The sequence below is a fragment of the Streptomyces sp. NPDC059371 genome, assembly GCF_042751995.1.
Classification (GTDB): domain Bacteria; phylum Actinomycetota; class Actinomycetes; order Streptomycetales; family Streptomycetaceae; genus Streptomyces.
The window spans coordinates 47,528-100,332 of the sequence record NZ_JBHYXD010000028.1 but is presented as its reverse complement, the minus strand read 5'-3'; the positions used below and the strand labels follow the sequence as shown (position 1 = coordinate 100,332).

Below are 52,805 nucleotides of genomic sequence, written 5' to 3'. Positions count from 1 at the left end.
CCCGCCGGTTGACCGCAGCCCCCTGCCGGCGGGGGCCGGCCCCGGGGGTGTGTCCCGAGGGCAGGGCACCGTTGTAACCCTCAGAAGCCCCATCTCAACCGACTATGGATCGCGGGGCGCCGGAGCACGTTGGTGGGCTCGCGCCCGGGCCCACCGACGGGGAACCGACGAAATGCGGCTCGTGGGGTGACGGAATCCACGGGCGGGTCAGTCGGCCTGACCGCCGCCGTACGTGTGACTGATGGGCGGGTTTGGGGGGCTTTTGGGGAAAAAAAAGCCCGAGACACTGATCGGCCCGCCCCGCGGCAGTCGTTTTCATTGCGGACGTTTTGGGCAATTTTGGCCAAAATACCCCCCTCAGTCACATGGAGCACCTGTCGGCTACCTGGATCGTCCGCGTCTGGCCGAAGTGGAGGCTGGAGGGCGCGAGCGGTTCAGGAGAGCCAGTCGGTGTAGCGGGTGGGGGCGAGGTGGGCGTCCTTGTCGGTGAGGACGTCACCCTTGACGACGGCAAACATGCCGGCGGTGGGGTCGGTGACGACGGTGCGGCCGTCGCCCTTGTGGGTGAGGGTGATCCGGCCCAGCTCGTCCAGGGAGAAGACCTCGGGCCCGGCGATGTTGCGAATGCCCCCCAGCGGGGCGCCCGCGGCGACTTCCGCCACCGCGTCGGCCACGTCCTTGGAGGCGATCGGCTGGATCGGCGTGGCAGGCAGCCGGACGGTGTCGCCGTCGGCGGTCCAGGACAGGACAGCGTCCATGAACTCCATGAACTGCGTCGCGCGGACGATCGAGTAGGGGACCGGCCCTGCCGCGAGGATGTCCTCCTGGAGCACCTTGGCCCGGTAGTAGTCCAGCTCCGGCACCTGGTCCGCGCCGACGATCGAGAGAACAACGAAGTGGCCGACGCCGCCCTTCAGGGCCGCGGCCAGAAGGTTGTCCATCGAGGTCTGGAAGAAGGCCGGGGAGGCTTCGTCGAAGGTCGGGGAGTTCGTCAGGTTGACGATGACGTCGGCCCCCGCCACTGCTTTGCCCAGTCCCTGGCCGCTGATGACGTCGATTCCGGTGGACTGCGCGTGCGGCACCGCCTCGTGCCCGACAGCGTTCAGATTCTTGACGACCTGCGACCCGATCAGCCCGGTACCGCCGATGACCGCGAACTTCATGACATGCCTTTCGCCAGGAGATGTGTCCGAAATATTGCACAAAATCTCTATATGGACGTTTGATATGGGGTCAAGGTCGTACATCCGGCCAACGTGTTGCTCAACTGGTCAACTCCCGCAGTCAGTGGCCAACTAGAAGCTCAGTCACTCGTTCGTCGACGTTCGCGCCGCGGTGGGTTCCCAGATTTGGGACGCCGACCCTGCTCGGGGATCTTGGGCCGTTCCTGGAAGGTGAACTCGGTGGCCAGCGCCAGGGTCCGGCGGGCCTCCTTGGTACTGGTGGAGGGCTGATTGCGCTGCCGAGCGTGACCGCGGCCACCCCCGTATGCCGCTCGCCCTCACCCCCGAGCGCTATGACGCCTGGCTGGACCCCGGCCACCAGGACCCCGATGAACTGCGGGCCCTGCTCGGCCAGCCGGCGGACGGCCACCTGGACGCCCGCCCCGTCTCCACCGCCGTCAACAGCGTCCGTAACAACGGCTCCCAACTCCTGGACGAACTTGTCTCCTAGGAGCTGTGGTCAAAATGTCAGGCCAATACGGCCAGAGGGGGCGATGTCGGCCTGAGAACCCGTTCCTGGGTCCGTGTCGGCGGCCAGGTGGTGTGAAAGATCGTCAGGTGAAGAGGTCCGTGGACAGCCCCACGGCGAGGAAGGCCATGGCGACCCCGCTCACCAGACTCACGAACAGGCTTGGTTTGCCGTAATCCTGCAGACGGGCGCGTTCGGGTTTGGGTGGGTCCTACCGGACGCGTATCCGCGTCCCGTAGTCGATCGCATACATCAAGCCCGCCACGCATCGACTCGTACAAGACTTTTGCCTGCCCCTTCACCGTTCTCTGCAGGGCAGTGACCTGCAGTGGTGGGGGCTGTGGTCGGGGTCCGGCTGGTGGTGGTCGGGGGTGCCGGAAAGTGATGTGGCTGGTCGGGGCGGCTGTTTCTACGGTGAATGCCGTTCGGACGCGCTCCGCCCGCCCCCGTGCGGGGCGTGTCCGGGTGTTTCGTGGCGGTGGGTCCGGCGCCACGGCCGGCTGGCGTCTGCCGGTCCCGGGCAACGTCTGGGACGAGGCACTCCAGACGATCGGTAAGAGCTGAGCACCTGCAATCGCCGGCACCGGTCAAGGAGGAAGAACACTCCGCTGCCAGGACTGGTGTTCCCGGAGACGGGACTTGTCGCCCTTCGACCTTCGACGCGGTCGTCCGCACGTCAGCCGGTCACTTGTAGATCTTGCCGGGCTCGGCCTGTGCCGGAGCGAGCAGCTGGGAGACAGTCACGAAGGTGTAGCCCTGCTTGCTGAGCGCTTTCAGGATGGAAGGTATGGCCGGCACGGTGCCCTTGTGTAACGGGTGGAGCAGGATGATCCCGTCGCGGCCGGCGCCCGCGAGCACGCGCTTGCTGATCAGCGCCGTGTTGTTCGTTTCGTAGTCCTTCGCGGTCACCGTCCACAGCACCTGCGCCATCCCCAGTTCTCTCGAGATCTTGGAGACGCGGTCGTCGGTGCGGCCCTGGGGCGGGCGCATCAGCGTCGGCTCGCTGCCGGTGATACTGGAGATGGCCTGTGCCGTGCGGCGCAGCTCGTTGCGGATCTGGGCGTCAGAGACATCGGTCAGCACCGCATGCGTCCAGGTGTGGTCCCCGATCTCGTGGCCGTCCCTGGCGATCCGTCGCACCACATCCGGGAACTCATGGATGCGCCGGCCCTCAAGGAAGAACGTCGACGACGCCTTGTACTCCTTCAGGAGGTCCATCAGCCGGTCGGTGGGTTCGCCCGGGTTGCCGTCGAAGGTGAGCGCGATGCACTTGACCTTCCGGCAGTCCACCTGCCCCGACGGTGTGACTGCTCCCGACGCGGCACGGTCACGCTCCTCACCCGGGGAGAGCGTCTCCATCCTGTTCGCCTGGATGACCATGACGGCGATCACCGTCACGGCTGCCACCACGGTCAGGGCGAGGAGTATCAGTAAGCGAGGCCGCCTTTTAAGGATCTTCATCTCAAGGAGAAGATTTCGACGCCGCAAGGGTTGCCCAGCGGCCTCAACAGTGAGGCAGGACACGTGTGCGCAGCGCGTTTCGAGTGAGTTGCAAGCACGACCTCGGCTGCGTTCCGCGCCGGCGCCTCTCCGACGTGTTCGGCGGTCGGCATAGCGTGACCGCACTGCCGAAGTAGGAGGCGTGTTGATCTACGAGTATCTGCCCTACGAATTCGTCCGGCTGGGGGTGGTCTGGAAAGCGGCCGGGCTCGATCTCAGCACGGTGGCCGCACAGGTGTGTCTGGCTCAGGAGCGTTCCGGGAACGCGCGGCTGGTCCCGCGCGAGCCTCAGAATCTGAGCGAGCTGCTCATCGCAGAGTTGCGGCGTCGTCAGTGGGAGCGGATCGCGAGTCTCATGAACAGGGAGGGGATGGCCACGTACGCGCCCTCTCGCGATGCACGTGCCCGCCGATACGAACCGCAGGGGCTGCAGCGGCTGGCGAACGATGTGGCGAAGGCCGAGCGGTCGGGGGTCGGCACTGTGCAGATCGAGCGGCACAGGGTGCCGGCCAGCGGACGGCAACCTGGACGCTCGCCCTGTCTCGGCGGCCGTCGACAGCGTCCGTAACAACGGCTCCCAACTCCTGGACGAACTCGCCTCCTAGAGCCCGTCCCCGGCACCGCCCTCATTGTCCGAAGAGCAAGCGCGCCGCACACAGGCAAGTCGCCCCGAGGCGCCGTACGCGGTGCCGGAGCCCAACCTGGGTTTGGGGCACGTCCGCTCGCCGCACCGCCGGACGCCCCTTCCGCCCCTTGCCTTGCGCGGTCTTCGATGACGGAGTTCCGCCTGCGGCCAGCATGCTGCGCTCTTCCGGGCGTGCGCTACGACTGATCTTGAGCTGGTCGGCGGAAGTCGCGCTGGTTGGTGATGCGTTGGTGGTCCAAGGAAGGACGCCCTGCTTCCTGCGGGGAAATGCAGGTGCAAGGCCTGCCCGGCGCTCTGTGAAGACCCTGTCCCGTTCCGCGGGCGGGGTCTTTTTTGCCGTCCAGAGCTACTGGCCGAGACAAAGGGGCTGTTACTCACTTTTGGGTGACGGCTGGCTGCCTGGTGGGGTGGCGGTACCTGGCGGGCAGTGCCTGATGGCCAACTGCAGCAAGGCTGCTGAGGCCGGGCCCGCGTCAACGTCGTGCGGCGGCGAAGTGGATGGCTGTTGCAGCCAAGTGTCACGGTGCTGCGGTTGATCAGTAACGCGCCCCGGATCGCGTTCACATTCAGACGAGTCGGAGGGCATGGTGTGAATGCGCGGCCGGCTGGCCGCCACCCGCACACCGCACAACCCGGCACCTACCAGGGCGTTTTCAGGGCTGTGCCCGCACAATTGCAGGGGGATTCCCGATGACCGTATCCACATCTGCCCGTCGCCTGACCGCCGCTGCGCTGACCGCCGCTGCCATCACCGCCGCGGTCGCGGTCCCGGCATCGGCCGCTGACCCCCGCCCGCACCGCCAGGCGGTGGAGATCAGCGACGTGCAGTACGACTCCCCGGGCCGTGACGACCGCTCCAACCGTTCCCTGAACCAGGAGTGGGTGGAGATCACCAACAACACCCGCCGCAGCGTGAACCTGGACGGCTGGACCCTCTCGGACGAGGACGGCCACACCTACACCTTCGACCACTACCGTCTGGCCGGCCGTGCAACGGTCCGCGTCCACACCGGCATCGGCCGCGACACCCGCACTGATCTCTTCCAGGACCGCCGTGCCTACGTGTGGAACAACGACCGCGACACCGCGACTCTGCGCAACGACCACGGCCGCTTCATCGACGACGCCTCCTGGGGCCGCCGCCACTTCCACCACTGACCAGCCGTGAATCACCACTGCTCGCCCGGCCCGCTCCTCGCCGGGCGAGCAGTGGTAAAGCCGGGGTGGGCCGGGCCGATCACCTGCGGCCCGGCCCACCGTCCTGTCCGGGACTGCGGGAACAAGTTCGGTGACGGCCGGTGGGCCGTGGTCGATGTACGGGACTGGAGCACGGCGCGCAAGTCGCACCCGCGGCTGTGCGAGAACTGTCAGGACCAGGCCGTCGCGGCCGAACAGCAGGCTGAAGTCGGCGAACGCGAGCGCCAGGACCAGGAGGGTCACCGCCAGGAGACGGAAACCGAGCAGGCCGTGCAGAAGGCCGGCGGCTGGTTCGGACGTCGGCGCCACCTGATCCGGCCATGGCAAGGCGCAGCGACCGACCATGCAGGCAAGCCCAAAGTGCTGGGCGAGCCCGCGTTGTCGGTGGCGGCTGCAACGCTGGAGGGCATGAACGGCGACGAGCAGCTGCTGAACCGGCGTGTCTACGGCGCGGACCACGAGGACCCCAACCCCGGCCCGCTCCCGCACCGGACCTACGCCGCATTGGTCGGCGGACCGCTGGACGGCCTGCTGCTGGACATCCACGGATGGCGGACCGAGGAAGTCGACGACGGCGTGGCCCTGCCCACCGAACTCGGGAAGTGGCCCGGCGGCCGCGCCCTGTACGACCCGCACCCCGGCGAATCCCGCATGTCTGGACCGGGTGTGACGTGCCGTTTCTACTACTCCGGCGACACCCCCTGACCGCCGCCACATCCTGGCCATCGCCCCGACCACGATTGGTCAGCGCACCGCCGACCCGCTGACCGGCACCGGCTCGCTACATTTGCCCTCGATGGCCATCCCGCGACGTCAGCCGACCACGCGCGAGGCAAAGCTTTGGTCAGCGGTGATCGCAGAGGGCAGGCTCGTGTCGTTTCGTCGGGCACCCCGCTCAGCGACGGCACCAGCGCGGGGCGATGAGCGGCCCGGGCCACGCAAGAGGGTGAGCTGCAAGGGTCAGGGCGGAACTGCGCTGCAGGGACTGGTGGCTTGCCGCATTCGGGTGACTGGTGGTGGCGCCGTCGCGGGGTGACCGTTTCTGCTTCGGTAGTCATGCCGCATGACGCTCAAGAAGACGCTGATCTGCACGCTGGCCGCGGTGGCGCTGGCCGGTGGCCTGCCGGTGGCCGCGGCACAGGCCCATGACCTGACCCGGGTGGGGAGTGTGCGCGAATTGATTGCCGAGCTCCCGGTGGCGGGCGAGGTCAGGGCCGGCTACGAGCGCAGCAAGTTCCGCCATTGGATCGACGCCGACAAAGACGGCTGCAACACTCGCATGGAGGTGCTGAAAGACGAAGCGGTCGAGGCGCCGACACAGGGCGTCAACTGCACCCTCAGCGACGGCCAGTGGTTCAGCTACTACGACGACGCCCTCGTGAACGGGGCATCCGGCCTGGACATCGACCACATGGTGCCGCTCGCGGAAAGCTGGGACTCCGGCGCCTACGACTGGACGCCCGAGCGCAGGCAGGCATACGCCAATGACCTGGGATGGTCCCGCTCCCTGGTGGCCGTGACGGCCAGGACGAACCGGCAGAAGGCCGACCAGGACCCCAGCACCTGGATGCCGCCGGCCGTCGACGCGCAGTGCCACTACGTGGCCGACTGGGTGAGCGTCAAAACGCGCTGGCAGCTCAGCGTGGACCCCGCGGAACTGCAGGCGCTGCAGCAGGCTGCCGCAGGGTGCCCGGACGAGGAACTGGCCGTGCCACTAGCCTGAGACACCCCGCCGCCCCGTCCCTGCGGTCGGCACCAGCGCCAGCAGGGGCGATGTCGGGCTGGGAGGTTACTTCCTGCACGGTCCGGCCGGGCCGCCACCGGCCGTGTCCGAGCAGCTGCTCTTCGGCCGGGAACAGCAGCCCACAGCCCGCCCAGTCGTCGACGTCGCGGCCCTGCGCACCGACCTTCAGGCCTTGGAGCCGGCTGCTGAACAGCTCGGCTGCCTCAGCCGCACCGGGAGCCCGGGCCCACCTGCCGGTGGGCCGGGAAGCCCCGATGGAGGCCTTCGAACGCATCGCGGCACAAGACCCCCGTCTTCCGTGTCACCGCCGACCACCTTGCCCCGGCCGCGGCCGGCACATGGACCCGGCGCGGCAGACAGGGACGGAGCACGCGGTGCTGCACCGGCGGGTGGAGTCCTCCCACACAACGTTAGGAGCGGGCCGGGGCCAGGAACCGCTGAGGTAATACCGGCAGCGGGCCGCGCCGAGGCATCTGGCCAGCCGTGACGCTCCTGCCCGATGCCCCAACACCGTGCCCTCGGGCTGATCTTCGGGAGAATGACTGTGGTTGATCTCGGCTTCGTGGGTCCCAACAGACCCCCCAAGGACTACCGGTTCCTCAGCATCACCGACGGCGACACCCCCGACATCGCCATGCCGGTGCGCATGGTGTCCATCGACACCCCGGAGACCCACTACGGCGGCGCCCCGACCACCGCCCAGGCCGCTCTCGAGCGCACGAAGACGCGACTGCAGGACGGCACCTACGACGCACTGCCGCAGGACCTGCGAGACTACCTCGTCTCCCGGATCACCACGGACGCCGCGGAGCGCCACCAGGCCGCGGGCCGGGCGGCGGCAGAGGCCCACACGACGATGGTCGCCAACCGCCTGGCCCGCTCGGACGGCTCCCAGCGCAAGATGGCCGTGATCGCCACCGGTGAACTCCTCGAGGACCACGGACGCCTGCTCGCCTACACCGCGCCCTGGTTCGCCAGCAGCGCCTCGGATCCGCTGCCGCCACGCGACGATCCCCGCCGACGGACGTTCAACCTGGACATGGTGGCGCTCGGCTGGGCCGCCACCTTCCTCATCTACCCCTCCATCCCGTCCGCGAAGGATCTGAACCTGCTGCTGGAGGATGCCGGGACCGCCTGGGCGCAGCAGCTCGGGGTGTGGGCGCAGTTCGGGCAGGACCTCCTGCTGGGATACGAGTACCGGGCCTGCATCAAACTCGGTGCGGCAGAACTGGCCGACCCGGCCGAGGCGATCGACCAGGCCTATCAGCGGGTGTGCGTGGACCTGCGGACACTGACCGAGACCGGCCTGTACGGCTATCACCGGGTCCCGCCCCAGCACCGGCTGTGGATCTGGGCAACCGACCTGGAACAGGCCCGCAGGGATCTGCCGATCACTTCCTGATCCGGCCGGACGCAGTTCGGTGACGAACCCGCCGGCGGGCAGGCCGTGCTGCCGCCCAACCACCGGCACACCCCCGAGAGCGGGCGGAGCGAGGCCTGCGCGGTCACCCCGAGTCCGTTCGCCTCGACTCGACTTCTCCGGAGCTGAAGCCCGCTCGGGAGAAGCCGCAGCGGGCAGGACCGATACGGTGAGCCCGGAACCACGCCTCGCCGGTGGTGGCGCGCCCGTTCACAAGGAGGTCGCCACCCAGTCCCAGGGCTTGTCGGAGATCTGCTGGAGCAGACTTTTGAAGGCGGCGCCGTTGAGGAGCAGGCTGTTGTACTCCATGGGGATCCGCTTGTCGTTGATCACGGCGGTGGGTGTCCCGGGGCCCTCGGGTTCCTTCGCTCCGCCGGCCTTCTCGTAGGCCTTCTCGGAGGCGGTGACGAGGGTCGACAGAACGCCCTTCGTGGCCCGTACCTACGTTGTCGCAGGCACAGCGCTGTTCACGAACGAGGGCGACGGCGTGTGCCGCCCCAAGGAGAGCGCCGGCAAACGCAAACTCCTGGGCGAGGACACTACGGCCTGGCCGCCTCGGCCCACAGCGTTGAGAGTAGAGCCGCCGGTACGGCGACGACGATCACCCTGTCGGCCGCCGCGACACCGACGAACCGGCCGACGGTCCACACCCCGTCAACGTCCACACCCTGCCCGGCCAGCGGCACCTCGTGGCCTGGGGACGCTTCCGTGACACCGCGGCGATGTGCCAGCACTTCCTCGACCTCGCCGAACAGCCCGACACGAACCCCGATCAGGCGCAGTTCCTGCGAACCGTCGCGACCGACGACCACCTACGCACCAACGCCGACGGTCGCCGGGCCATCCTTCAGGACGATGCGACCCATCGCTGGTACCTGACGGCCACAGAACTGCCGGTGCACTACGCACAGAGACTCGGGCCGCATCGCGAAGAACATCAAAACCGGTCATCCCGTCATCGCCGGTAAGAAGGTCACCGCCAGCGGCCACCTGGTCGTCGAGGTCGAGGTAGGCACGGTCTACCCCGGCAATCTTGGTGCAGAGGGAGCGCACTTCATGTCTGGCGCCGCCGCCGTCGTCGCCGCCCGCCGCTAGGGAGTTGCAATGCGCTCAATCTCTTTGATGTTCCGCAGAATCCCCAGCATGGCCACGATGACCTCCTTCGTTGCGGCGACGTCATGCTCCAGCGTCTTGGAGGATTGCAGGCGCTGCTGCAATGACGGATACGTGAAGCCCGCATCAGGCTCGTCGAACGATTGGCGGGTGCGACGGAGGGAACGCATCGGCTGCGCACTCAGGTTGTCCAGCTCCCTGAAGGCCTTCCGCATCGCGGTGTACGCCTCCTCGGACAGCCACCGCCCGCCTACCTCTTCCAGCCGAGGGCGTACGTCGCGATCAAGCCGGCCCCAGTCCTGTACCACTTGAGCAAGCCACGCCTGTCGCTGTTCGCCCGCGAGCGCGAAGACTTGGTCGATGACCACCTTGCGAGCGTCGTAGGCCTCGCCGACGATCCTGTTCCGGCGCATCGCCTCGGCGGTCACATCGAGGTGGTCATTCCAGGCATTGTCGAGCGCTGTCTTCAGCTTGACGTTCATCTTCCGCAGCTCGATGAGGCCGCCGATCGCCTGCGCAGGATCAGGGTTGATGAACCCCCTGACGCTCGTCGCCCGGAACCGTGCAGCAACCACCAGCGCACGGCGGGTTGCTGCACGCCGGATGGCTGCATCTGCCTGCATCGACCCCAGGTGAGAGAGCACCACCAGGGCGAATGGAACGCCAAGTAGCAGCCCTGTGAAGCTGGACAGAAGGTTCGTCAGGAACTCGCGATTGTGCCACCATCCATGATTGTCCCCCCACAGTCCGAGGAAGAGCGCCACGCCCCAAGCGGGGACGGCTATGTAGGCCACCCATCGAATCGCCTTCGGGGTTTCTGACCACCAGTTCCGCAACCCAGCCATTCGTACTTTTCCCCCTTGATCCTGCGAGCACGCGACAGTACCGCGGCCACCAGCAACAGTGCGCGCCATGGCTACGACACCCACCATCAAGAGGCCCGCCGCGGCGGAGCAGACCGAAGCTGTCACCGAGACTGCCGAGGCCCGCCCCGAGACCGCTCCCCGTACGGCCCCGACCGTAGTCGGCCCGCCCCTTGGCATGGACGAGAAGCCGGTCACCGTCACCCTGTCGCACCACCTGCGCATCGACGGGACCGACTACACGCCCGGAGCCAAGGTCACCGTGTCGACGAAGCCTCCTGGGGCTGCCGCCACTTCCACCACTGACCGGGCCTGAACCACCACCGCTCGCCCGGGACTGCGGGAACAAGTCGGTGACGGCCGGTGGGCCGCGGTCCGTTCTGTCGCGGGGGCACTCAGTGGTCAGCTGTCGTACTCGTGCACCGTATGACTGCACCGGAGGCACGGCCGCGCGCTGCACGCGGGATTCCTAACGTTCTCGGGTCGCTGCGGGGCCCCCGGGTTGCGGCGACCCCTGCCGCGGCGAGCCGGCGTTCTCCGGGGCGGACCGGTTCACGCTGGCGGAAGAAGACCCCGGATGCCGCTTCGGCCGCCCTCAGTTGCGCGGAAGCCCCCACTGGGGAGTCTCTGCCGTCAGGTTGTACCCGCAGTCTCCTCAAGTGGACCCCGCGTGCGCGGACGGATTGGTGTCAGTCGCTGAGTAAAAGGCGGCCAGCACCGGCGGTGCTGGATCGGAGCAACCGGCACGTGAGACATGACGTCGCCGGAAGCCCGCCCCACAGATGACTTGGCCGACCGTTGACGGGCCGTCATTGGCTGCCTACCGTCCAAGCGCAGCAATGTCGAACACGGTTCGGCATATCGATCGAGAGAAGGTCCGAATGGACGGCATGGAAAAGTCACGGCGGTCGCTGTCCGCGCTCGGGCTGCCGGATCGGGACCTCGGGGAACTGCCCGACTCCGCCAAGCGCTTCCCGGACGGCGCGCAGTACCGGGTGGAGATCCCTTCGGTCGAAGGCCCAGGGCCGTTCCAGGCGGTTATGGATGAGGCTGAGCGACACGGCATCCGGATACACCGCATCAGCCAGGGCAGCGGAATGATGCTCCTCGCCGAATCGGAGATCGAGCAAATGGTGGCGCTCGGCTGCGAACGCGACGTGGAGGTCTGTCTCTTCGTCGGACCGCGCGGTGGCTGGGACATCGGCATCCAGGCCACGTCCGTCGCGGGTGGCGGTGCGGCGGCGGTGCTGCGCGGGGCCGATCAGCTCGCGTACGGGGTCGAGGACGTCATCCGGGGCTGCGAACTCGGAGTGCGCAGCGTGCTCGTGGCCGACATCGGCCAGCTGTGGGTCCTCGGCCGAATGCGGCGGTCCGGCGATCTGCCGCCAGACCTGGGGATCAAGTCGTCGATATCGATGCCGACGGCCAATCCTGCAGCCGCACGGGTGCTTGAGGACCTCGGGGTTACCACGATCAACCTGCCGATCGATCTCACTCTCGCCCAGATGGCGGCGATCCGGGGCGCAGTCGACGTGCCGCTGGACGTCTATGTGGAGAGCGCCGATGACTTCGGCGGTGTGGTCCGTTACTACGAGATCCCGGCCCTCGTGCGTGTGGCGGCTCCTGTCCACCTCAAGTTCACGGTGCGAAACGCGCCGTCGCTGTACCCCTCCGGAGCGCACCTTGCCGACGCGGCCGTGGCGACTGCGCGAGAGCGCGTGCGGCGGGCGGCGATCGGTCTTTCCGTGCTCCGACGGCATTATCCAGAGGCCAAAGCCAGCCTCTGACCGGGACGACGCGGGCATGGCGGGACCGTCGATCCACGGACGAATGTTGGCGAAACCGTAGCCCGCTGAGAGCCTTGACGACCCACCGGGCCAGTTCTACGTTCACCTCCACCAAACGTTCCGAACGCCGTTCGAAATATCGGGCAGCTTGGACCGAGCGCACCGGAGTGATCATGAAGAAGATCGATCCGCAGGTGGAACAGGCCGTCGACACGCTCGGCCTGAACGGGCTGGCCAGGCGGCGGCTGCTGAGCGGCGCCGGAATGATGAGCGCATCGGCTGCCGCGGCCGCCTTACTGTCCGCCTGCTCAGCCGACAACAAGAGCGACAACAACAAACCTGGCGACGGTGTCGGCGACTTCCCCAAGACCCCGAAGTGGAGGTTCGTGTTCGTCAACCACGTCACGACCAACCCGTTCTTCACTCCGACGCAATACGGCGCGGCAGATGCCTGCGCACTCCTGGGCGCCTCGTTCCAGTGGACCGGCTCGAAAGACTCGAGTGTCCCGGAAATGGTCAGCACCATGTCCGCGGCCGTCTCCGCGAAGGCCGATGGTATCGCGGTAGCGGTCGTCGACAAGAACGCCTTCAAGTCGCCCGTCGACAAAGCCCTGGACGCCGGAATCCCGACCGTCTCGTACAACGCGGACGGCGCGAAGGGCGATCCGGGGACAAGCCGGCTCTGTTACATCGGCCAGGACCTCTACCAGTCCGGGGTCGAGCTGGGCCGCCGAATCGCCTCGGTGATGCCTTCCGGCGGGGACGCAGTCGGGTTCATCGCCACCCCGGGCGCGCTCAACATCCAGCCGCGCATCGACGGGGCCACCGATGCGATAGAGGCATCCGGCAAGTCGATCAACTTCAAGTCGATCGCCAGCGGCGCGGAGCTTCCTCAGGAACTGTCGACCATCGATGCGTATGCCAGCGGACACAAAGACCTCAAGGGCCTGTTCGCGGTCGACGCGGGCTCGACGGAGAGCGTCGGGAAGGTCGTGAAGAAGTACGGCCTCAAGAAGAAGGGCGTGGTCGCAGGAGGATTCGACCTGAACCCGAACACCCTCACCGCGATCAAAGCGGGTGACCTCGACTTCACCATCGATCAACAGCCCTATCTGCAGGGCTTCCTGAGCGTGCTGTACCTGTGGATGTACAAGCTATCCGGTGGCCTGGTGATCCCGAGTGTCACCGACACCGGCCTGCTCTTCGTGACCAAGGACAACGTCGACCCGTATCTGCAGACCAAGACCCGGTACGAAGGCTCCAGCACGAGGCAACAGCTGATCAAGCGCTCCGGCGCCATAGGACACGCATGAGCGAGCGGACCGTGCAGAACGCGACCAGCGGGAAGACCCCCGCCGGCACCCCGCCGGTAAGGCGGCACGGCCCGCTGCGCCTCGCCTTCGAGGCGTTCGTCATCCGCCGCGAGGCCACCATCTTCATCGTCGCGGTGGGCCTGCTGCTGTACTTCTGGGCCAACAACTCCGACTTCCTGGCCCGCAGCAACCTGGTCAACCTCTCCCAACAGACTGCGCCGTACGCGATCATCGCAGCGGGCATGGTGCTGCTGCTGGTCAGCGGGGAAATCGATCTGTCGGTGGGCGCCGTCTTCGCGCTCTCGCCGTTCCTGATGCACTACATGATCGACTACTACGGCACGTACCCGATCATCGCCATCATCGGCTCGATACTGGCCGGCGCCGTCATCGGCCTCGCCAACGGCTTCGTAGTGGTCGTCCTCAAGGTACCGTCGTTCGTTGCCACGCTGGGCATGCTCTTCCTCATCCTGGGCATCATGCTGACCACGTCGCACGCGTACCCGGCACAGATTCCCGAGGCTGCGCACGGGGTGCGTGGATGGTTCGGGCAGTCGGACTGGTCGGAACTGATCTGGTGCCTGATCATCGTCGCGTACTTCCACGTGGTACTCACCCGCTCGCGCTGGGGCCTGCATACGATCGCAACCGGCGGCAACCCGCTCGGCGCGAGCGAAGCCGGCATCAGAACCGGCCGCATCAAGTTCGGCAACTTCATGGCTACCAGCGCCCTCGGCGCCTTTGCCGGAATCCTCGAGGCCTTCCGCGTCGACTCGATCGACCCGACCTCTGCAGGTGCAGATGGCGCGTCCCCGATGTTCACCGCCGTCTCCGCCGCAGTCATCGGCGGTACAGCCTTGGCCGGCGGATCGGGGACGGTCGTCGGAGCGCTGCTCGGCGCGCTCGTCCTCGCGGAGCTGCGCAACGGATTCAACTTCATCGGCATCAACGCCAACCCGTTCAACATCATCCTCGGTGCGGCGATCATCCTGTCCATGGTGCTCAACGTGCACCTGGCCGGACTGCGAAGGGAAGGCCGCCGATGAGCGGGACGACACCGGCGCCGGCGCTCTCCGTGGAGCACATGGTCAAGGGCTTCGGCGCGGTCACGGCGCTACGAGACGTGAACCTGCGCCTGGACAAGGGTGAGGTACTCGCCCTTGTCGGTGACAACGGCGCGGGAAAGTCAACCCTGTTGAAGATCCTCTGCGGTTTCCACCGGCCCGATGCCGGCCGCATCCTCCTGAACGGCGACGAGGTGACGCTCAAGTCAGTCGACCACGCCCGCTCGCTCGGCATCGACGCGGTGTACCAGGACCTGGCGCTGGTGAACGAGCTGACGGTCTACCACAACATGTTCCTGAACCGGGAGAAGACCGGCCTCACCCGGCTGCTGAACAACCGTGCGATGCGCAGGATCGCCCAGGAGCACTTGGACGAGATGGGGGTGAACATCCCGTCGGTCGATGTCGAGGTCGCCAAGCTCTCTGGCGGCCAACGCCAGGCCATCGCCGTGGCCCGTTCGGTCTATTCCGAGGCCAGGGTCCTCCTCCTCGACGAGCCCTTGGCCGCGATGGGCGCCAAGGAAGGCGCACTCATTCTCGACCTGGTCAACGACCTCAAGGACCGCGGCGAGGTCTCCGTCATCATCATCGCGCACAACTACGCCCAGGTCTTCGAAGTCTGCGACCGGGTCAACCTGCTTCAGCACGGCGAGATCACCTTCGACAAGCGCACGTCGGAGACGTCGGTGGCTGAGCTGACCGACATAGTGGTTGAGGAGTACCGGAAGTCGCGTACCAAATAGGCACCTTCGGGTGCAGCCACGTCGCGGCGAGTGCGCCGGAGAACCGGGCCCCGGCCGCTGGGCCCGGAGCCCCGCATTCTTCGCGGACACCGCGGGCGTCGGCTGAGCGCAGGCCGTCAGTTCCTGCTCGTGCTCGCCCACCCGCAGTGCGAGATCCCGTTAACGTCGCCCCTTCCATGCTGAGGTCCTCCAAGAAGCGAGCACCCGATGCGGGCGCATCCCCTGTGTGCCGCGCTGGGTCTGTCAACGGACAAGAGCAAGGTGGCAGGCTTCTGGTCGAAGCTGAACGGCTGGTCGAGCGAGGCTGGCTGGTGGAGGAACCGGGACTGTTCACGCCGTGCCGGACCCTGGCAGCGGCCGGGTACGCGCTGAAGCAGGCCGGGTCCTCCGCTGCGCACCGCCGCGCCGAAGTTGGGTCGGGCTCTAGTCCCTAGCGTCGAAGGTGCCAACCAATCGCACGATGCGAAAAGCGAGAGCCCGAAGACTGGAGCGTATGCGGCCGCTGCGGCGCCGGCCTTGGTATGGAGCTGCTCTGCTCGGGGAGCCAGCTGCGCCGCTGACGGGCCGCGTCGTACAGAGCCTTGCCTAAGCGGCGGGTCTTGCGCATGCCGACTGTGGCGTGGGTGAGGTTCAGCTTGTCGGCGATGTCGGTGTCGTCGTACCCCTTGTGGACTTATGCGACGTGCTTCAGTCCGAGCCGATGCCGAACAGCCACAGACCGTTCCGTTTGAATACGGTGAAAGGCTCCGTCTGGTTGGTGCGGCGGTAGTGGATGTATCCGCCGCGGACGTTGTAAGGGTCCTCGGCGGTGAACTCGATGGAGACCGTGCCCGCTGCGCCCTTTCCGTAGGTACGGATGACCCGGCGGGCGCCGGCTGCCTCGTCGCGGCGTGCGAACCGTTGGTGGTGCCAGGACAGGTCTGACAGTCCGTCCGCATCGCCGTCACGCATGCGTTGCACGTACAGCGTCATGTACAGCTTGAGCGTGTCAGGGGTCGTCTCGTCGCCTGTATATGTCACCGCTGGCAATCCGGCCCGGATCGCTGTTTTGCGTTCATGCTAGTACCACCTGTCGCGACAGCTCATGCTGGGCGCGGGCCAGCTGTGCTCACGCCGCTCAAACCTCGGTGCGGTGACCTTTCTCGGGTGGAAAGGGTCACCAGGGAGCTGATTCCGGCGCCGATGCCGACCGCCGCGCTCGTGGAGGGCGGGGCCGGGGCGATGCCGTCCTCGACGAGCAACGAAAAGAACCAACGGCCGTACAGCGGGGCGATCAATCACGCTAACCGTGCTGTGATGCGTGCGCTCCGGCACCGGTTTGCGGAAGGAGCACGCATCAGGTCCGTACCGTCACATCGGTCGTGGCGGTCAGGACGCGACGCGGCACACGGCTGATCAGGTCCAGCAGGACGTCGCGTTCGTCGTCACGTTGCCCGAAACGTCCGAACCACTGCTCAGGACGGGTGCTCTCGGTGGAGAAGGTCAGCCGGTACTGATACCGGCCTTCTGCCGCGGGCCGGAACTGCGTGAAGACGGTCAGGGGAAGGCCGGCACCCCCTTCTCCGGTCGTGGGATCGAAGCCCTCGTGCGGGGAGAGCCGACGGAAGTGGGACCGCAGCAACGGGCCGACGAGGGGATCCTCCGCCCAGGGTTCGGCGACCGCCTGCCCGTTGTAAAGAACCGAACTGCCGTAGTGCGGGAACCGTATCCCCGCCTCGGAACCGTCGAGTACACCGACGATCCACACGTCCGTGTCACTAACATTGCGCAGCTCCACTTCGATGGGAACCGGCTCGCCGACGAAGTGCAGGCCCACCGCCGCACGCAGGACGAGCTGGACGGCGGCGGCCGCCCGGCCGCCGCCCTCACTGTCGGAGGGAGTGGACTGGGACATGAAGGGCTTCCTCCGGCCCTACCGGCGCGTGTTCTCTTCCTTGGTCCGGTTGGCCTGGGCCTCGATGTCCCGCATGACGTGGTCACTGAGGTTCTTGCGGCGGAAGATGCCCACCATCTCGTCCATCACCTCGGTCGCCCGTCGCGTATCGCCCGCATCGGCCTCCACCCTGGACAGCCGCCGCATCACCTGATTGAGAGTGATGTTGTCGACACCCCCCTCACCGACCGAGGATTCCACCACCTTGCTGAGCTGCGCGATGCTCTCGTCCGTGTTGGCACGACGGGTACGCAGCTCTCTGCCAGCGGTGAGGTCCTTGAAGTCCCTCGAGGCACCGAAGCCCTTGACGAAGCGCGGGTAGACGGCCAGCGGGTGGTCGGGGTACCGGTCCAGTACCTGGTCGAGAGCCTCGTTCCCCGTCCTGAGGGTCTCGGCCGGGGAGCCCCGTAGGTACAGCAGCGTGCCCTGCTCGTCGCCGGACAGCAGCTCGGCGACATCCTCGTCCGCATCGGTACGGGGTGCGCGGACCGTGAGCTGATGGACCTGGGAGAGCACCCGGGAGCCGTCCGCGGCCGAGTACTCGGCCCGCAGCTGGTATCGGCCGGGCTGCTGGAAGTAGAAGCCGTCCTTGCCGTACCCGATGTAGGCACTTTCGTAGATCGCAGGCCGGTCGGCGTCCAGAACCGTCCGGATCTCCTGGTCCGCACAGCGGAGCAGCGAGGGCCTGTATGTTCTGGTCTCGCCCGAAGGGGTGCGGATGGCGATGGTGACGAGGCCGTCCTTGGGATGCAGACGTCCATGTGTGGTGCATCCGCGCAGGTTCGTAGTGGCGAGTTTGAGTTCGACGACGACCGGCTCGCCGAACCGGAAGGTTCCGCCCGAGCGCAGTTCCAGCGTGAGGCCGGAGTTGTCGACGACCGGGTCGTCGAAGAGGCCCACGTCGATTTCGGCCGCCCCCACACCGAACGGGTTGCCGCCCATAATCACGTCACGGTAGAAGCCGTGACGCAGATGCACGAGTTCCGCGTCGGTGAACTGGAAGGGGAACGCCGCCCAGTAAGCGGCCGGCCCGCCGGGCGCCGGCGGCAACGGCTGGTAGTTCTGTACGTAGTTCATCCAAGACAGGTCCCCGAGACCGCCGTTGGGGCCGAGCGGCTGGGGCGGGTCGGCGAAGTTCTTCTGCCAGGAGTGCAACAGGTTGAAGGCGTGACCGAGTTCGTGGACGTACGTGCGCAGCTGCGCCCGCTGGTTGGCCGCGTCATCGCCCTTGATGGCGTCGTAGAACACCGCGCAGCCCTGCCGCTGGAAGGTCCCGCCGGCGTCGAACATGATGCCTCGAACACCGTCGTCGACGTACGAGGTGGCCACCAGCTGCCATACCTGCCACTGGGGGACGTCCCGCCAGAGGCTGAAGTGGTTGACCATGGCGTTGTGCAACTCCGCGTCATTCCACCTTGAGTCCGAGCCCGCAGTGTCGGTGGGGATGACGTCGGGAGTCCCAGCGATCTGCACCTCGATCCCTGCCTCCGCGTACGAGGCCGGCACGGTCAGGACACGTGCCGGGCTTGTCGGCGGTTGCGGCAGCGACCCTGTGTTGTACGAGACGAACGGGACCGCTCCCGCCACCGAGTCCTGTTCCAGCTTGACGCTGCGGAAGTGCGGTGAGACGAAGGTGCACAGGTAACTCGCGCTGGGCTCCCCGCCGTCCGTGGAGAACCGCACGGTGGCCTGGCCCGGGTGGGGCGTAGCAGTCGTGCTCCGGGGGATCTTTACTTCGACGTGTGGGGACAGGACGGGAAAGCTGAACCTTCCCCGTCCGGTGAGTTTTACCGAGGTCTCTGTGGAGGTGGCGGTCAGCGCGTCGACGACGAACGAACCGACGTGATTCGTGGTCGCTCCGCTGACCTGGAAGAAGTCTCCGCTGATCCGCATCATGGGCCGCGAACCGTCCACGTCGACGCGCAGTTCGAGTAGTGTCCCGACACCTCCGCTGCTGTAGCGCCCGCTGACCGTCGTCCCCACGGCCGGACCGGCCTGTTCCAGCACGGTCCGCGCCTCGAGCCGTTCCACGCGAGTCCTGAGCTGCGCCAAGTCCTTGGCGTCCCGCTCCACGAGCACGGCTTCCACGGTGCCGCCCTGCTTGGCTTGCTGCTGTGTCGGCTCCTCGAAATCGTTCCTCGTGACGGGCCGCACCGACCCATCCACCGTCGTGGGGTCCGACATGATCGACATGGTTCGCCTCCTGTGTACGGATACGGTCGAGCTGTCATCGGGGCGCATGGGAAGTCAGGTCTGTCGGGCCGACACCACCAGCGTGTGCCTGCCGCAGGAGCGTCGCAACTGGGCCGCCCGCACGGTTTATTGCCTGGTCAACCGCTGTGGCACACCGCCCTCACGCCCTCGGGTGATCGAGTTGCCGCGCCCGGCGAACCTTGAGGTATTGCTGCCTTAGGGGCGAGGCGATCAGGGACTCCTCCATGAAGCGGAACCACACCGTCATCGGGGTCGGCGGGGTCGATTTCGAGGCGGTGGAGCTGGATGCTCCGGTGGGCGGATGCCGTGCTGCCACAGCAGCCGACGGTACTTGTCGTGGTCGTAGCCGCGGTCGGCAGCAGGGCATCGGGTCGGCGTCTGGGTCGCCCGGCGACGCCGGAAACCGCGGGGATCTTGTCGATCAGGGGCAAAAGCTGGGTGACGTCGTTGCGGTTTCCGCCGGTCAGTGACACTGCGAGCGGGATGCCCTGGGCGTCGGTGACGACGTGGTGCTTGCTGCCCGGTCGTGCGCGGTCGACCGGGCTGGGTCCGCTTTGGGGCCCCGTCGAGCGGCCCGCACGTGGGAGGAGTCGATCACCGCCCGGGACCAGTCCAGTTGCTTCGCGGCCCGCAACTTTCTCAGCAGCACCAGATGCAGTTGATCCACACGCCGGCTTCGTTCCACACGGCCAGGCGCCGCCAGCAGGTCATGCCCGAGCCGAAGCCCAACTCCTGGGGCAAGTACTCCCATTGGATGCCGGTATGCAGCACGAACAGGATCCCGCACAAGGCCTGCCGGTCCGGCACTCGCGGTCTGTCCTCGACCAGCTTCGGCGCCGGCTCGGGCGGCAACGGCTCAATGAGCGACCACAGTTCATCCGACACGATCCACGGCCGCGACTGACGTGTTCCCACACTCGGACCTACACCGGGCCGAGGTGCGGACAACCGGCAGCGTCATCGACAGCGTCCACCGCTGGTCCGGCCAGCCGTGCGCCACCGGCCCCTTGGCCAGTTCCGCTTCCAACACGGCGAACTACGCCTCGCTCAGCCGTAGCAGCGAGGCCGAACCCGCCGACCGCAGGGCCCTCGGACCGCCATGGTCCCGCCGCCGCTATCGCTGCACCGACCGGACGCTGACCCGTAACTCCTTCGCGATCACCGAGCTCGGCTCACCTTGGACGAACCCCTCAGCGGCCTTCAGCCGGACGCGTTCGCGGAACTGCCTGCATTCATCGATCAGGCCCCCGCCCTGCGCATACCTCATGACAACGACGTACTGCGGGGATCAAGCTCTGTCACCAGCTACGGCAACCCGAGTTCAACCTCAGTAGGCATTAATCAAATGGAGCCAGGGAACGGTGGAGCGCGGGAGATCCAACTTCATTGTCCAATGCAACAGCCTCGACAGCGCGAAAAAGGTCGAGGACTGGTGACGGGCCCTGCAGGTCCGAATCGGCCTCACGCACAGAGCGCACCTCAGCGTACAGACTGTGTCTGCCGAGAGAGTCATATTCGCGCACCCAGTTTGGGGATTCTGGGTGCCCCGGAGCCAGGCGAAGAGCTGAACTCAGGAAGAAGAATTGCAGTGGTTCATCCTCGTAATCGTTACAGACGTCCAGTCCACGAAGGATAGTAGCAAGAGCGTACTGCGACTCTCCCAGCGCCTCCATCAAAACACTCACCTGCTTGAGCTGACGAAGAATTGTCGGCGAATCCTTGGGGCGCTGAGGCTCTACATAGGAGAGGAAAGTAACAATACCCTTTGCACGGTGCAGCGCTTCACTGGTGCGACCGAGCATGATAAGCCCAGTCACTTCGTGCAGGCCGTAGGCTGCTTCATCGAATGGGGAAGCAAAGGATGCATCGACTGCACATGCTACGGCTTTTTCTGCATCACCTTGGTGAAGCAGCCCCAAGATTTCACCTTCGGTAATGAAACCGTGAGATTTTGTCGGCACGATGCGTCGAGATCGCGAGATGGCGGATCGCAGGCCTGCAAAGTCCCTCACCCTCAGATAGCCCTTTAGCGTCTCCAGGGTATATACGTTCCATAGAATGCTTGGCAGTGCTGATGGGCCTTCAGCTAGAATGGTCTTCCATGCGTCGGATGACAGAAAGCAAGGACCCAGTCTTGCTGGCTCCAGATCGGCGAGGTGTTCAGCAAGGACGAAATGTGGCAGCGCCTCGTTCAGATCTCCACGAAGCACATGTAGGCGCCCGATGTTGATCCAAGGCTGGATCGCATGGCCGAGAATCCTTGCGTCCGAATTTTCTGTGAACCGCTGCGCAACCCATGCAAGCTGGTATTCACACATCTGCAGTGCTTTATCAAAACACCTCGCCGAGGCGACCGCAAAGCTTGCCTTATTCAAGCAAGATGAAATGCTAGAGAATTCTTCAGGTTCAGTGGCCGATGCCACGTTCAACCCATTCAATTCTCTATGCAATCGCAGCGTCCACTTTTCCAGGGGTGGACGAAGCAATCTTTCGTGATGGCGCAAAAACTCGCGCGACGGCAAGGATGGCTTCGAAGGATTAGAAGACCACTTCGACATTATTAGGCATCCTTACCCGGCTTTGGGCCAATTTGGAAAAGTTCAGGTGCACGCAATGTAAACCCGTCAGCGGGACAGCGAAGGGCCTGTCGATCGCCGTTTCCCCAACCTCGCAACCAAGGTTGAAGCCGGTCGTTTCGAACGTCCAGTGTGCCATCGGGCCTCAGTGTTCCCAAATCATTAGCTGGGTCAGTCAGCGACACCGTGCACTTTCCCAGCATGCCGTTTGCGCGAATCATTAGGGAGTTGGGGCGGGCCGCATAGCATGCGTGACCATCCGAACGAGAAGGCTCGTTTTTCTCCGGGTGAAGGATCGCGTTCAGGCGAGAAAGCGTTTGCCTTCGAGTCCCTTTGTCGAGGATCTCCGTAGTGGCATCATTCGGACCCCCGAGGTGAGCCACCGGCTTGAGATTGACCGAGAACCGCGTATCACCCAAGAAAACGTCCCGAAGCCGTGCAAGAAAATCCGGCATAGCGGAAAGGTTGTCAGGAGTAACGTGAACCCTCAATGAAACCTTAACAGGCGCGTCACTGTCTCGAATGGACAATAGGTTTCGCCAAAGCCGCTCGAACGATCCACGCCCATCGGCTCGCACCCTGGTGCGGTCATGTAGTTCCTCGGGGCCATCCAGGCTGATCTGGAAATCGCGAACTCCTACAGGAGTCAGGCGATCCAACATCGCGCCGTCGAGCAGGTAGCCGTTAGTTGTGATGTCCCCGCTGTAGTCCAGTCCCGTACCCCGAGATGCAGTCATAATGTGGCTGGAAATATCCTCAACCACGCTAATGGCCAACAGTGGCTCGCCGCCGAACCAAGAAACTTTCAGGCGGCGAAGGTCGCTGAGGCGGTTATCGATCATCCGCTTAACCCCTTGGATGATCTCAGGCTTCATTCGCCCTACAGAGAAATCTTCGTAGCAGTATGTGCAGCGAAAATTGCACTGCTCTGTAGGTAGCAAGATGAGATGAAGGACATCGTCACGCAGGGAAAACATGCGATCCTGCTCGGCGCTCGACATCCCTGTATCGCGCCCCGCCTCTGCCTGCTTCATGGGAAATCGTCTTCCTTTTGCCTTGCAGAGTACGTACTACTGGGGAAGCTCTTCCGGGGCACAGTTGTGGTTACAGTCGCTTCCGTTACCGCTGTCCATCGGGGCGTCAGCCCCCAGTTCCCGCACGCGCTTAGCCAGATCAGGGTTATTGATGACGATACGTCCGGTGCGGTCGATCGCCACGTCGGAAGGCTTCAGTTCGGCGAGAACCTTTCCCAGATCTTCAGACATTTTCTTCCCTTTCCTTGGCTCTATGCGGATACAAGTCGCATCCTAGAGTGAATCTGTACCTCACTGCCTAAAAAAGACGCACCTTCTGGCAAATGCCACTCGAATAGACCAGGTGGGGGACTGTAAGACGTTCGGTGTAACTCCCGATCATGGAAGATGCATCGATGACCAGTGAGAACGTGTCCGAGTCCGAAGCTGTCGAGCCCGTGAAGGCTGTGTCGGTGAAGGCCCTGGACGACCAGTTGATCGACGAGCTGGTGGGCCGGGCCCAGGCCGAGGGGCTGCGGCTGACCGGTGAGGGCGGGCTGCTGCAGCGGCTGACCAAGCCGCTGCTGGAGTCCGCTCTGGAGGGCGAGATCACCGACCATCTCGGCTACGGCAAGCACGACCCGGCGGGCAAGGACGGCGGCAACTCCCGCAACGGCAAACGCTCCAAGACGGTGCTGACCGATGTGGGGCCGGTGGAGATAACCGTGCCCCACGACCGCGACGGCTCCTTCGAGCCGAAGATCGTCAAAAAGCGGCAGAAGCGCCTGACCGGCGTCGACGAGATGGTCATCTCGCTGTCCGCCAAGGGCCTGACCACCGGCGAGGTCCAGGCCCACCTCGCGGAGGTCTACGGCGCCGAGGTCCCCGCCAGACCATCTCGACCATCACCGACCAGGTCCTCGAGGGCATGACCGAATGGCAGAGCGCCCGCTCGACGCCGTCTATCCGGTGATCTTCATTGACGCCATCCACGTGAAGATTCGTGACGGCGCGGTCGCCAACCGGCCCATCTACGTGGCCCTGGCGGTCACCGCCGAGGGCCGGCGGGAGATCCTGGGACTGTGGGCCGGCGACAGCGGTGAGGGCGCCAAGCACTGGCTGCACATCCTCACCGAGATGAAGAACCGCGGCGTCAGCGACGTCCTCATGCTCGTCTGCGACGGCCTGAAAGGCTTGCCCGAGGCGGTGGAAACGGTCTGGCCCAGGACGATCGTGCAGACCTGCGTGGTCCACCTGCTGCGGAACTCGTTCCGCTATGCCGCCCGCCAGGACTGGGACAAGATCGCGCGTGTCCTCAAGCCCGTCTATACCGCGGCGACCGAAGAGGCCGCACTCGATCGGTTCGCCGAGTTCGCCGACACTTGGGGAAAGAAGTACCCGGCGATCGTGCGGCTCTGGGAGAACGCATGGGAAGAGTTCACCCCGTTCCTCCGTTTCGACACCGAGATCCGCCGCATCGTCTGCACGACGAACGCGATCGAGTCGGTCAACGCCCGCATCCGCCGGGCGGTCAAGGCCCGCGGACACTTCCCCAACGAGCAGGCCGCGTTGACGCGCGTCTACATGGCGATCATGTCGCTCGACCCCACTGGCAAGGGCCAGGTCCGCTGGACCATGCGCTGGAAGACCGCACTGAACGCCTTCGACATCACCTTCGACGGCCGCCCGGCGCCATCGAGGACGTCCCCATGGACGAGGCGAGCCGTCAGTTCGAGGTCAACGTCTTCGGCGCCATGCGTCTGGCCCAGCTCGTTCTGCCGCAGATGCGCGCCCAGCACTCCGGCACCATCGTCGACATCACCTCCATGGGCGGCAAGATCTACACCCCCCCTCGGCGGCTGGTACCACGGCACCAAGTTCGCCCTCGAAGCCCTCAGCGACTGCCTGCGCCTGGAGGCCAAGCCCTTCGGCATCGACGTCGTCGTCGAACCCGGCGGCATCGCCACTGAGTGGGGCGCCATCGCCGCCGACCAGCTGAAGAAGTCCTCCACCGCCGGCGCCTACGCCAACCAGGCCGACGCCGTGGCCTCCTCCCTGCGCTCCGAAGCCAACACCAAACGCAACTCCCCGCCCCAGGTCATCGCCGACGCGATCGGCAAGGCTGTCACCGCCCGCCGCCCCAGGACCCGCTACGCCACCGGCTTCGGCGCGCGCCCCCTCATCGCCCTGCGTCGCGTCGTGTCCGACCGGACCTTCGACACCGTCATCTCCCGCGCAGTCGGCCTGTCCCGCTGAACCGTCAGGGAGGCACTCACGACGCGCAAGGTGCTGTCGGTCTCGTGAACAAAACCAGGACAGACTGATGCGGCGGCTCAGCAGGTGAACTCTCGGCCAGATCACGGGAGTTCGTGGAAGAGTGGGGTGCGGACCCGGTACCGGGGATTTCTGGGAGGAGACGGTGACCACCGTCTCCGAGAGGATCAGTCCCCTTGGGCCTGGCGGGAGGCGGGCTGTCCGCTTCTGCGAGAGGACCGGCGGGTGATGCGCCTGGTCAGCAGGGTGATCGCGGCCCAGGTGATCAAAGATTCCGAGTGCTGTATGAGCCGTTCGTAGTCCCGGGCGTGACGACGGGCATGCACACGCGAGCGACCTCTCAACGGCCCAGCGGCGGGGCAGGATGACGAACCCGACAGCTCCTTCGGCCGGCTGATGGTCTTGAGCGTCACGTTCAGGTGTTTCTTCGCCCAGGTCACGAGCTTAGAAGGTAGGACAAGCTCAGCCGGTGTCGTCCGGTACGTCGACCGTGAGGCCGCCGTGCTGGCCGACCTTCCAGACCAGGCCCCAGGACTCGATCAGCTCCCGGATCGTCTCGGGCCCGCCGTTCTCCATCGCGTGCAGGAGGGCGAGTTGTCTGCCTTTGAGCCGCTCGGGGGGTAGCTGGCAAGGGTCTCCGACGACTTCTTGGAACCAGGCTGCCATGGTGATCCTCACCTGTGAGCCGGGCTTTTGACGTGCCATGCGTGCCTCCGGGGTGTGACGGTCAAGGTGACTTTGCCGGGTCAACGAGCGAGGCGGGACAGGCGGCGGCAATAAGGCCTCGTCCTGCCGCTCACGCATATTGCCCGGACCCGGGACGGCCAGGACCACCGTGTCGGCGGCCCCGGCCGCGATCGCCGGAACGAGCCCGTCGAGGAAGTCCCGGGCGCTCTCGCGTGCGCCGGCGACGGACGTCGCGGAGCGAGGGCTGCGACGTTGACGGTCTTCGTGTCCATCGGGTCTCCCTGGTCTTTGGATCGCCTGTCCCCGGTCCTGCCTGCCCGGGGGTGGTGCCCGGACTGCGGCCCGCTCGCCCGGATCCACTCCCGCCCCCATCGCTGTTCGGGGTCGATTACCTCATCCTCGACTACGCAGAAATCTATGTTGGCTGGAGTAGACATTGGGAGATCGTCTGGCTATGGTTTCTCTCGTAGCCCAGAGGGACAGCAGGGCCCGGCAGACACGAACTGCCGGGAGCAGTGCATGCAGTTGCAGTGCGCAGGGCGGTGCGGTGGTGGAGTTTCGAAGCCAGGGTGGTTGCAGGACGGCGACGGAACTGACAACCGGACCGGGTGGCCCGCAGTGATCAGGGGCCGCCGTGGGCAGAACCGCAGTTGATGCAGTGGCAATACCCGCAAGTGCAGTTCGCAGGATCCAGCAGTGAAGGTATGTGAGTGGTTCCTCGGTGAAGGCGTCGGCTGCGGGCGCGCGCACCGGGAGGTTCGGCAGTGGGGTTCTAAGCCAGAGCATTCGCAGGACGGGCGACGGGGCTGGCTGCCGGAGAGTGGCGCTGTCACAGGCCACAGAGCAGTACGCAGTGCCAGCAGTAGGTAAGTGATTGATCCCAGAGGGAAGAAACGGAGGAGCGAGGCGCCATCAGGATCGCCCGGGCGGAAATGCTGAGCCCGGGTACCGCAGGACATCGATAGTGAGGTGGTCTCCGGTCGAGCAACCGCGATCCCCGCACAGGCTCTCACCCCCCGTGAGCTGGTGCGGAAAGAGAAGGCCGGTGCAGTATCAGGGCCGGCAGATGGTGTAGCAGTTCCTTCGGGGCCCTGGCGGCAACAACGCCAGGGCCCCTCCACGCGTTCCACAGAGAGGTGCAAGTGACAGCAGACGACTCGTTCGGCCGTCTCGATGACGACGACTACCCCGCCTTCACGATGGGCCGGGCCGCCGAGGTGCTCGGCACCACGCAGGGCTTCTTGCGCGCGATCGGTGAAGCCCGCCTGATCACTCCGCTGCGCTCCGCGGGCGGACACCGCCGCTACTCCCGCTACCAGCTGCGCATCGCCGCCCGCGCCCGGGAACTCGTCGACCAGGGCACCCCGATCGAGGCCGCCTGCCGCATCATCATCCTCGAAGACCAGCTCGAAGAAGCGCAGCGCATCAACGCCGAACACCGGCTCACCGCCGAATTGTCAGATCCAGCGGCTGCAGCGTGAGATAAATGTGCCCGCCGCACCGGCGGGCACCATAGCCCGCTCTGGGTCTCGGGGTCTTGGGGTGCGGCGTGATCATTTCCTCTGGTGACGGGGCGTGTGGGCGTGTAGCGTTTGCGTCAGCTGTCGTGGTTCGGAAGTTCCCTTTGCCCACGCCTTTGGTGTGGGCGTTTTGCTGTGCTGTGCCGCAGGGACCAGGGCGATCACCTCCGCCTTCCCCATTCAGTGGGAGGCGTTCATCGACTGGAAGGCATGAGACATGGCTACGGGAACTGTGAAGTGGTTCAACGCGGAGAAGGGCTTCGGCTTCATCGCCCAGGACGGCGGCGGCCCGGATGTCTTCGCGCACTACTCCGCGATCAACTCCTCGGGCTTCCGTGAGCTCCAGGAGGGCCAGATCGTGACGTTCGACGTCGCCCAGGGCCAGAAGGGTCCGCAGGCCGAGAACATCAGCCCCGCCTGACGGTACCCGCCGGCGGGTATCGCGCTCGGCTGCCCGGCAACCTGTACCGCCCGACATGGCCAACGGACGTCTGTACTTGTCCGGCGCGTCGGCAGGATGCCAGAGGCGCGGTCGGGGCCGCGCAGCAGATGCGCGGCCCTGGCTCGTGTATCGAGTCCGGCGTCTCGGTTCTCTGATCCACGCAACGGGTCGACGCGGTACGCAGGCTCCGCACCATCGACTGTTCTTTAGTCGGTCTGGGCTGATATGTCGCGCCTACCGGATGTGCGGCGATCTTGCCTGGATGGAGTTGGGGCTTTGGGGTAGCTGAGGTGGGTAAGTCCCTGTGCTTCGGAAGTAAGGCGAATCCGTGGATTCTGCTGCCCAAAATGAGGGCCCGGGGCCGCTCTGGGATGCTCCGATAGCTGTCTCCGCCGCGTTCGAGGGCAGTGCCGAGATAGCCGAGGCCCGTGACATGGCCCGTGACTTCCTTACGTCGCTTCAGGCTGTGCATGGGCTGCCGGTGTCGGCGCGTGCGATGGGCATGGTGCAGCTGGTGGTGAGTGAGCTGGTGACCAATGCCCGCAAATACGCCCCCGGCCCCCGTCTGCTGACGCTTCAGGTCGAGGATGGTGCCGTTCAGGTGAGTGTGTGGGACAGCAGCATCACGCTGCCGTCGGTGCTGGCAGCGGACCCGGAGCGGATCGGTCAGCACGGCCTGGAGCTCGTGATGGCGGTGTGTCAGACCTTCTGCGTCCTGCGGGAGCCGGTGGGCAAGCGGATCACCGCGGCCGTCGCACTCGCCGACGACCCGGACGGCGACGCAGTCGGCCACCAGGCCTTGTGAGGCTGCCAGGCCCAGGCCCTGGGTGGTCTTTGCCGGGCGAGCCAGGCGGCACCTAAACGCGAGCAGCACGGCGAGCCGGGCTGAGCCTGGCAGCGTGGGCACAGACGGCGCTCGACATCTGTCGGCGCCGCCTGAAGCAGAACATTCCGGTCGCCCGCCCTGAACCGGCGGCGTCACGCCGGGGCCGGCGCGAAGTTGCCATCACCGCCCGAAGTCGCCGATCCGCCGCACGCCACCAGACCTGTGCGGGACGATCCATCTTCCTGAACGCGGCGAAGGAGCAAAGCTCATGGACAAGGGCAGGAAGATCACCGGCGAAGCGCGCGGCGAGCTCGCCGCCGACCTGAGGAAGGCGTACGAGAGCGGGGCGTCCATCCGTACGCTCGCGGAACGCACCGGGCGTTCGTACGGATTCATCCACCGCCTCCTCGCGGAGGCGGGCACCATTCTCCGCGGCAGGGGCGGAGACACCCGCAGCAGGCTCGTCGTGTGAGGACTGGCTTTGTAGGCGACTACCGAGATCAGGCATAAATTCCGCATCGGACAACCCACCTCGTGAAAGCGCGAGGCCAGGGCCCGGACAGACGCCGTCGGCCCGGGACCATAAGATGCCGCGCTCGGTGATGGGATTGTGCGTGCGCGACATCGTCTAAGGCTGGGTGTCGTCCTGGGCTGGTTCGCCTCATGGATCGATGGGGAGCAGGCTGGAAGGGTGAGCGGAGCGCCGATCGTCGTGCATCGGGCGTCAGGTACGGGCGGCCGGAGAGTCATTGTGCACAGCCACGGCCGGGACCAGATTCTTGGTATCGCCTACAGCGACCACGATCTCGTCGTCTTTCTCGAAAGCGCCGGCGTCGCGGAGCCCGAGGCTGTCCTGGACGATCCGCTATGGGTGGAGTGGCGCGACGGACCCCCGCACGACTTCGATGCCGCCTGAACCGGCAGGCAGGGCGCCGGGGCCCCCGAGGCGCAACGCGCACTCGGGGGCCCCGTTGCATCAGCTTGCCGGTTGACCATAGACGTTCGGCAAGGGCCCGCTTCGTGCTGTTCTTCAGTTGCTGGTGGGCGCCGGGTCGGCGGCCCGAGCTTCGGCGAAGGTGCCGTAGTCGGTGGATCGGTTGAGCAGGGTGAAGTCCATGTCGCCAGCGGTGAACCGGCTGGTGTAGTAGTGCCCGGTCGCGGCCTTGGGCTGGAGGCCGGTGACCGCGATCCGGCAGGCCCCTTCGTGCCGCGGGCTTCGAGGCTGGTGTTCCACGCGGGGCGTGTTGTCGTACAGGAATCCGATCTCGGCAGTTCCCGAGTTCTCGGGGGCGCCGATGGTGGCGTTGCTCGACCGCGAGGTGCTCTCTTTCGTGCGGAGCGTGGCGTGCAGGCTCCAGAAGGTCTGCTCGATCGTCATGTACGTGGTGATCGGCCCCCGGTTTCCTCCCTCCGGGATGTGGCTCTCCGGGCTCGGGACAAGCACTACCCGCCAGGTGCCCGTGACCCAGGCACGGCCGGTGAAGCGGTGGATGACGGGCCAGCGCCAGGCCCACTTGTCGAACACGACGGTGCCGTAGCCCACGAGGGCCGGGATGTACGCGAAGAGGTACCGGAACTCGGACGGGTACAGGCCCAGGACGACGAGGATGCCTGTGTAGAGGGTGGCGGCGATGGTGGCGCCGGTGCGGATGGTGGTCGCGGTGTTCATCGTCAGCCCTCGTAGTTGAGGTAGTACCACGCGCGCTTGATCAGCTCGCGCGCGTCCTTCTCGGTCCACTTCTGGCCCTCGCCGAACACCTTCTTGATCCCGTTCGGCTCCACCATGCGCAGATAGCTGAACCAGGCTCCCGTGAGCTGCCCGTAGACCTGCCGCAGGCTCTCGCGGACCACAGCGTCCAGGCTGCCATCGAGGCGCAAGACGTCGTCCGGGACGTTGTAGATCAGGCACTCGGAGAAGTACGACGGAAGGGCCTTGATCACGCCCTCGGAGGCGAGGTCGTTCTCGACGTTCTTCAGCACCCGCACCACGAACTTGTACCGGTACTTGGTGTTGGTGTTCTTCGTACGGCCGTTGACCATCTGGAGCTCGGGCCAGTTGATGACACGCTCGCCGTTGCGCCCGTAGACGACGCTGCCCACGTATTCGCCGCCGGGAACCGTAGTGTCGTAGGCCACCCATTTGAAGCACGGCACCACGTCGATGCTGGGACGGCTGCCCACAACCTCCGGAACGTACACGGCGAGGTTCTGGTCCGTGTCTACCGAGCCGAAGTGGTTGGTGAGCGCCTCCTCCACCTCCCGGCGAAGCTTCTGCCGAGTCCACGGCCCCGCGTAGCCGGCCGGCTGCCCAAACCACCAAGCCGGCAGCCCCTCCGTATGGAAGGGGTCGTTGAGCTTCACCATGATGTCGACGTCGCTGTCACCACGGACGTTGGTGTTGTTGGCGTACGAGCCCTTCGACGCCACCGTGATGTCGAGCCCCTGGAACGGCTCATGTCGGAGCACTGCCTGTTTCACCATGCGCTCGGCGCGCTCCAGCCGGAGCTGTTCAGAAGCACCCGGAGGGTTCTTCCATTTGTTGATCAAAGCGATCCGCTGTTCATACGTCAGCTGTCGTGCCATGAACGCCTCCATGCTCCGGCGCGCCCGCGCCGGCCAACAGCGTACGAGCGGGCACTGACAGCGACGCACCGATAAATCCGCATCGGCGCTGGGGCCAGATGCGGCCAGGGCGGGGAGCTTGCCGCGGTGCCAGGGGAGAGCGGCTGGGGCACGATGTCGGCGGCCTCTGGCAGCGAAGAGACCCCGGGCCGCCCAGCGCCCCAGGGTTCTGCCGCCGCTCTCACAGCCGCTCACCACTCGTCGGGTGCGCTGCCCACCCACGCGATCGGCCGGCCCTCACTGTTGCGGCCCCAGTGCGGTTCCTCCATCGAGGTCTCGTAACCGCCGGGCAGGACGCAGATCCGCCCCCAGCGGCCATGCTTGCCCGCACAGAGCCCGGCGAGCCCGTCCGCGTCGCCCTCCGCCACGGCCTGGTCGTAGCGGTCCTGGAACGCCTGGAGACGGACGCACAGCTCGCGCGACTACGGTGTCCACTGCATCGGCCTGCTCGCCGCCCTCCCGCCCGCCACGGTGCAGCGCCTGTTGGGAGGCAGGGCCGGACGGCAGGCCGCCGACCGGCCCGGTGGCATCGACCCCCGCTCCGTCACGCCGCGCGCCTTGCCCGCCACCGCGAGCGTCCACCGCACCTTCCCCCGGCACATCCTGGACGGCGCTACCGTCCGCGCCGCCCTCCTCGACGCGGTCGTCACCCTCGCCCTCCGGCTGCGCCGCCGCGACCAGGCCGCCCGCGGCCTGACCCTGCGCTTCGCTGGCGGCACCAGCTGGGACAAGACACGCCGCCTCGCCGAGGCGTCCGCGCACGACGACGACCTGCGCACGGCCGCCTACCGGCTCATCGACGCGGCCGGCCTGCAACGCGGCCGGATCACCGGCATCACCCTGAAAGCCGAAGACCTCATCGACGCCGGTCAGGTCGCCGAACAGATCAGTCTCGACCACGCGCGCGAGGCCCGCCTGGTCGCCGAAGAAGTCAGCGACCGCATCCGTGCCAAATTCGGACCCGACGTGATCCGCCCCGCCACCACCCTGCCGCGCGTCTCCTGATCCCCGGACTCATGCCCCGAGCCGCGGCTGCGCCGCGAACACATCCTGGAGGTCGGGCAGAGCCCCAGCCGGCCCTGCTTCCGGCGAACCGCCGCTGCGGCACGCACGCATTCTCTGCCTGCCGCAGCGGAACACTTGGTGCGCGGGACGTGAGATAGAGGATGAGGTTGCTCTCTGGGCTGTCATTTTTGATGTGACGTCACTCATGGCTCGGTTCGAGTCAACTTGCTTTCCGAACAGGCGAGTTACGAATATTCGACTATAGGTTCCCTTGTGACCATTCTTGATCGTTCCAGGGGGAATCTTGTCGCGTTCACACGCGAGGAAACTGGCTCTGGCGTGCGCCGGTGCCACCATGCTCACTGTTCTCGGGGGCGCTGCGCCGGCCAGTGCCAGCGCGCCCAATCAAGCCTGCAGTCTTCTCTACAGCGCCCGCATCACGTTCTGGGCAATGACCTGTAGCGAACCGGGGGAGCCGATGATCGGCGGGTTCGCCACCTGGCGGAACGTGCCGATCACGTTCGATCACGCGGACACCGGCTCTGCGACCGTGCAGGCATCGAATTACCTGCGGGTCACGCCGAACACCTCGAGCAGCCCGGACGGGCCCAACATCGAGCTCGGCCTCTACGCGCAGAAGACGGGGAGGACTACCAACAGCTACGGACCGCGCTGGACGGAGCTGACCAACAGCGGCGGACGCACCAAGGCCATCACGGCCGGAGTCGATCCGAACAAGCCGAACAAGCGCAACCACACCTACATGACCGTACGTCAGGACCACGGCAACCAGTGGGACGTGCTGTACGACTTCAACAAGGTCGGTTCCACCACCGGCCAGCTCAAGGTGCTGGGCGGCGCGACCAACCGGATCGACGCCGGGCTCGAGGTCACCGGCCCCCAGTACATCGACGTTCCGCCGATCTCGAACCGCATGCAGTACATGACCGGGAACAAGGTGTGGGAAAGAGTGGCCACGCGCAACGTGGCCAAGTCCGTCACCCTCCCCGCGTGCAGCTCGAGCAGCAGGCCGCCCAACTGCTTCACCACCAAACTGACCGACGGCACGAACTTCACCCAGTGGACGCTGAGCAAGCCTCGCCAGCACGCCGTCGCTCTTGCTACAGCGGCAGTCGCGGACGCCAGCCTGCCCGCCACCTTCAACGGCGTCGACCAACAAGCCCTGCAGTCCTGCATGGACAACGACCCCGATACCTGTCTGACCTCCGTACCCGGCCTGTCCGAGTGCGTCACCACCGCACGGATCTGCAATGCCGCCGCCCTGCAGCACGACGATGCTGCAGATGACACACCGACCGATGTGGACGTTACGGCCGCCGGCATCCGAGACCAGGCGGCCGCTGCCTTCGACGTCCCCGCCGCCGATCTCACCGTTGCCCCGCCGGTCCCGCCGGCCGGACCCCGGATCAGCCGTTCTGAGGGCGACGGCAGCAGCGATGGCGCCTGGGCAGTGACCTCGACGCACTCCACCCCCGGCCTGCACCACACCGACCAGCGCTTCGACGGCTTCACCGCCCGCTACTCCGCACGCACCGGCACTCTGCTGGAGGCCTGCTGGGGTGACCTCTGCGATGCCTCATGAACGCCGCCACCGGCATCCGTGGACATCTCCCCGCCCTCGCCCGCATGCAAGGAGCTCTCAGGTGAACACCCCGATCACTCTGGCCCGCCTGGCCCGCGGCGCTGTCACTGCCACCGCCCTGGCCCTGCTCGCCACGGTCACCACAGGCGCCCACCCCGCCCCGGCCGCGGACGACACCCCACCCGCATCAGTCGGGTTCGTCGACGCTGCCTCCGTTCCCGCAGAACAGCTGCAAGGCTTCGACCAGCTCGTCCCCCTGAAGGACTACCTGCACACGCACGGCTCCAGCCTCGCCCGGAAGGCCGCCGACGCCCCGGCTCCCCCCGACCCGGACCCGGACCTGAAGCAGCAGTGCGCAAGCCACGCCGCCCAGGCCAAAGCCACCGCAGGCTGGATCAAATCCCGCTTCGAAAGCTGCCAGAAACGCCCCTACGACCTACTCCTGCGCGACTTCAGAGGCACCACCAGCCTCGGCCGTCTCAAATTCGACCAGTGGATCCTCGGCTTCTCCTACGACGGCAGCCGCCGCGTCGACTACGTCGCCAGCATCGAGAACATATGGGTCCAGCCCATCCCCACCGAAGACGCCACGAAATGGCGCGTCGGCCAGCACTTCCGCCAGAGCATCAACGCCTCCTCCAGCGACCCGAACCCCCAGGTGACCGAGCCGCAGACCAAGGAACGCGACGAACTGCTCGGCGAGTGGGACCGTACCCCCCAGTGGGCACTCACCTACACCTCACCCGACAGGGGACCTCTGTTCGACCAGGGCAACCAGCAGCGCGTGTACTCCACCGTCGTCATGGACCTGACCGCCGGCTCGCCCAATACGGCCCCCTACAGCGACGGCATCGACAACTACCACTCCAGCGTCCGCTACGACTACGCCGGCAAACCGGCAGGCAAGTACAAGGGCACCGTCTTCACCGCCGCCCGCGTAGAACTGGTCATGAGCCAGAAAGATCCCAAGGCCAAGGAGAGCGCCCTCCACATCTACGATGCCCTGAACCAACCCGAGCGGACCTTCCCCTCCTGGCCCGGCAAGACGGTGCCAGGGGCGAAAGAACCTCTGCACCGGATCATTGATCCGGACAAGATCGAGGCCAACCGCAAGAAATCCATCCAGGAATGCAAGAAGGTCTGGGGGGACTACACCGGCAGCGGCCTGGAGTGCGACGAGTACCCCTTCGCCTCCACCGAGGAAGGCTCCACCAAAGGCGACGACCGCTTCTCCGTCCGGTTGATCGACGGCCCGGACAACCGCAAGGGCGGGGAGTACCTCAACGCGGTGTACACACTCAACCGGGTGCTGAACGGTGACCCCTTCTACGTGAAGATCACGAACTAGCTGAAAGGCTCCGACCGGCCATGGCGCTTCTCGCCGAACACAACGTCACCGCAACCCCCGGCCGCCGCGTCCTGGAGGTCTACGACGCGGATGCCTTCCTCGGCGACGAAGCCGCCCTGGACGCCGCCGAGGTACAGGTGGTGGCAGGGAACGGCTACCACCTGTACCTCCTCAGCCTGCAACCCGACATGCCTGTCCAGATCACCATCCGCATCTGGGACACCCCACCTGAGCCGCCGACCGACGCCGAAGGTCACGTCGGCATCAGCCTCGAGTCCGAAACGGGCATCCTGGTAATCGGCCAGCTCGACCGCGGCCCCGCCCCCGACGACATTGTCCTTCCCCGCCCAGGCGTCTACGAGGGCCACGCCTGGTGGACCAACCGGCAGGCAGCAGGCGCCTACTACGACACCACCCTCTCCCAGCTCCCCGACGACGCCCCCGACACGTGGCTCACCGAAGCCTGGAACAACTGCCCCGTCACCGAGCGGTACGTCTTGGACCTTGCCTACACCCGAGAACCCAAACCCGATGACGACGACGACTGGGCTTAGAGGTTGTTTTCTCCCGTTGTTTCATCCCGGAATCTGCCGTTTGGTGTGCGGTGTCGGGTCGCGCCAGGAGATGGTGTTCTCGCCGGTGAGGCGGCGGGCCATGAGGTCGGTCATGGCGAGGTGGATCATGGCTTCGGAGTGGGTGGGCAGGGTTTCGTAGTCGCGGGCCAGGCGGCGGTGGAGCATGAGCCAGCCGTAGGTCCGCTCGACCGCCCACCGTTTCGGGATAGGAGTGAATCCCCTGGTCCCGGGCTTGCGTTGAGTGATTTCCATGTCGATGCCGAGGGTGGCTGCATGCTCGACGAGGTGCTGGCGATAGCCGCCGTCGACCCACACCGAGGGCCGAACCGTGGCCGCCCGAGCATGCGCAACCGTTGCTCCTCGCAGTGCGTTTCGGCGGCGTCTCGTTCCGCGGATCATTGACCTTCACCCCCGAGGGCGAGCGGAGAAGGCCGACGATCGGGGATCCCTGTTTGTCGCAGTAGCCGGTCCGGCGGCGAGCGCAGGTCACCCACATGGGGATTTCCAGGACAGCTGACCAGCCCCCGCATGATTCTGGACCTCCAAGAGGTACAGGACGCGGATCCAGGCCCGCGCCCGGTCCCGCAGCCGAGCCGGGCGCAGGTGCCTCGCCTCGCGGCTGAGCACGGTGAAGGCGTGGGACTCCAGCGAGCGCCGGTCGTCGCGGCGCCGCCCGCCCCCGTGGGTGCGCGGCCGGGACGCGGTGGCGCGAGCGGTGCGCCGGCGCGCCGCGGCGAGGTCGTCCGCCAAGCCCAAGCTCTCGCGGGCGGCGACGGCCTCGGCAGTGCCGGCCAGCGCGGTGGACTCGGCCGGGGCGAGGCAGTCGTAGAGGGCCTCCAGTTCGGGGTCGGTGAAGTGGGCACGCGTTGACGGTGGCGCCGGAGGCGTCCTGGAGATCGACGGTCACCCGGTAGTCGCCGAGTTCGGCCAGGTGCACCGGCGCCCGCCAGACTCCGGATCGGGGGTCCTCCCCGGAGTACTGGGTGAAGTCCTCTGTCGATCCGGCTTCTTGAGTCCCCTCCGGTGCGTTCAGCGGGTAGAAGTGGGCCGTGATGTGCGTGAGCGGGCTGTCGGAGTGCGCCGTCACGAAGAGCAGGCCCGGCTCGTCCCAGCCGTCGGCGTCAGACAGGACGGGACCGCCGGTGGTGCCGTCCGCGTGGGCGGGGGAGGTTCCCGTGAACAGGGATGCGGACAGGGCGGTCGCCGTGGCCGCGGCCAGGAAGGTGCTGCGTCTCATGATGGATTCCAAGTGGTGGGTGCGAGCGAGGGTGCCCGCCCGCACCCGAGGTCTCCAGGTGCGGGCGGGGTGCTGAGTGACGGCCTGGTGTCAGTCGAGCTGAGTCACCTTGGGCAGGTCACCGCTCGACGCGGCGTCTGCAGGGGGCAGGGCAGTGGGGTAGATACGGATGTCGCTAACCGCGCCGTTGGTGAATTCGCCGTAGGTGCCGGAGGCGAGCTTGCGGCCGATCTGGAGGGGACCAGTCGCGTTCCAGGGGGTGTAGGTCCAGTCCCTGGTGGCCACGCGTTTGCCGTCGACACCGGCTCCAGCAGGCGTGCGTGACAATTGTCGGGGCGAGTTCGAACGTCTGTGTCCGCAGTCAGAGTTGCGGTCCTTGCCGGGCCGTAGACACCTGGAACCTCAAGTCGAAGTCTTCAGGTGTCCACGATCAACGGGAAGCTTCAGTGCGGGGCTCAGCTGGCGGGCAGGACATGGCGGAGTGACTTGTCTAGATCCTTTGCCAGTTCGCTGTCGCTCGGCGGGTCGTTGGTGAAGAGCTTGCCGAGCTCGGTGGCGAAGGTCTGGGTGAACGCTCCGTAGAGCGGGGTGCGCGGTCGGGACACGGCGTCGGTGAGTGCCGGGAGAAGGATGTCAGGGGCGTACCGGGGCCGTCCGCGGGTGTCGCGTGGCATCCGGTCGGTGCTCTCGCCCGCCGGCGAGGGGGATGCGGTGGCGCTCGCGGCCGCGGAGGGCGTCTCGGAGCGGCAGGTGACGTCGTCGTTCAGGTAGGCGGACGTGCGTGTGGCGGCGAACCCCGCGTCGAGCAGACACCGTTCGCTCTCTGCGCTGGTCAGGAACCCGATCAGGTCACGCGCCCCGGGCTGCTGCCCGGACGACCGGGTCAGCGCGAGGTTCTGCCCGCCGAGTACCGCCTTGCCGGGCAGCGGCGCCACGCCCAGCTGCGTGCCGCCCAGGGACTGATGCAGGGTGCGGTAGGCGTACGGCCAGTGGCGCAGGAACGCCGTCCGGCCGTTCGTGAAGTCGGTGAGCGACTCGTCCTCGTCGGAGTGGAGGGCGTCCTTGAGGAGGTACGGGCCTTGGGTGCGGCCGCGTAGTTCGGCGAGGCCGTTCTCCAGGCCCTGCACCGAGGCGGTGTAGCGGCCCTGGTCGTCGGTGAGGGTGACGGCGTCCTGGGCGGACGCGAATGCTTCCACACCGTTGACCGTGCGGCCCTCGTACGCGCCGAACTGTGCGGTCCAGCCCTTCTCGTAGCCTCTCGGCCTGTCCTTGCCGCTCGACTCGTCGAGCGTGTCGATCAGCTCCTTCAGCTTCGCCCAGTCCAGGCCCTTGCTCAGGTCGGTGTTCTGGACTCCCGCCTTCTTCAGGTAGTCGGTGCGGTAGTAGAGCAGCCCGACATCGCTGTTGAACGGGATCGCGTAGACCTCGCCGTTCCACCGGGCGGTGGCGGCCACCGACGGGATGACGTCCGCGTCCACCATGCCTGTGGGCAGCGGGCGGATCAGCCCCGCCTCGGCGAACTCCGGTACCCATGTGACGTCGAGGTTGATGACGTCGTACTGCGCGCTGTCGGACTGCAGCCCCCCGAGGAGCTGGCTGCGCTGTTGGTCCGCCGAGCCCGGAAGTTCCACGAGGCGGGCGTGGCGGCCCGTGCGCAGCCGGTCCTGTCGCGCGTTCCACGTATCGATGAGCTGTTGGCGGACGCCGCCCTTGCCCGTGACGTCCCGCCCGCTGGCCACGACGATGTCCCCGGAGCTGTCGGGAACGGCCGTGGTACCGGACGACGCGGGGGCGCTGTCGCCGGTGCAGGCGGTGCACGCCGTGAGCAGCACGGCCAGTACCCAACGCAGGGCCGGTGTCCGCGATCGCATCACTCGTCCCCCGTTCCGGTTCGGGCAACCTCGTCCCGCAGGCCCGCTACGAGGTCGCCCTTGGTGTCCAGGCAGCGTCCGCCGCTCGCTTCGGAGATGCGCGCGTCCGGCTTGCCTCGGTCGCAACCGCCGCTGTCCAGGGCTGCCATGAGCACCGGAATCCCCGTTCTCTTCACCGAGTCGGAGAGAACATCCAGTCCTTTGCCGGTGAAATGATTGTTGTCCTCGTCGTCGGTGATGTACACGATCAGCTGAGGGTGCTCGTCGTCCTTGCTCCGCCCGGCCATGAACTTCAGGGCGGCCCTCAGCGTGCCGTCCGGGTCGGATTCGGCGTCGCGGACCGCTGCCTTCTCGTCGATCGTCTTCTCGGCGTCCGCCCGCCGGTGGCGGCCGAAGGGCAGCAGCACGCCCGACGTTCGGCCGTCGCCTGAGGTCACGGACCAGACGCCGTACTCGTCCTGGTCGCCGAGGCCTGCGAGCGACTGTTTGAGGATGCCGGGGGCACCTCCCGGCCCCTCCCAGAGATCACCCATCGAACCGGAGCTGTCGAGCAGGAACAGAACCTGGCCGGGGCCGTTGGCGTTCCGGTAGTTCCGCAGGGCTGAGGCCATCGTGTGGGCATCGGCGGGGCCGGGCAGCCGTCCGGGGTGGGCGAGGGTCCCGGTGTCTGTTTCGGGCGTGGCAAGGAAGTCATGAGCGCCTGAAACCCTGCGGAAGCCGTCTTCGCCGAAGATGTCCAGACCGCCGGCGGGCTTCCCGGTCGTGCCGCCGCCTCGAGTGAGCCAGACCTGGAAGCGTTGGACGGCCTCGTCGCGAGCCGCCCGGTCGCGGTCGGCGTCCTGCCAGCGCACGCGGACGAAGGTGGGGTCGAGGGCCGGCACGTCCGTGGGGTACTCGGCCATCCGCCGGCTGCGCGTCGTGCGGTCGCAGTCGACACCGCTGACCATCAGGAACTCGGGGACGAGAGCGGCGGTGCGGCTGTCGGTCCTGCTGTCGTCCGGCAGCGTGCACAGCAGATCGGAGCCCGTGAGCGAGGGCGGTCCCAACTGCGCCACGCTTGCTTCGGCTTCACTCACCCCGCTCGTGCCGGTGCCGTACAGGCCGATGGTCGCCAGCAGCGCGGAATCCGTGTACTCGGGGTCCGGGCGCCGCACGTCGGCGCCTTTCCGCTGTCGGGTGAGAAGCTCCCTGAGTGTGGTGAGCGGATTTCCCGTCCGGTCGACCACCGAGGCCTCGGCGATGTTCTGCGGCACGGACAGCACCATCGGGGAATAGGCGAATGGGCTGCCAGGTTCCAGCGCCAGGTACTTGCGGGGCGGCTCCACCGGTTGTGCCCGGGCCACGCTCCCGGAGGAGGCCGGAATCCAGATGTCCGGCTGCGGGCCGATGTCGCGCTGGGGGTCGAGGTCGTCGCTGACAGGGCGCTGCCAGGGGTCGGACTGGTCGTGGAAGCCCGCCACGGCCTGTGCCGATCCCGCGCTGTACACCGTGATGCCGCTGCGCCGGCAGCCAAAGGGTGTGGTGTTCGGTGTGGACGTCAGGTAAGCGTCCGCGGCCTTGCGCACGGTGGATTCGATGTCAGGATCGGTGAGCAGCCGCAGTTCGAGGGGCGGGCCGCAGGGCGACTGGTCGGAGCCGGTGCCGGCCAGGGCCAGGTAGCCGCCGATGCCCGCGGCTGTGACGAGGGCCGCGGCGACCGCCGCGTGGCCGGGCTTGCACCGCAGCCACATCAGCACCCGGGCGGCGGCCGCCGGCGCGGCCAGGGCCCAGGAACGAAGCCGGGTGAACAGGTTGTGCCACCAGGGCAGTCCACCGGTGCCTCCGCTCACCTCCGCCGGTTGGTCTGGTTGCCGAGGCCGCCCGGGCTGTGGCGAACCGGACCACTGATCCCGGTCGCCGCCAGACTCCGCAGACCTGTCGGCTGCCGTCTTCGAGGCATCCCGCGGCGGTGTCACGCAAGCCGGCGCAGGCTGCGGGACCGTAGCCGAGGGAGCGGTCGGTTCCCCGCGGGAGGGGCCGGCGAGGAGGAGGTCGGTGTCGCCCCAACGCTGCGGCTCCCACGGCTCGTTGCGCAGGGTCCGGTGGTGGGTGCGCATGTGTGCTTTGAGAGCCTCCGACAGATCGTGGAACGACAAGTCGGTGTCCCGCTTGTCGATGCCCTCTTCCAGCAGCCGCGCAAGCCGGGCCGTGAACGGCGTGGGCGTCCTGTCGTTGCCCGTGTCGATCCGGTTGTTCGCCTGCACGCTCATCAGCACGGAGAAGCGACGCCGGTCGGCGAGCGCCTCACACACCTGGGCGGCGTTGCCCGCGTTGCAGCAGTCGAGGACGATGACTACGTGCCGGGCCCGGCTGGTGGCGAGCACGGTCAGCACGCTGGAAAAGGGGTCGGCGCCCGGGAAGACAGCTCGGCTGCCCGGTACGACGCGCGCGTTTCGCATCTGCAGCCAGAGTTCGTCGCCCGCGCTGGGCACGGCCCCGTGACCCGCGAAATAGAAGAGGAGCAGTCCTTCGGCCTCGTCGGCGGCAGTGCGCAGCGACTCGCTGAACGAGTCCAGGTACGGCGACCGGGAGACGACGATCTCTCCCTTGCGGAAGACGCCGCTGTGCAGCAACGCCTCCTCCAGGACAGGGAGGTTGTATGCCACGGCAGCGAGGGCGCCGGGGACTCCGTGCGGGTCGTTCGGCCGCGTGGAGTCGTACGCGGACACGCCGATCAGCAGTGCCCGGTTCACCTCTCCACGCGGGTCGAAGCGAAGCACCGGTCTACGTCTCGTCGAGGTTCACCGGGTCGACGTCGTAGTCGGGCGGATCGCCGCTCTCCACGGAACGGCGGTTTTCGTACCAGGCTTTGACGCCTCTTCCCACCTGCCTCAGCACAGTGTCGAACAAGGTCTGCGCGGCCGCCCCGGAGAGCAGCATGAGGATCTCGATGCCGGCGCCCATGGGCGTGCCGTGTTCGTCTGCGCCCTGCTCGTCGGTTCCGGCGCTCTCCTGGATCCGCAGATCCCCGTTTCGGACCAGGTCCTCCAGCGGCTTCTCTCGCTCCAGCCACTTCTTCAGAGCGCCGATGTCGCTCTGATTCGCGGTGGCGTCCAGCCGGACCCGGATCGCACGGGTGGGCACATCCTCCCCCTCAGTCATAACTCATCATCATGGCACGGCTGTTGGAGCCGAGGGAGGGGTGTGCGGGGAACGTGCCAGTCTCCAATGCGGGCCGCGGCTCGCAGGACCCGGTCACCGTCGTCGACATCGCGAGGCGCTCGGCTACGGCTCGGCTGCCGCGCTATAACACCTTGACCGCGACGGGGACGGGGAAGCGGCCGCACTCTGCGACCCGGGCCGCGCCTTTGCGGCCTACGCCGACTCGGCCACCGCTCTGGACGCCTGGCCGACGGCGGCCGTCGCGGTCCGCGACCATCGGGACGGCTGCATACCCGGCCAGGGCCCTGGTGGCGCTCACGTGAATCCCGACGCACCGCGCGCCATCGAACGGTGGAATGGACACTCCTGGGAGCCTTACGGTTTCGTGGCGAACTTGAACCGAAGCGAAGCACGTCCTGTACCCGGGCGCTAGTGAAGACCCGGAGCCGCCCAAAGGCCTGGCACCCAAGCTCCTCGGCAGCGGAAAGGGCAGGCATCGCAAGCCGGGACCTCCGCGGTAGGTGATCCGGACGGCCCCGCACAGGCTCTGCTCTCGATCCCGGTCGATCTAACGCAGCCCGTCAGCTGGGAAGCAGGCTTTGACGTGGCCGGACTACATGTCGCCGGAACGGGCGATGGCGCGCCAGCGGCGCTCGAAGTCGTCGGCCTGCTTGGCGATGTCCTCGCCAGTAATGGGTCGGTTGTATTGAGCGGTGATTCCCCGATCGGCGCAGATCTGAGCCACAGCGTGCGGTGAGGGATCGGTGCTCTCGAACCGGTGATCTGCCCAGATCTGGTAGATGCGGAAGTGGAGGAAGTACCGGCGCAGCGTGGAGGGGCTGACGGGGCTGCCGCCGCGGCCTGTTATGCCCTCGCTGGCGAGGTGCGCGGAGAGCTCCTTGCCGGAGGGCTGTTCGCCGTGCAGGCCCTGGTAGTTCCTCCAGGCGAGGTAGTACCGGTCAACCACGGAGAGACCACGGTCACTTCTCGTCTCTGGCTCCTGCTGTTCTTCGATGTCCGCGTTCACTCGCCTGTTGCGCGCTCCCTTGGCTGGGTGCGCTCTCGCGTCTGGGGGTGCTGCCGGGACGCGGCCGTGATCTAAGCCGTCTTTGGGATGGGTGGCGTCTGCCGACGTTTCGCCGACGGCTGGCTCTCCATCGCTGAAGTCGTCAGGCTGGGTACTTGCCGCGGCCCGTACGTCCTCTGCGGCGGGGAGTTCACCAGCTGCAGTAATAGTGCTGTCGCGCGCGAAGACGTAGTGAGGCAGGGCGACCGCGTTCGGAATCTTGTCGTCCGTGAACTCGTCGATGCCAGCCGCGGCGAGACCGGCGGGGGCCGTCTCCGCGAGGGGGACGCCGTAGCGGGCCAGTCGCAGCGGCATCAGCGACTCGACCGGGGCCTTGCGGCGCCAGGCACGGCCGAAGCGGGAGTGCAGACGGGCCTGGTAGACCAGACGGTCCTGCTCCAGCTTGATGACGTGCTCGTAGGAGCGAAGCTCCCACAGCTTCATCCGGCGCCAGAGCAGGAAGGTGGGGATGGGGGAGAGCAGCCAGCGGGCGGGTCGGACTCCTTCCATGTGCTTGTCGGCCGTGATGTCGGCTATGCGGCCGATCGCGTGGCGGGCCGCCTCGACCGAGACCACGAACAGCACCGGGATGACCGCGTGCATGCCCACGCCCAGCGGGTCCGGCCAGGCCGCGGCGCCGTTGAACGCGATCGTCGCCATCGTCAGCAGCCAGGCCGTCTGGCGCAGCATCGGGAACGGTATGCGGATCCAGGTCAGCAGCAGGTCGAGGGCGAGCAGGACGCCGATACCCGCGTCGATGCCGATCGGGAAGACGTAACTGAAGTTCCCGAACCCCTTCTGGAGCGCCAGCTCACGGACCGCCGCGTACGAACCGGCGAAGCCGATTCCGGCGATGATGAGCGCACCGGCGACGACCACGCCGATCAGGAGTTTGTGCGGCCGGCCGAGCCTGATAGGGGAGACCGTTCCCGTGCTCCTACGCTGCCGGTCCTTCCCGGCGGCCGCAGTCATAAGGCCGACTCCTCTTCGTTCCTGCGGTGCAGGAGATCGTTGATGAGCTGCTCTGTTTCGGTCTCCAGGCAGCAGTCGAGGGCCGCGTTGACCTGTTGGATGCGGGCGATGGCGGTGTGCAGGCCGCCCCGGTTCCCGGCCGCCGATTCGAGGACCATCAGGTCCCGGTAGAGCAGTTCTGCCGTCTCGTCGACATCGAGCCCCGTCGCGATGGCTGTCCGCGCGGCACCGAGATCGCGATACGGGCCTTTCGCGGTGCGCAGAGTGGCCACCGTGTGGGCGACGTCGACGATCCGGGTGATCATTTCCTGCTGGTACGGCTGTGCCCATGCCGGTGCCCGTGTACCGAAGGGCCGGCCGCGCACGAGGGACAAGGCCTTCTCCAAATCGGGCAGTCCCTCTGGCCCGTGGGGGAGTGCGCGTTCGGCAAGCTGGAGGAAACGGGTCCAGTCGCAGCGCATACCGCCGGCCAGTCGGTAGGGGGTGTCGCCGTTGTGGCGGCGCGGCACGTACGGGTCGCCGTTCGGGTCGTTGCCCAGCGCCCGCCGCAGGCCCTGGAGGCGGGCGTTGAGGGTGGCGGGTGACCAGGGGCTGACGGGGTCCATGTCGGCGCACAGCACGTCGGCTGTGCGGGCGGGCCGGAAGTAGAGCAGGGCGGCGAGCTGGGCGGAGCGCGGTCCGTGGCCGGTGTGGGCGACCCCGTCCACTTCCACCGGCCCCAGCACCCGGATCTCCGGCCCGGAAGGACTATGCACGGCCTCTCCACCGTCCGTGCCTGCGGCTGGCGCCGGGGCGTGGGGTTGTGTCCCAGTCGCGTTGGTGTCTCGCTCGCCCCCGCTCTCTCCGTTGTCCCCCTGCCGGGTTGTGACGCTGGTGGGAGCGGTGGACCGTGGGGGCAGCAGGGTCAGGGCAGCGGGATCGGCGGAAGCCTGCAGCAGCGCCGGGAACACGGCATCGTCCGCGTCCGAGCCGGCCGGTGCCGAGCCGTTCCGCCTCGTTGAGAAGGCCACGCTGTTGTCGCCGGACGGTTCCTTGTGCCCGTCAGCTGCGGTCTGCTTTTTGAGGTCGGGTTCGCCGGGGACGTGCTGCCAGGCGCCCTGTGCCTGGTCGGCGGGCTGAGCGGAGACCGCGAGAGCGGTGATGATCTGCTGGTAGGCGGCGTGTTCCAGGCGCTGCACCAGGATGTCGGTGCCGAGCGGGTCGAAGCGCTGCGGTGTCTGCGCGGAGACGGCGAGGCTGTCCGCCTCGGGAAAGTGGCCTGCAGTGGTGCCGGCCGGGGCGATCAGCGTGACGGGGATGGGCAGGTTCATGCCGAGAATGTCGGCGAACTGCCAGGCCGTGTCGTCGTCCAGGGCGCTCGCACAGAGCACCACATACGGGTGGTGGGCGGTCTCGGGCATCTGGTGGACCTCCAGCAGCCGCTCGGTCAGATCGCGCAGGGCGTGCGCCGCCTGGCGCATGTGCGCGATCCGGGAGTTCGGCAGCAGGGTCGGCAGGTCCTCGCCGAATCCGACGGCCACGATCTCGACATCCTGGGCCCACGGACTCATGCCCAGTTCCAGGGCCAGCGACGTGCACACCTCATTGACGTGCACCGGGTCTCCGTCCAGCAGCAGGGCGGGCAGCCGGGCGAGATTGGCGAGGACGAGGTCACCGGAATCGCTGTTGCCCAACGTAACCAGGGCCGGGCACGGAGCGGGAACCGTGCGGGCCTCGTCCTCGGCCAGAAGTTCGGCGTCGGTATCGAGTTGCCACCATCCGGCTGCTCCCGTGGTGAACGGGGCCTGTGGCGCAGCTGCGAGGTCATCGGGCAGCACGTGCACCGTGCGGGCATCGAGCCGTGCTCCCCGCAGCGCAGGCACCTCCTGGCCATCCCGGTTCGCACTGTGGGCCATCGTGCGCAGCACCACGTCCAGGCGGACCGTGCCCAAAGGTTCAGCGGCCGCCGCAAGTTGCGCCTCGGCGGGCGCGGTCTCCTGCGCGATGGCGATCGTCTCGCCCGGGTTGCGGCGCCTGCGCTGCAGCGTCCTGCGCAGCGCGAGGGCTGCGGTGACGGCGGCCGCCAGCAGCGCACCGGCTCCGAGAACGGTACGCAGATTCAACACGCCACTGCCCGGGGCTGATTCAGTGGTGTCGGGTGACGCGGAGGGTGGTGCCGGCTGTTCAGGGATGGCGCTGCTGGGCGGCGGTGTGCTCGGGGCGGACGAGTCGGTCTCGGGCGCGGTTGTGGGTGGGGCGCTGTGGCCCGGTGTCGCGGACGGAGCGTCGTCGCCGTCCTGACCTGTGCCGGTGGGCGGCTTGCTGCCGGTGTGATCGCTGCCCGGGCGGTCCGTTGACGGGCCGCTGGGGCGAGGGCGGGTACCGGGCACGGTGACCTGTTGCCCGGGATAGATCAGGTCGGGATCCGTGATGGCCGGCAGTCCGTCCGGCTGTGGCTTGCCGCGGCTGCCTTTGAACAGGCGGGGCCACGCGGTGCCGTTGTCGAGCTCGGCTTCGGCGATCGCCGAGAGGGAGTCACCGGAGTGGACCGTGACGACGTGCTCGCCCTTCTCGACGCTCACGGCCCCGCGTCCCTCGGTCTGCGCCTGCAGGCCTTGGCGCTCTGACTGCTCCGGCATGGCCAGCTTCCAGCCCGGCTGCAGGAAGCTGCTGGATGTGAAGACGTGCCCGCCGAGCATGGTGTGTCCCTCGTTGAGGTCGGCGATTTCCCTCCATCGTTCGCCGCCGCCCAACTCCCGTTCCGCGATGCTCCACAGGCTTTCCGCCGGCTGGCTCTCGCGCACCGTGTACGACGAACTCCCGCCTGCGGCAGCAGCCTGCACGTCCTGGCCTGCTTGCGAGGTTGTCGGGCCGGGGGAGGCTTGGCCGGGGGTGAGGGTGGCACCGGCGGTCGTTGTCGCGGCCTGCGCATCGGAGGCCAGGGCCGAACTGGCGGGCAGCAGGACCAGAATGCTGCCGATCAAGAGCGCCGCGGCACGCTGCGAGGCGCCCAGCCCGCGCGGGGCGTGCCACCGGCGGCCCCGCAGCTGTGCGACCAGCTCCCGCACCGTGCAGAAGGTGAACTGCGCCCACCCGATCCAGCCGATGGTGACCAGTACGAGCAGGAACACGCCTCCGGTGTCCTGCCGGTCCAAGAGGTGCGCCAGGTCGTCGTGGCCGGCCGCCCAGATGACGGGAGTGGCCCAGGCCAGCAGCAGCGGCAGAGCGCCGACCATAGTGGTCAGAACGAGCAGGCTGAGCACGGCCTTGCCCACACGGGCCGGGACGCCGCCGGCCGGCCGGGTGGGAGTGGAGGTGGCAGGCATCAGTTTCCTTCGGGTGCGGTGACGCCGTGCAGGAGAGTGGCGCTGGCATGGCCGGTCACCGGCAGTGAGCCGATTCCGACGGCCGACAGGAACGCCGTGTCGCTGGAGCCGTTCACGGTGACGGTGACGCTCTTGCCGTCTGCGGACACGGTGACGGTGCCGGCGGCGCCGACGGAGCGCAGGTAGGCCTGGGCGGCAGCAGCCGCATCCTGCGGGTCCACGGTGATCGCCTTGCCGGTGACGGCCTGGGCCGGGTCGATGGCCTGTCCGCCGGACCGGGCGGCCTCACCCGCCACGTAGTCGGCGCGCTCGGTGGCGGCCATCTTGGCCCCGCCGTCGACGGCGATGCCGATGATGCCGATCAACGCGATCACGCACACCGCAACGAACACCGTGACGCCACCGCGGTCATCAGCATGTGCCTTCCGCAGAGAGCCACCCCAGCGGCGTGGCCAGGATCCGGCTCGCTGAGGGGCAGGCCAACGTGTCCCCGCAACCTCACGGCCGTGCTCACCAGCCGCACCGCAGGCCACTGCGCCCTGTGCCCGGACAACAGCGAACTGGGCCCTTGCACCCGGGCGGCCGTCAACACAATCCATCGGCACGGCTGACAAGTGACGATGATCCCCCGCAAAGCCGCGGACAATGACGTCATGACGCGCTGGTTCCGCAGCCACTGGGCCGAGGAAGACACCTGGTTCTACTGCGAGGTCGATGACGAAGGACGGGTCACCCGCCAGGCCGAACTCCAAGGACCTCTCCAAAGGCCCGTCGCCGCAGCCTCCTTGGCCGAATGGGAAGCAGCCCAGCAGGCCGGCACCCTCGCCGACTACGAAGCGGCATTCGGCGCCACGGCCGAAGTGCCGGTGCAGGAATGGGAAGCACACGAGCCACAGGAGTTGACTGCCGCCGAATTCGAGACGGTCTGGCGCACGGCGCGGGCAACCTGCCGGGCAAGAGCCCGAGCACGCTCGACGCACGAGACGTGACACCAGACATCCTCGCGCGCTCACAGCCCACCGCCCCTATGCCGGCTCGAACCCCAGGACATCTCAGACGCCGCGGCCCCAAGATCCCTCTGCCGGTACATGTCGACGACGGACGTTGCCGTGGACGTCAGTGTCCGAACCCCGGGAGCTCCCGGTAACAAGAGATCGGACAGCCTGACGGTGCAGGTCACACTCACCGTGACGGTCCCGACCTGGCCGACCGGCACGCCGAGGCCGCCCGTGTTGACGTGGACGGTGGTGGAGGCGCAGGCGATGCCCTGGTCGGCCAGGGACTCGGCGGCCGCCGTACGGGCAGCGGCCTGTGCGGAGGCTGCGGTGCGGTGGATGGATGCCTCCCGCGCCGCGTCCTCGGCAGCGGCATCGATCTTCGCCCCGGAGATGACGATCCGCCCGCCGGCGATCGCCAGACACAGGAACATGATCAGTGACGGGACGACGATGGCAGCCTCGATCGCGGCACTGCCCGCATCACCCGCCGCTCGCCTTCGCCTACCGCTCATCGCCCCGGGACCGTCCACTGCTCCACCGCTCCGGACGCCGACTGGCGCACCTGCAGGCCGGCCACACCCGGAATCATCGACAGGGCGGTACCCGCCACCTCGATCCGCACCCGCTGGCCGTCGCTGCTCGCGCGCACGCTGTAGCCGCTGAGGCTGTCGCCCGCGGTCCGCTCCAGCACGTCCCGGGCCCGGGCCACACCGTCGCCGGGGCTCGCTTGGTAGGTGCGGGCCGCGGTGGCCCCCTCGCGGGCGGCGGTCACAGCGATCTGCCGGGCGTAGTACCACAGGGACGCCTGGATGACCGCGATCGTGGCGAGCAGCACGAGAGGGAAGACGATCGCCATCTGGATCGATGTGTCACCGCGGTCATTGCTCCAACGCCGCCCCTGCCACCAGCCGTTCACTGTCTGGGAGGGGGACATCACAAGCCGGAGAGCTTGCCGTTGTACTTGGAGATCACCACGGCGATGGTTCCGGCGATCAGCACGGCGCCGGTGACCGCAGCCACCCAGATGATCACGGTTGTGGTGCTGATGTCCCCGCGGTCCGGTCGGCGCCGGGCATCGTCCAAGCCCTGCTGCAGGCGTGCGGTCAGCCAACCGGCCGCACGATAGGTACGGGCTGCGGTGTACCTCATGTTCTGTGCCTCCCTTGGGCGTTGAGATAAGTCGAAGTGGTCTTCTCAGACGGTCAACATGCGGATCACCGCGGGGAACGCCATCAGCAGCATCACCAGAACGGCGAGCAGGGCGCCCGGGGCGGTCATCTTCTCGCTGGCAGCGTTCGCCTCCGCCGCCTGACCAGCGAGCAGTTCGGCATTCAGCGCGGCCGTGCGGGCACGCAGCGCCTTGTAGACGGCGGCCCCGTCGGTCGCCGAGCCCCGCATGATGTCCGCGACATCGCCCAGGACCGGCAGCTCATACTCCGCCGCGAGCTCGGTGAGCGCCTGATACGGCGGGATCTTCTCCAGCCGGGCCCGGCGCAACGCGCCCTGCAAGAACAGGAACGGCCAGCCGCGGCCGACCGCGGCAGCCCTCTCCAGGGCTTCGGCCGGGCCAGCGTCGGCGGCCCGTTTCAATGCGACCAGATCCAGGTAGGCGGACAGGGCGTGCGCGAACTCCTCGCGTGCCCGCCTGGCCTGGTCGCGCACCGCAAGGTCCGGAGTGATGAACAGCAGCCCCGCAACCAGCAGGCCGATACCGGCAGGCACATAGAACGGCAGACCCACCCCGGCGATGACCCACGGAATCGTCGCGATCACCGGGCCCAGCAGCCCCAGGCCCGCGAAGGCCACCTTCTTGAGCATGAACTGGCCCGAGCCCTGCCCGAGCAGCGCCAGGTTGATGGCAGGCACCCGCACGCCCGGCAGCCGATGCAGACGGGCCAGCAACCACCGCCCCCACACCTCGTCCCGGTCCAGATCAGGCTCGGGCATGGTCAAGGACGCTGGGGCACTGCGTGCGAGAGCGGGCGCCAGAGCAGGCTGGGGGCGCAGGAGTTCACGCACCAGCAGCGCCAGGCCAGCGCCCACCGTGCCTCCGGATGCCACCACGGGAAACAGATTCACGGCGTGACTCCTTCAGGCAGTTGGCCCGGCTCGAGCGGATCGGCCGGCCCCGGTGCAGCAGTGGGAAGCCGGACGGTGCTGGCTGGGTCGGTGACCAGGAAGCGCGGGATGCGGCGGAAGTGGCCCAGCTGCCGCATCAGCGCGAGCACCCCGATGAAGCCGGCCGTCAGGAACGCCAGGACCAGTTGCCCGAGCAGGGTGGAGTACGGCCTGGTGTACGACGGGACGAAGAACCCGGCGACGACCACACCCACCGTGATGACCGTCATCCATCGCACCGTGGTCCGCGGCTTGGCCCGGTCCGCCTCGATGGCCCGCTTCTTCGCGACCTCCTCACGAACCGTGCCGGACAGGTCCTCCAGCGCCTGCGCCAGACCCGGGCCCCGGTCACCCGCTGACAAAATGAGCGCGGCCACCACCTTGTCCGCGGTGACATCGTCCAGTTCATCGGCGAACGCCCGCAGCGCCGCCTCCGGCCGCCACCCCAGACGCAGCCGGTCGGACAGGTTGACGATCTGCGAAGCGAGTTCCTCCGGCGCTCCCTGGCGGCTGGTCATCATCGCCTGCTCCAGCCCCATGCCCAGCCGGAGCAGACCGGCCAGCCGCTGCGTCCACTCACCGAGCCCCTCCAGCGCACCGATGCGCTCCTGCGCCGCCTGCGCCGGACTGATCAGCCAGGGAACGCCGATGACGGCCGCGCCCAGCAGCAGGCCGCCGACGAAATTCCCCGTAGCCAGCCAGACGGCCACGAAGACCACGACGGCCGCAACCATGAGGGTCCGCTGCCGCAGCCGGGCTTCCTCGCTTCGGTTCTTCGCGCTGCGCAGGGCCTGCCAGTGCCGTCGCAGCGGGGCCTGCCGCGGCGCGGCAGTGCCTACGACACCAACCACGACGCCGATCAACCCGCCGGCAACCGCCATGCCGCTCAACAGCGCGCACAACAAGGTCATCGATCCGCCCCGCCTCTTTGATCACGAGCCAACCCCGGCCACGTGCCGGGCCGCGACACCCCATACGGGACGCCACCTTCAACGGCGCTGCCGCCCGCGATGTTGACGACTTGGCCATCCCGCTCTGGCGGACTGGCTATGTGAACGAGAACCGACAGCACCGGTACATGAGATGGGCAGGCGTCGACGGCACCTCGTGCGCGCGGTTCATGAGAAACGCCATCGCCACCCCGGCACGCCCCGCCGTCGCAGGGCCTCACCCCGACAAACCGCGACGAGGCCCCAAAGAGTTCTGCGCGGTGTTGAGACTCCTCGGCATTGGCCACGGACCTCGCGCACGAACCCGTTTGGCGTACCACCCCGACCCTTGCTACGTTTCCGCAAGCCGTGCGAGAGATTGAGGAGGTGGTACCCGTGAACGCAGTATCAACATGGGTGCTCCCCTCCGGGGTCACGGTCGGGCGATAGGTCGTCGTCCGGGAGCGCCATTCAGTGCACTCCCGAAAGGCACGACCATGCATTTCACTTCTGAGCAGCGCCTCGACGACGGTGTCCTCGAGCGCGAATTCACCCTCGGCGAGATCCCCGGCATCCTGTGGACGCCCGCATCCGCCTCTGCCTCCGCACCGGTGCCGCTGATCCTGCTCGGCCACCCCCCGCTCGGACTGCGCAAGATGTACCCCCGGCTGGCGGGGCGAGCCCGGCAGGCTGCGGCGGACGGCTTCGCCGCTGCCACCATCGAGCTCCCCGGCAGCGGTGACCGGCCCCGTTGGGCCGCGGCCGACCAAGCCCGCGCCCACCTGCGCAGGGCCATGGAAGCCGACGAGCCGGTCGGCGACGAAATCATCGACGCCCTCATCCTCCCGCTCGTCGAAAAGGCGGTCCCGGAATGGCAGGCCGCCCTGGACGCCCTCCTCTTGCTCCCCGAGATCGGCGGCCCGGTCGGGTACTCGGGCGGAGTGATCTCCATCGGCGTCCGCCTTGCGGCAATCGAGCCGCGCATCGTGGCCGCCACTCTCTTCGCCGGGAGTTTCGTGCCTCGCGCCATCGTCGAGGAGGCCCGCCAAGTCACCATTCCGCTGCACGTCCTGCTGCAGTGGGACGACGAAGGCAACGACCGACAGGCAGCCCTCGACCTGTTCGACGCCTTCGGCTCCAAGGAAAAATCCCTGCACGCCAATATGGGCGGGCACACCGGCGTCCCGCAGTTCGCGGGGGACGCCGCAGCCCAGTTCTTCACCCGCCACCTGACGTGAAGCCGGGCCGTTCGGCCACCAACAGACGGTAAACCGCACTGACCAGGATGCTCCTCGCCGGGGTAAAGCCCCAGCGCCCCTCTGCTGCCTGTCCCGTGGGGGGCCGCCCCCCCCCCCCCCGGCGCCCCCCCCCCCCCCCCCCCACACCCACGAGCACAGACCCACCCCCGACCGCCCCCCCCCCCCCCCCACCCACACACCCACCCGCCC

At 67.3% G+C, this 52,805-nt stretch carries 51 protein-coding genes and 5 pseudogenes; 26 read left to right on the top strand and 30 right to left on the bottom strand.

Going from position 1 to position 52,805, the window contains the following annotated elements:
- Positions 1-434: 434 nt before the first annotated feature.
- Complete coding sequence (locus ACFXGX_RS18595; RefSeq protein WP_384791932.1) at positions 435-1,163, bottom strand: SDR family oxidoreductase; 729 nt, start codon at positions 1,161-1,163, stop codon at positions 435-437.
- Positions 1,164-1,473: 310 nt separating this feature from the next.
- On the opposite strand from ACFXGX_RS18595, the pseudogene ACFXGX_RS18590 reads away from it, so the two are divergent.
- A pseudogene (locus tag ACFXGX_RS18590) lies at positions 1,474-1,674 on the top strand (SOS response-associated peptidase family protein); the annotation flags it as partial.
- A gap of 702 nt (positions 1,675-2,376) precedes the next feature.
- Here the strand turns inward: ACFXGX_RS18590 and ACFXGX_RS18585 are convergent.
- Positions 2,377-3,153 (bottom strand): polysaccharide deacetylase family protein, encoded by a 777-nt coding sequence (locus tag ACFXGX_RS18585; RefSeq protein WP_384791958.1) that lies wholly within the window; start codon positions 3,151-3,153, stop codon positions 2,377-2,379.
- A 181-nt stretch (positions 3,154-3,334) separates the two neighbouring features.
- Here ACFXGX_RS18585 and ACFXGX_RS18580 point away from each other — a divergent pair, with 181 nt between their 5' ends.
- The 5 genes from ACFXGX_RS18580 (at position 3,335) to ACFXGX_RS18560 (ending at position 8,181) form a co-directional block, all read left to right on the top strand.
- Positions 3,335-3,760 carry a hypothetical protein gene (locus ACFXGX_RS18580; protein ID WP_384791929.1) on the top strand — a complete coding sequence of 142 codons (426 nt, stop codon included), beginning with the start codon at positions 3,335-3,337 and terminating at the stop codon, positions 3,758-3,760.
- Positions 3,761-4,528: 768 nt separating this feature from the next.
- Positions 4,529-4,996 carry a lamin tail domain-containing protein gene (locus ACFXGX_RS18575; RefSeq protein ID WP_384791927.1) on the top strand — a complete coding sequence of 156 codons (468 nt, stop codon included), beginning with the start codon at positions 4,529-4,531 and terminating at the stop codon, positions 4,994-4,996.
- A gap of 447 nt (positions 4,997-5,443) precedes the next feature.
- Entirely contained in the window at positions 5,444-5,740 is a 297-nt protein-coding gene (locus ACFXGX_RS18570) for a hypothetical protein (protein ID WP_384791955.1), read from the top strand.
- A 358-nt stretch (positions 5,741-6,098) separates the two neighbouring features.
- On the top strand, positions 6,099-6,758 hold the full coding sequence (locus tag ACFXGX_RS18565) for an HNH endonuclease family protein (RefSeq protein ID WP_384791924.1): 660 nt from the start codon (positions 6,099-6,101) through the stop codon (positions 6,756-6,758).
- A gap of 559 nt (positions 6,759-7,317) precedes the next feature.
- Entirely contained in the window at positions 7,318-8,181 is an 864-nt protein-coding gene (locus ACFXGX_RS18560; RefSeq protein WP_384791921.1) for a hypothetical protein, read from the top strand.
- A 228-nt stretch (positions 8,182-8,409) separates the two neighbouring features.
- Here the strand turns inward: ACFXGX_RS18560 and ACFXGX_RS18555 are convergent, their stop codons facing one another.
- From ACFXGX_RS18555 to ACFXGX_RS18545, 3 genes are all read right to left on the bottom strand, one after another.
- On the bottom strand, positions 8,410-8,532 hold the full coding sequence (locus ACFXGX_RS18555) for a hypothetical protein (RefSeq protein WP_384791918.1): 123 nt from the start codon (positions 8,530-8,532) through the stop codon (positions 8,410-8,412).
- A 206-nt stretch (positions 8,533-8,738) separates the two neighbouring features.
- On the bottom strand, positions 8,739-9,011 hold the full coding sequence (locus tag ACFXGX_RS18550) for a hypothetical protein (RefSeq protein WP_384791915.1): 273 nt from the start codon (positions 9,009-9,011) through the stop codon (positions 8,739-8,741).
- A gap of 279 nt (positions 9,012-9,290) precedes the next feature.
- Positions 9,291-10,076 (bottom strand): hypothetical protein, encoded by a 786-nt coding sequence (locus ACFXGX_RS18545; RefSeq protein WP_384791912.1) that lies wholly within the window; start codon positions 10,074-10,076, stop codon positions 9,291-9,293.
- Positions 10,077-10,224: 148 nt separating this feature from the next.
- Between ACFXGX_RS18545 and ACFXGX_RS18540 the strand changes: the two genes are divergently transcribed.
- The 5 genes from ACFXGX_RS18540 to ACFXGX_RS18520 all read left to right on the top strand — a co-directional run bounded on the left by ACFXGX_RS18540 (position 10,225) and on the right by ACFXGX_RS18520 (position 15,082).
- Positions 10,225-10,491 (top strand): hypothetical protein, encoded by a 267-nt coding sequence (locus ACFXGX_RS18540; protein WP_384791909.1) that lies wholly within the window; start codon positions 10,225-10,227, stop codon positions 10,489-10,491.
- Positions 10,492-11,056: 565 nt separating this feature from the next.
- Positions 11,057-11,962 (top strand): U32 family peptidase, encoded by a 906-nt coding sequence (locus ACFXGX_RS18535; protein ID WP_384791907.1) that lies wholly within the window; start codon positions 11,057-11,059, stop codon positions 11,960-11,962.
- 173 nt (positions 11,963-12,135) lie between these two features.
- Positions 12,136-13,275 (top strand): sugar ABC transporter substrate-binding protein, encoded by a 1,140-nt coding sequence (locus tag ACFXGX_RS18530; RefSeq protein WP_384791904.1) that lies wholly within the window; start codon positions 12,136-12,138, stop codon positions 13,273-13,275.
- Entirely contained in the window at positions 13,272-14,321 is a 1,050-nt protein-coding gene (locus ACFXGX_RS18525) for an ABC transporter permease (RefSeq protein ID WP_384791901.1), read from the top strand. The genes ACFXGX_RS18530 and ACFXGX_RS18525 overlap by 4 nt, the downstream gene beginning before the upstream one ends.
- A complete protein-coding gene (locus ACFXGX_RS18520; protein ID WP_384791898.1) occupies positions 14,318-15,082 on the top strand; it encodes an ATP-binding cassette domain-containing protein in 765 nt (254 codons plus the stop codon). Before ACFXGX_RS18525 ends, ACFXGX_RS18520 begins: the two co-directional genes overlap by 4 nt.
- 687 nt (positions 15,083-15,769) lie before the next feature.
- On the opposite strand, the gene ACFXGX_RS18515 is transcribed toward ACFXGX_RS18520, so the two are convergent.
- The 7 genes and pseudogenes from ACFXGX_RS18515 to ACFXGX_RS18485 form a co-directional block, all read right to left on the bottom strand.
- The gene (locus ACFXGX_RS18515) at positions 15,770-16,102 is read right to left on the bottom strand and encodes a hypothetical protein (RefSeq protein ID WP_384791896.1); all 333 of its coding nucleotides are present in this window, start codon (positions 16,100-16,102) and stop codon (positions 15,770-15,772) included.
- 316 nt (positions 16,103-16,418) lie between these two features.
- Positions 16,419-16,976, bottom strand: a complete 558-nt coding sequence (locus ACFXGX_RS18510) for a hypothetical protein (protein WP_384791893.1) — start codon at positions 16,974-16,976, stop codon at positions 16,419-16,421.
- Between the two features lie 18 nt (positions 16,977-16,994).
- Entirely contained in the window at positions 16,995-19,208 is a 2,214-nt protein-coding gene (locus ACFXGX_RS18505) for a hypothetical protein (protein WP_384791890.1), read from the bottom strand.
- Positions 19,209-19,523: 315 nt separating this feature from the next.
- Positions 19,524-20,144 (bottom strand): annotated as a pseudogene (locus tag ACFXGX_RS18500) (IS5 family transposase); the annotation flags it as partial.
- Between the two features lie 422 nt (positions 20,145-20,566).
- Positions 20,567-21,787 carry a hypothetical protein gene (locus tag ACFXGX_RS18495; RefSeq protein WP_384791887.1) on the bottom strand — a complete coding sequence of 407 codons (1,221 nt, stop codon included), beginning with the start codon at positions 21,785-21,787 and terminating at the stop codon, positions 20,567-20,569.
- A 2-nt stretch (positions 21,788-21,789) separates the two neighbouring features.
- The gene (locus ACFXGX_RS18490; protein ID WP_384791884.1) at positions 21,790-22,839 is read right to left on the bottom strand and encodes a radical SAM protein; all 1,050 of its coding nucleotides are present in this window, start codon (positions 22,837-22,839) and stop codon (positions 21,790-21,792) included.
- Positions 22,840-22,875: 36 nt separating this feature from the next.
- On the bottom strand, positions 22,876-23,070 hold the full coding sequence (locus ACFXGX_RS18485; protein WP_384791881.1) for a hypothetical protein: 195 nt from the start codon (positions 23,068-23,070) through the stop codon (positions 22,876-22,878).
- A 164-nt stretch (positions 23,071-23,234) separates the two neighbouring features.
- Between ACFXGX_RS18485 and ACFXGX_RS18480 the strand changes: the two are divergent.
- Together ACFXGX_RS18480 and ACFXGX_RS18475 are read left to right on the top strand one after the other, a co-directional pair.
- Positions 23,235-24,504, top strand: a pseudogene (locus ACFXGX_RS18480) (IS256 family transposase); the annotation flags it as partial.
- 23 nt (positions 24,505-24,527) lie between these two features.
- A complete protein-coding gene (locus ACFXGX_RS18475) occupies positions 24,528-24,788 on the top strand; it encodes an SDR family NAD(P)-dependent oxidoreductase (RefSeq protein WP_384791952.1) in 261 nt (86 codons plus the stop codon).
- Positions 24,789-25,313: 525 nt separating this feature from the next.
- Here ACFXGX_RS18475 and ACFXGX_RS18470 read toward each other — a convergent pair.
- Together ACFXGX_RS18470 and ACFXGX_RS18465 are read right to left on the bottom strand one after the other, a co-directional pair.
- Positions 25,314-25,541 (bottom strand): annotated as a pseudogene (locus ACFXGX_RS18470) (IS5/IS1182 family transposase); the annotation flags it as partial.
- Positions 25,542-25,554: 13 nt separating this feature from the next.
- The gene (locus ACFXGX_RS18465; protein WP_384791878.1) at positions 25,555-25,758 is read right to left on the bottom strand and encodes a hypothetical protein; all 204 of its coding nucleotides are present in this window, start codon (positions 25,756-25,758) and stop codon (positions 25,555-25,557) included.
- Between the two features lie 1,163 nt (positions 25,759-26,921).
- Here ACFXGX_RS18465 and ACFXGX_RS18460 point away from each other — a divergent pair.
- From ACFXGX_RS18460 to ACFXGX_RS18440, 5 genes are all read left to right on the top strand, one after another.
- Complete coding sequence (locus tag ACFXGX_RS18460; RefSeq protein ID WP_384791875.1) at positions 26,922-27,260, top strand: MerR family transcriptional regulator; 339 nt, start codon at positions 26,922-26,924, stop codon at positions 27,258-27,260.
- A gap of 256 nt (positions 27,261-27,516) precedes the next feature.
- A complete protein-coding gene (locus tag ACFXGX_RS18455; protein ID WP_384791872.1) occupies positions 27,517-27,720 on the top strand; it encodes a cold-shock protein in 204 nt (67 codons plus the stop codon).
- A gap of 349 nt (positions 27,721-28,069) precedes the next feature.
- Positions 28,070-28,546, top strand: a complete 477-nt coding sequence (locus tag ACFXGX_RS18450; protein ID WP_384791869.1) for an ATP-binding protein — start codon at positions 28,070-28,072, stop codon at positions 28,544-28,546.
- Between the two features lie 289 nt (positions 28,547-28,835).
- The gene (locus tag ACFXGX_RS18445) at positions 28,836-29,039 is read left to right on the top strand and encodes a helix-turn-helix domain-containing protein (RefSeq protein WP_384791865.1); all 204 of its coding nucleotides are present in this window, start codon (positions 28,836-28,838) and stop codon (positions 29,037-29,039) included.
- A gap of 219 nt (positions 29,040-29,258) precedes the next feature.
- Positions 29,259-29,483 (top strand): hypothetical protein, encoded by a 225-nt coding sequence (locus ACFXGX_RS18440; RefSeq protein ID WP_384791862.1) that lies wholly within the window; start codon positions 29,259-29,261, stop codon positions 29,481-29,483.
- Between the two features lie 114 nt (positions 29,484-29,597).
- Here ACFXGX_RS18440 and ACFXGX_RS18435 read toward each other — a convergent pair whose 3' ends face one another.
- The 3 genes from ACFXGX_RS18435 to ACFXGX_RS18425 form a co-directional block, all read right to left on the bottom strand.
- Positions 29,598-30,236, bottom strand: coding sequence for a hypothetical protein (locus tag ACFXGX_RS18435; RefSeq protein ID WP_384791859.1), 639 nt, complete (start codon positions 30,234-30,236; stop codon positions 29,598-29,600).
- Positions 30,237-30,238: 2 nt separating this feature from the next.
- Positions 30,239-31,150 (bottom strand): nucleotidyltransferase domain-containing protein, encoded by a 912-nt coding sequence (locus ACFXGX_RS18430; RefSeq protein WP_384791856.1) that lies wholly within the window; start codon positions 31,148-31,150, stop codon positions 30,239-30,241.
- Between the two features lie 230 nt (positions 31,151-31,380).
- The gene (locus ACFXGX_RS18425; protein WP_384791853.1) at positions 31,381-31,557 is read right to left on the bottom strand and encodes a hypothetical protein; all 177 of its coding nucleotides are present in this window, start codon (positions 31,555-31,557) and stop codon (positions 31,381-31,383) included.
- Positions 31,558-31,672: 115 nt separating this feature from the next.
- On the opposite strand from ACFXGX_RS18425, the gene ACFXGX_RS18420 reads away from it, so the two are divergent.
- From ACFXGX_RS18420 to ACFXGX_RS18405, 4 genes are all read left to right on the top strand, one after another.
- The gene (locus ACFXGX_RS18420) at positions 31,673-32,194 is read left to right on the top strand and encodes a hypothetical protein (RefSeq protein WP_384791850.1); all 522 of its coding nucleotides are present in this window, start codon (positions 31,673-31,675) and stop codon (positions 32,192-32,194) included.
- Between the two features lie 355 nt (positions 32,195-32,549).
- Positions 32,550-33,797 (top strand): hypothetical protein, encoded by a 1,248-nt coding sequence (locus ACFXGX_RS18415; protein ID WP_384791847.1) that lies wholly within the window; start codon positions 32,550-32,552, stop codon positions 33,795-33,797.
- Between the two features lie 61 nt (positions 33,798-33,858).
- Positions 33,859-35,145 carry a NucA/NucB deoxyribonuclease domain-containing protein gene (locus ACFXGX_RS18410; RefSeq protein ID WP_384791844.1) on the top strand — a complete coding sequence of 429 codons (1,287 nt, stop codon included), beginning with the start codon at positions 33,859-33,861 and terminating at the stop codon, positions 35,143-35,145.
- A 20-nt stretch (positions 35,146-35,165) separates the two neighbouring features.
- Positions 35,166-35,699 carry a hypothetical protein gene (locus ACFXGX_RS18405; protein WP_384791841.1) on the top strand — a complete coding sequence of 178 codons (534 nt, stop codon included), beginning with the start codon at positions 35,166-35,168 and terminating at the stop codon, positions 35,697-35,699.
- Positions 35,700-35,720: 21 nt separating this feature from the next.
- Here the strand turns inward: ACFXGX_RS18405 and ACFXGX_RS18400 are convergent.
- Positions 35,721-36,035, bottom strand: a pseudogene (locus ACFXGX_RS18400) (transposase); the annotation flags it as partial.
- A gap of 321 nt (positions 36,036-36,356) precedes the next feature.
- Here ACFXGX_RS18400 and ACFXGX_RS18395 point away from each other — a divergent pair.
- Complete coding sequence (locus tag ACFXGX_RS18395; RefSeq protein WP_384791838.1) at positions 36,357-36,590, top strand: hypothetical protein; 234 nt, start codon at positions 36,357-36,359, stop codon at positions 36,588-36,590.
- Positions 36,591-37,047: 457 nt separating this feature from the next.
- Here ACFXGX_RS18395 and ACFXGX_RS18390 read toward each other — a convergent pair whose 3' ends face one another.
- The 4 genes from ACFXGX_RS18390 to ACFXGX_RS18375 all read right to left on the bottom strand — a co-directional run bounded on the left by ACFXGX_RS18390 (position 37,048) and on the right by ACFXGX_RS18375 (position 41,969).
- Positions 37,048-37,284, bottom strand: a complete 237-nt coding sequence (locus ACFXGX_RS18390) for a LamG-like jellyroll fold domain-containing protein (RefSeq protein WP_384791835.1) — start codon at positions 37,282-37,284, stop codon at positions 37,048-37,050.
- A gap of 128 nt (positions 37,285-37,412) precedes the next feature.
- The gene (locus ACFXGX_RS18385; RefSeq protein ID WP_384791832.1) at positions 37,413-38,828 is read right to left on the bottom strand and encodes an extracellular solute-binding protein; all 1,416 of its coding nucleotides are present in this window, start codon (positions 38,826-38,828) and stop codon (positions 37,413-37,415) included.
- Positions 38,828-41,560: a VWA domain-containing protein gene (locus ACFXGX_RS18380; protein ID WP_384791829.1), complete on the bottom strand. Its 2,733-nt coding sequence runs from the start codon at positions 41,558-41,560 to the stop codon at positions 38,828-38,830. Before ACFXGX_RS18380 ends, ACFXGX_RS18385 begins: the two co-directional genes overlap by 1 nt.
- Before the next feature lie 31 nt (positions 41,561-41,591).
- Complete coding sequence (locus ACFXGX_RS18375) at positions 41,592-41,969, bottom strand: hypothetical protein (protein ID WP_384791826.1); 378 nt, start codon at positions 41,967-41,969, stop codon at positions 41,592-41,594.
- Positions 41,970-42,288: 319 nt separating this feature from the next.
- On the opposite strand from ACFXGX_RS18375, the gene ACFXGX_RS18370 reads away from it, so the two are divergent.
- On the top strand, positions 42,289-42,402 hold the full coding sequence (locus ACFXGX_RS18370; protein WP_384791823.1) for a DUF6087 family protein: 114 nt from the start codon (positions 42,289-42,291) through the stop codon (positions 42,400-42,402).
- A 180-nt stretch (positions 42,403-42,582) separates the two neighbouring features.
- On the opposite strand, the gene ACFXGX_RS18365 is transcribed toward ACFXGX_RS18370, so the two are convergent.
- From ACFXGX_RS18365 to ACFXGX_RS18355, 3 genes are read right to left on the bottom strand one after another with little or no spacing between them, the layout of a single operon-like run.
- A complete protein-coding gene (locus tag ACFXGX_RS18365) occupies positions 42,583-44,007 on the bottom strand; it encodes a DUF2637 domain-containing protein (RefSeq protein ID WP_384791820.1) in 1,425 nt (474 codons plus the stop codon).
- On the bottom strand, positions 44,004-47,312 hold the full coding sequence (locus ACFXGX_RS18360) for a hypothetical protein (protein WP_384791816.1): 3,309 nt from the start codon (positions 47,310-47,312) through the stop codon (positions 44,004-44,006). Before ACFXGX_RS18360 ends, ACFXGX_RS18365 begins: the two co-directional genes overlap by 4 nt.
- Positions 47,312-47,704, bottom strand: coding sequence for a pilus assembly protein TadG-related protein (locus tag ACFXGX_RS18355; protein ID WP_384791813.1), 393 nt, complete (start codon positions 47,702-47,704; stop codon positions 47,312-47,314). Before ACFXGX_RS18355 ends, ACFXGX_RS18360 begins: the two co-directional genes overlap by 1 nt.
- A 261-nt stretch (positions 47,705-47,965) precedes the next feature.
- Here ACFXGX_RS18355 and ACFXGX_RS18350 point away from each other — a divergent pair, with 261 nt between their 5' ends.
- Positions 47,966-48,301, top strand: coding sequence for a hypothetical protein (locus ACFXGX_RS18350; protein WP_384791810.1), 336 nt, complete (start codon positions 47,966-47,968; stop codon positions 48,299-48,301).
- A gap of 20 nt (positions 48,302-48,321) precedes the next feature.
- Here ACFXGX_RS18350 and ACFXGX_RS18345 read toward each other — a convergent pair whose 3' ends face one another.
- The 5 genes from ACFXGX_RS18345 to ACFXGX_RS18325 are packed head-to-tail and all read right to left on the bottom strand — an operon-like array spanning position 48,322 to position 51,339.
- Complete coding sequence (locus tag ACFXGX_RS18345; protein WP_384791807.1) at positions 48,322-48,822, bottom strand: TadE/TadG family type IV pilus assembly protein; 501 nt, start codon at positions 48,820-48,822, stop codon at positions 48,322-48,324.
- Complete coding sequence (locus ACFXGX_RS18340) at positions 48,819-49,244, bottom strand: TadE family protein (protein ID WP_384791804.1); 426 nt, start codon at positions 49,242-49,244, stop codon at positions 48,819-48,821. Before ACFXGX_RS18340 ends, ACFXGX_RS18345 begins: the two co-directional genes overlap by 4 nt.
- A complete protein-coding gene (locus ACFXGX_RS18335; RefSeq protein ID WP_384791801.1) occupies positions 49,244-49,459 on the bottom strand; it encodes a hypothetical protein in 216 nt (71 codons plus the stop codon). The genes ACFXGX_RS18340 and ACFXGX_RS18335 overlap by 1 nt, the downstream gene beginning before the upstream one ends.
- A 45-nt stretch (positions 49,460-49,504) precedes the next feature.
- Positions 49,505-50,389 carry a type II secretion system F family protein gene (locus tag ACFXGX_RS18330; protein WP_384791798.1) on the bottom strand — a complete coding sequence of 295 codons (885 nt, stop codon included), beginning with the start codon at positions 50,387-50,389 and terminating at the stop codon, positions 49,505-49,507.
- Positions 50,386-51,339 (bottom strand): type II secretion system F family protein, encoded by a 954-nt coding sequence (locus tag ACFXGX_RS18325; protein WP_384791795.1) that lies wholly within the window; start codon positions 51,337-51,339, stop codon positions 50,386-50,388. The genes ACFXGX_RS18330 and ACFXGX_RS18325 overlap by 4 nt, the downstream gene beginning before the upstream one ends.
- A 515-nt stretch (positions 51,340-51,854) precedes the next feature.
- On the opposite strand from ACFXGX_RS18325, the gene ACFXGX_RS18320 reads away from it, so the two are divergent.
- The gene (locus ACFXGX_RS18320) at positions 51,855-52,595 is read left to right on the top strand and encodes an alpha/beta hydrolase (RefSeq protein WP_384791792.1); all 741 of its coding nucleotides are present in this window, start codon (positions 51,855-51,857) and stop codon (positions 52,593-52,595) included.
- Positions 52,596-52,805 lie beyond the last annotated feature (210 nt).

What these genes read in the sequence shown, in the direction of transcription:
- ACFXGX_RS18595 (WP_384791932.1), bottom strand. Translation starts at nt 1,163, where the DNA reads ATGAAGTTCGCGGTCATCGGCGGTACCGGGCTGATCGGGTCGCAGGTC.
- ACFXGX_RS18585 (WP_384791958.1), bottom strand. Translation starts at nt 3,153, where the DNA reads ATGAAGATCCTTAAAAGGCGGCCTCGCTTACTGATACTCCTCGCCCTG.
- ACFXGX_RS18575 (WP_384791927.1), top strand. Translation starts at nt 4,529, where the DNA reads ATGACCGTATCCACATCTGCCCGTCGCCTGACCGCCGCTGCGCTGACC.
- ACFXGX_RS18570 (WP_384791955.1), top strand. Translation starts at nt 5,444, where the DNA reads ATGAACGGCGACGAGCAGCTGCTGAACCGGCGTGTCTACGGCGCGGAC.
- ACFXGX_RS18565 (WP_384791924.1), top strand. Translation starts at nt 6,099, where the DNA reads ATGACGCTCAAGAAGACGCTGATCTGCACGCTGGCCGCGGTGGCGCTG.
- ACFXGX_RS18560 (WP_384791921.1), top strand. Translation starts at nt 7,318, where the DNA reads ATGACTGTGGTTGATCTCGGCTTCGTGGGTCCCAACAGACCCCCCAAG.
- ACFXGX_RS18540 (WP_384791909.1), top strand. Translation starts at nt 10,225, where the DNA reads ATGGCTACGACACCCACCATCAAGAGGCCCGCCGCGGCGGAGCAGACC.
- ACFXGX_RS18535 (WP_384791907.1), top strand. Translation starts at nt 11,057, where the DNA reads ATGGACGGCATGGAAAAGTCACGGCGGTCGCTGTCCGCGCTCGGGCTG.
- ACFXGX_RS18530 (WP_384791904.1), top strand. Translation starts at nt 12,136, where the DNA reads ATGAAGAAGATCGATCCGCAGGTGGAACAGGCCGTCGACACGCTCGGC.
- ACFXGX_RS18525 (WP_384791901.1), top strand. Translation starts at nt 13,272, where the DNA reads ATGAGCGAGCGGACCGTGCAGAACGCGACCAGCGGGAAGACCCCCGCC.
- ACFXGX_RS18520 (WP_384791898.1), top strand. Translation starts at nt 14,318, where the DNA reads ATGAGCGGGACGACACCGGCGCCGGCGCTCTCCGTGGAGCACATGGTC.
- ACFXGX_RS18510 (WP_384791893.1), bottom strand. Translation starts at nt 16,976, where the DNA reads ATGTCCCAGTCCACTCCCTCCGACAGTGAGGGCGGCGGCCGGGCGGCC.
- ACFXGX_RS18505 (WP_384791890.1), bottom strand. Translation starts at nt 19,208, where the DNA reads ATGTCGATCATGTCGGACCCCACGACGGTGGATGGGTCGGTGCGGCCC.
- ACFXGX_RS18495 (WP_384791887.1), bottom strand. Translation starts at nt 21,787, where the DNA reads ATGTCGAAGTGGTCTTCTAATCCTTCGAAGCCATCCTTGCCGTCGCGC.
- ACFXGX_RS18490 (WP_384791884.1), bottom strand. Translation starts at nt 22,839, where the DNA reads ATGAAGCAGGCAGAGGCGGGGCGCGATACAGGGATGTCGAGCGCCGAG.
- ACFXGX_RS18485 (WP_384791881.1), bottom strand. Translation starts at nt 23,070, where the DNA reads ATGTCTGAAGATCTGGGAAAGGTTCTCGCCGAACTGAAGCCTTCCGAC.
- ACFXGX_RS18475 (WP_384791952.1), top strand. Translation starts at nt 24,528, where the DNA reads ATGGACGAGGCGAGCCGTCAGTTCGAGGTCAACGTCTTCGGCGCCATG.
- ACFXGX_RS18465 (WP_384791878.1), bottom strand. Translation starts at nt 25,758, where the DNA reads ATGGCAGCCTGGTTCCAAGAAGTCGTCGGAGACCCTTGCCAGCTACCC.
- ACFXGX_RS18455 (WP_384791872.1), top strand. Translation starts at nt 27,517, where the DNA reads ATGGCTACGGGAACTGTGAAGTGGTTCAACGCGGAGAAGGGCTTCGGC.
- ACFXGX_RS18445 (WP_384791865.1), top strand. Translation starts at nt 28,836, where the DNA reads ATGGACAAGGGCAGGAAGATCACCGGCGAAGCGCGCGGCGAGCTCGCC.
- ACFXGX_RS18435 (WP_384791859.1), bottom strand. Translation starts at nt 30,236, where the DNA reads ATGAACACCGCGACCACCATCCGCACCGGCGCCACCATCGCCGCCACC.
- ACFXGX_RS18430 (WP_384791856.1), bottom strand. Translation starts at nt 31,150, where the DNA reads ATGGCACGACAGCTGACGTATGAACAGCGGATCGCTTTGATCAACAAA.
- ACFXGX_RS18415 (WP_384791847.1), top strand. Translation starts at nt 32,550, where the DNA reads ATGCTCACTGTTCTCGGGGGCGCTGCGCCGGCCAGTGCCAGCGCGCCC.
- ACFXGX_RS18405 (WP_384791841.1), top strand. Translation starts at nt 35,166, where the DNA reads ATGGCGCTTCTCGCCGAACACAACGTCACCGCAACCCCCGGCCGCCGC.
- ACFXGX_RS18385 (WP_384791832.1), bottom strand. Translation starts at nt 38,828, where the DNA reads ATGCGATCGCGGACACCGGCCCTGCGTTGGGTACTGGCCGTGCTGCTC.
- ACFXGX_RS18375 (WP_384791826.1), bottom strand. Translation starts at nt 41,969, where the DNA reads ATGACTGAGGGGGAGGATGTGCCCACCCGTGCGATCCGGGTCCGGCTG.
- ACFXGX_RS18365 (WP_384791820.1), bottom strand. Translation starts at nt 44,007, where the DNA reads ATGACTGCGGCCGCCGGGAAGGACCGGCAGCGTAGGAGCACGGGAACG.
- ACFXGX_RS18360 (WP_384791816.1), bottom strand. Translation starts at nt 47,312, where the DNA reads ATGCCTGCCACCTCCACTCCCACCCGGCCGGCCGGCGGCGTCCCGGCC.
- ACFXGX_RS18350 (WP_384791810.1), top strand. Translation starts at nt 47,966, where the DNA reads ATGACGCGCTGGTTCCGCAGCCACTGGGCCGAGGAAGACACCTGGTTC.
- ACFXGX_RS18345 (WP_384791807.1), bottom strand. Translation starts at nt 48,822, where the DNA reads ATGAGCGGTAGGCGAAGGCGAGCGGCGGGTGATGCGGGCAGTGCCGCG.
- ACFXGX_RS18340 (WP_384791804.1), bottom strand. Translation starts at nt 49,244, where the DNA reads ATGTCCCCCTCCCAGACAGTGAACGGCTGGTGGCAGGGGCGGCGTTGG.
- ACFXGX_RS18335 (WP_384791801.1), bottom strand. Translation starts at nt 49,459, where the DNA reads ATGAGGTACACCGCAGCCCGTACCTATCGTGCGGCCGGTTGGCTGACC.
- ACFXGX_RS18325 (WP_384791795.1), bottom strand. Translation starts at nt 51,339, where the DNA reads ATGACCTTGTTGTGCGCGCTGTTGAGCGGCATGGCGGTTGCCGGCGGG.
- ACFXGX_RS18320 (WP_384791792.1), top strand. Translation starts at nt 51,855, where the DNA reads ATGCATTTCACTTCTGAGCAGCGCCTCGACGACGGTGTCCTCGAGCGC.